The organism is Streptomyces sp. NPDC096079, assembly GCF_040303145.1.
Classification (GTDB): domain Bacteria; phylum Actinomycetota; class Actinomycetes; order Streptomycetales; family Streptomycetaceae; genus Streptomyces.
This window is the reverse complement of sequence record NZ_JBEOST010000008.1, coordinates 1-57,306: the sequence shown is the minus strand read 5'-3', so window position 1 is coordinate 57,306 and position 57,306 is coordinate 1. Positions and strand designations below refer to the sequence as shown.

General features: G+C 72.8%; 51 protein-coding genes (1 of these 51 only partly in view). 24 read left to right on the top strand and 27 right to left on the bottom strand.

Going from position 1 to position 57,306, the window contains the following annotated elements:
* On the top strand, positions 1–1,107 hold the 3' portion of the coding sequence (locus ABTY59_RS18175; RefSeq protein ID WP_352019966.1) for a helix-turn-helix domain-containing protein. Its footprint begins 936 nt before the window's first position; 1,107 of the gene's 2,043 nt are visible here — the last part of the coding sequence; the start codon falls outside the window, past its left edge; it ends in the stop codon at positions 1,105–1,107.
* 106 nt (positions 1,108–1,213) lie between these two features.
* Positions 1,214–1,657 carry a hydroxyphenylacetyl-CoA thioesterase PaaI gene (gene paaI / locus ABTY59_RS18170; protein WP_403535629.1) on the top strand — a complete coding sequence of 148 codons (444 nt, stop codon included), beginning with the start codon at positions 1,214–1,216 and terminating at the stop codon, positions 1,655–1,657.
* A gap of 55 nt (positions 1,658–1,712) precedes the next feature.
* Here paaI and ABTY59_RS18165 read toward each other — a convergent pair whose 3' ends face one another.
* The 10 genes from ABTY59_RS18165 to ABTY59_RS18120 form a co-directional block, all read right to left on the bottom strand.
* Positions 1,713–2,969 (bottom strand): phenylacetate--CoA ligase family protein, encoded by a 1,257-nt coding sequence (locus ABTY59_RS18165; protein WP_352019965.1) that lies wholly within the window; start codon positions 2,967–2,969, stop codon positions 1,713–1,715.
* A complete protein-coding gene (locus ABTY59_RS18160) occupies positions 2,969–3,880 on the bottom strand; it encodes an SDR family NAD(P)-dependent oxidoreductase (RefSeq protein ID WP_352019964.1) in 912 nt (303 codons plus the stop codon). Before ABTY59_RS18160 ends, ABTY59_RS18165 begins: the two co-directional genes overlap by 1 nt.
* Positions 3,877–5,178: an MFS transporter gene (locus ABTY59_RS18155; RefSeq protein WP_352019963.1), complete on the bottom strand. Its 1,302-nt coding sequence runs from the start codon at positions 5,176–5,178 to the stop codon at positions 3,877–3,879. The genes ABTY59_RS18160 and ABTY59_RS18155 overlap by 4 nt, the downstream gene beginning before the upstream one ends.
* Positions 5,175–6,392 carry an AMP-binding protein gene (locus ABTY59_RS18150; protein ID WP_352020193.1) on the bottom strand — a complete coding sequence of 406 codons (1,218 nt, stop codon included), beginning with the start codon at positions 6,390–6,392 and terminating at the stop codon, positions 5,175–5,177. Before ABTY59_RS18150 ends, ABTY59_RS18155 begins: the two co-directional genes overlap by 4 nt.
* Before the next feature lie 5 nt (positions 6,393–6,397).
* On the bottom strand, positions 6,398–7,441 hold the full coding sequence (locus ABTY59_RS18145; protein WP_352019962.1) for an ATP-grasp domain-containing protein: 1,044 nt from the start codon (positions 7,439–7,441) through the stop codon (positions 6,398–6,400).
* Positions 7,438–8,868, bottom strand: a complete 1,431-nt coding sequence (locus ABTY59_RS18140; protein ID WP_352019961.1) for a KamA family radical SAM protein — start codon at positions 8,866–8,868, stop codon at positions 7,438–7,440. Before ABTY59_RS18140 ends, ABTY59_RS18145 begins: the two co-directional genes overlap by 4 nt.
* 11 nt (positions 8,869–8,879) lie before the next feature.
* Positions 8,880–10,586, bottom strand: coding sequence for a class I adenylate-forming enzyme family protein (locus tag ABTY59_RS18135; protein ID WP_352019960.1), 1,707 nt, complete (start codon positions 10,584–10,586; stop codon positions 8,880–8,882).
* A 337-nt stretch (positions 10,587–10,923) separates the two neighbouring features.
* Positions 10,924–12,300 (bottom strand): flavin monoamine oxidase family protein, encoded by a 1,377-nt coding sequence (locus ABTY59_RS18130; RefSeq protein ID WP_352019959.1) that lies wholly within the window; start codon positions 12,298–12,300, stop codon positions 10,924–10,926.
* Positions 12,297–12,593: an acyl carrier protein gene (locus tag ABTY59_RS18125; protein WP_352019958.1), complete on the bottom strand. Its 297-nt coding sequence runs from the start codon at positions 12,591–12,593 to the stop codon at positions 12,297–12,299. The genes ABTY59_RS18130 and ABTY59_RS18125 overlap by 4 nt, the downstream gene beginning before the upstream one ends.
* The gene (locus ABTY59_RS18120; RefSeq protein WP_352019957.1) at positions 12,583–14,133 is read right to left on the bottom strand and encodes an amino acid adenylation domain-containing protein; all 1,551 of its coding nucleotides are present in this window, start codon (positions 14,131–14,133) and stop codon (positions 12,583–12,585) included. The genes ABTY59_RS18125 and ABTY59_RS18120 overlap by 11 nt, the downstream gene beginning before the upstream one ends.
* Positions 14,134–14,521: 388 nt before the next feature.
* Between ABTY59_RS18120 and ABTY59_RS18115 the strand changes: the two genes are divergently transcribed.
* Positions 14,522–15,184 carry a DUF4232 domain-containing protein gene (locus ABTY59_RS18115; RefSeq protein ID WP_352019956.1) on the top strand — a complete coding sequence of 221 codons (663 nt, stop codon included), beginning with the start codon at positions 14,522–14,524 and terminating at the stop codon, positions 15,182–15,184.
* A gap of 95 nt (positions 15,185–15,279) precedes the next feature.
* On the opposite strand, the gene ABTY59_RS18110 is transcribed toward ABTY59_RS18115, so the two are convergent.
* From ABTY59_RS18110 to ABTY59_RS18100, 3 genes are all read right to left on the bottom strand, one after another.
* Entirely contained in the window at positions 15,280–16,152 is an 873-nt protein-coding gene (locus ABTY59_RS18110; RefSeq protein WP_352019955.1) for a sulfite exporter TauE/SafE family protein, read from the bottom strand.
* Positions 16,149–16,727, bottom strand: coding sequence for a rhodanese-like domain-containing protein (locus ABTY59_RS18105; protein WP_352019954.1), 579 nt, complete (start codon positions 16,725–16,727; stop codon positions 16,149–16,151). Before ABTY59_RS18105 ends, ABTY59_RS18110 begins: the two co-directional genes overlap by 4 nt.
* A gap of 72 nt (positions 16,728–16,799) precedes the next feature.
* Entirely contained in the window at positions 16,800–18,194 is a 1,395-nt protein-coding gene (locus ABTY59_RS18100) for a rhodanese-like domain-containing protein (RefSeq protein WP_352019953.1), read from the bottom strand.
* Between the two features lie 245 nt (positions 18,195–18,439).
* Between ABTY59_RS18100 and ABTY59_RS18095 the strand changes: the two genes are divergently transcribed.
* Both ABTY59_RS18095 and ABTY59_RS18090 read left to right on the top strand, forming a co-directional pair.
* Entirely contained in the window at positions 18,440–19,120 is a 681-nt protein-coding gene (locus ABTY59_RS18095; protein ID WP_352019952.1) for a class I SAM-dependent methyltransferase, read from the top strand.
* 92 nt (positions 19,121–19,212) lie between these two features.
* Complete coding sequence (locus tag ABTY59_RS18090) at positions 19,213–19,914, top strand: 2-phosphosulfolactate phosphatase (RefSeq protein WP_352019951.1); 702 nt, start codon at positions 19,213–19,215, stop codon at positions 19,912–19,914.
* 25 nt (positions 19,915–19,939) lie between these two features.
* Here ABTY59_RS18090 and ABTY59_RS18085 read toward each other — a convergent pair whose 3' ends face one another.
* The 7 genes from ABTY59_RS18085 to ABTY59_RS18055 all read right to left on the bottom strand — a co-directional run bounded on the left by ABTY59_RS18085 (position 19,940) and on the right by ABTY59_RS18055 (position 29,669).
* A complete protein-coding gene (locus ABTY59_RS18085) occupies positions 19,940–20,350 on the bottom strand; it encodes an SRPBCC family protein (RefSeq protein WP_352019950.1) in 411 nt (136 codons plus the stop codon).
* Between the two features lie 44 nt (positions 20,351–20,394).
* Positions 20,395–21,339: a class A beta-lactamase gene (gene bla / locus ABTY59_RS18080; protein ID WP_352019949.1), complete on the bottom strand. Its 945-nt coding sequence runs from the start codon at positions 21,337–21,339 to the stop codon at positions 20,395–20,397.
* Between the two features lie 82 nt (positions 21,340–21,421).
* Positions 21,422–24,478: an NHLP bacteriocin export ABC transporter permease/ATPase subunit gene (locus ABTY59_RS18075; RefSeq protein ID WP_352019948.1), complete on the bottom strand. Its 3,057-nt coding sequence runs from the start codon at positions 24,476–24,478 to the stop codon at positions 21,422–21,424.
* A gap of 1 nt (position 24,479) precedes the next feature.
* Positions 24,480–26,597 (bottom strand): NHLP family bacteriocin export ABC transporter peptidase/permease/ATPase subunit, encoded by a 2,118-nt coding sequence (locus ABTY59_RS18070; protein ID WP_352020192.1) that lies wholly within the window; start codon positions 26,595–26,597, stop codon positions 24,480–24,482.
* A gap of 221 nt (positions 26,598–26,818) precedes the next feature.
* Positions 26,819–27,625 carry an HlyD family efflux transporter periplasmic adaptor subunit gene (locus tag ABTY59_RS18065; RefSeq protein ID WP_352019947.1) on the bottom strand — a complete coding sequence of 269 codons (807 nt, stop codon included), beginning with the start codon at positions 27,623–27,625 and terminating at the stop codon, positions 26,819–26,821.
* A gap of 120 nt (positions 27,626–27,745) precedes the next feature.
* The gene (locus tag ABTY59_RS18060) at positions 27,746–27,985 is read right to left on the bottom strand and encodes a hypothetical protein (RefSeq protein WP_352019946.1); all 240 of its coding nucleotides are present in this window, start codon (positions 27,983–27,985) and stop codon (positions 27,746–27,748) included.
* 355 nt (positions 27,986–28,340) lie between these two features.
* On the bottom strand, positions 28,341–29,669 hold the full coding sequence (locus ABTY59_RS18055) for a D-arabinono-1,4-lactone oxidase (protein WP_352019945.1): 1,329 nt from the start codon (positions 29,667–29,669) through the stop codon (positions 28,341–28,343).
* A gap of 177 nt (positions 29,670–29,846) precedes the next feature.
* Between ABTY59_RS18055 and ABTY59_RS18050 the strand changes: the two genes are divergently transcribed.
* The 3 genes from ABTY59_RS18050 to ABTY59_RS18040 all read left to right on the top strand — a co-directional run bounded on the left by ABTY59_RS18050 (position 29,847) and on the right by ABTY59_RS18040 (position 32,108).
* Positions 29,847–31,133: an amino acid deaminase/aldolase gene (locus ABTY59_RS18050; RefSeq protein WP_352019944.1), complete on the top strand. Its 1,287-nt coding sequence runs from the start codon at positions 29,847–29,849 to the stop codon at positions 31,131–31,133.
* Between the two features lie 75 nt (positions 31,134–31,208).
* Positions 31,209–31,829 carry a TetR/AcrR family transcriptional regulator gene (locus tag ABTY59_RS18045; RefSeq protein ID WP_352019943.1) on the top strand — a complete coding sequence of 207 codons (621 nt, stop codon included), beginning with the start codon at positions 31,209–31,211 and terminating at the stop codon, positions 31,827–31,829.
* 21 nt (positions 31,830–31,850) lie between these two features.
* Positions 31,851–32,108 (top strand): DUF6332 family protein, encoded by a 258-nt coding sequence (locus ABTY59_RS18040; RefSeq protein WP_352019942.1) that lies wholly within the window; start codon positions 31,851–31,853, stop codon positions 32,106–32,108.
* 88 nt (positions 32,109–32,196) lie between these two features.
* Here ABTY59_RS18040 and ABTY59_RS18035 read toward each other — a convergent pair whose 3' ends face one another.
* The 4 genes from ABTY59_RS18035 to ABTY59_RS18020 all read right to left on the bottom strand — a co-directional run bounded on the left by ABTY59_RS18035 (position 32,197) and on the right by ABTY59_RS18020 (position 36,356).
* On the bottom strand, positions 32,197–33,063 hold the full coding sequence (locus tag ABTY59_RS18035; RefSeq protein WP_352020191.1) for a D-alanyl-D-alanine carboxypeptidase family protein: 867 nt from the start codon (positions 33,061–33,063) through the stop codon (positions 32,197–32,199).
* 217 nt (positions 33,064–33,280) lie between these two features.
* Positions 33,281–34,147 (bottom strand): hypothetical protein, encoded by an 867-nt coding sequence (locus ABTY59_RS18030; protein ID WP_352019941.1) that lies wholly within the window; start codon positions 34,145–34,147, stop codon positions 33,281–33,283.
* Positions 34,144–35,973: a GMC family oxidoreductase gene (locus ABTY59_RS18025; RefSeq protein ID WP_352019940.1), complete on the bottom strand. Its 1,830-nt coding sequence runs from the start codon at positions 35,971–35,973 to the stop codon at positions 34,144–34,146. The genes ABTY59_RS18030 and ABTY59_RS18025 overlap by 4 nt, the downstream gene beginning before the upstream one ends.
* The gene (locus ABTY59_RS18020; protein WP_352019939.1) at positions 35,970–36,356 is read right to left on the bottom strand and encodes a hypothetical protein; all 387 of its coding nucleotides are present in this window, start codon (positions 36,354–36,356) and stop codon (positions 35,970–35,972) included. The genes ABTY59_RS18025 and ABTY59_RS18020 overlap by 4 nt, the downstream gene beginning before the upstream one ends.
* 292 nt (positions 36,357–36,648) lie before the next feature.
* Between ABTY59_RS18020 and ABTY59_RS18015 the strand changes: the two genes are divergently transcribed.
* The gene (locus ABTY59_RS18015; protein ID WP_352019938.1) at positions 36,649–37,821 is read left to right on the top strand and encodes a tetratricopeptide repeat protein; all 1,173 of its coding nucleotides are present in this window, start codon (positions 36,649–36,651) and stop codon (positions 37,819–37,821) included.
* Positions 37,822–37,916: 95 nt separating this feature from the next.
* Positions 37,917–38,927: a polyprenyl synthetase family protein gene (locus ABTY59_RS18010; protein WP_352020190.1), complete on the top strand. Its 1,011-nt coding sequence runs from the start codon at positions 37,917–37,919 to the stop codon at positions 38,925–38,927.
* A 43-nt stretch (positions 38,928–38,970) separates the two neighbouring features.
* Here ABTY59_RS18010 and ABTY59_RS18005 read toward each other — a convergent pair whose 3' ends face one another.
* The 3 genes from ABTY59_RS18005 to ABTY59_RS17995 all read right to left on the bottom strand — a co-directional run bounded on the left by ABTY59_RS18005 (position 38,971) and on the right by ABTY59_RS17995 (position 41,648).
* The gene (locus ABTY59_RS18005) at positions 38,971–39,717 is read right to left on the bottom strand and encodes a dienelactone hydrolase family protein (protein ID WP_352019937.1); all 747 of its coding nucleotides are present in this window, start codon (positions 39,715–39,717) and stop codon (positions 38,971–38,973) included.
* 123 nt (positions 39,718–39,840) lie between these two features.
* The gene (locus tag ABTY59_RS18000) at positions 39,841–40,959 is read right to left on the bottom strand and encodes an agmatine deiminase family protein (protein ID WP_469535373.1); all 1,119 of its coding nucleotides are present in this window, start codon (positions 40,957–40,959) and stop codon (positions 39,841–39,843) included.
* Positions 40,960–41,051: 92 nt separating this feature from the next.
* Positions 41,052–41,648, bottom strand: a complete 597-nt coding sequence (locus ABTY59_RS17995) for a TetR/AcrR family transcriptional regulator (RefSeq protein WP_352019935.1) — start codon at positions 41,646–41,648, stop codon at positions 41,052–41,054.
* A 143-nt stretch (positions 41,649–41,791) separates the two neighbouring features.
* On the opposite strand from ABTY59_RS17995, the gene ABTY59_RS17990 reads away from it, so the two are divergent.
* The 14 genes from ABTY59_RS17990 to ABTY59_RS17925 all read left to right on the top strand — a co-directional run.
* A complete protein-coding gene (locus tag ABTY59_RS17990) occupies positions 41,792–42,952 on the top strand; it encodes an agmatine deiminase family protein (protein WP_352019934.1) in 1,161 nt (386 codons plus the stop codon).
* 167 nt (positions 42,953–43,119) lie between these two features.
* The gene (locus ABTY59_RS17985; protein WP_352019933.1) at positions 43,120–43,698 is read left to right on the top strand and encodes a TetR/AcrR family transcriptional regulator; all 579 of its coding nucleotides are present in this window, start codon (positions 43,120–43,122) and stop codon (positions 43,696–43,698) included.
* Positions 43,699–43,914: 216 nt separating this feature from the next.
* Positions 43,915–44,928: an agmatine deiminase family protein gene (locus ABTY59_RS17980; RefSeq protein WP_352019932.1), complete on the top strand. Its 1,014-nt coding sequence runs from the start codon at positions 43,915–43,917 to the stop codon at positions 44,926–44,928.
* 78 nt (positions 44,929–45,006) lie between these two features.
* A complete protein-coding gene (locus tag ABTY59_RS17975) occupies positions 45,007–46,683 on the top strand; it encodes an ABC transporter substrate-binding protein (RefSeq protein ID WP_352019931.1) in 1,677 nt (558 codons plus the stop codon).
* Entirely contained in the window at positions 46,680–47,639 is a 960-nt protein-coding gene (locus tag ABTY59_RS17970) for an ABC transporter permease (protein ID WP_352019930.1), read from the top strand. Before ABTY59_RS17975 ends, ABTY59_RS17970 begins: the two co-directional genes overlap by 4 nt.
* Positions 47,636–48,490 (top strand): ABC transporter permease, encoded by an 855-nt coding sequence (locus ABTY59_RS17965; RefSeq protein ID WP_352019929.1) that lies wholly within the window; start codon positions 47,636–47,638, stop codon positions 48,488–48,490. Before ABTY59_RS17970 ends, ABTY59_RS17965 begins: the two co-directional genes overlap by 4 nt.
* On the top strand, positions 48,487–49,482 hold the full coding sequence (locus ABTY59_RS17960) for an ABC transporter ATP-binding protein (protein WP_352019928.1): 996 nt from the start codon (positions 48,487–48,489) through the stop codon (positions 49,480–49,482). The genes ABTY59_RS17965 and ABTY59_RS17960 overlap by 4 nt, the downstream gene beginning before the upstream one ends.
* A complete protein-coding gene (locus ABTY59_RS17955) occupies positions 49,475–50,272 on the top strand; it encodes an ABC transporter ATP-binding protein (RefSeq protein WP_352019927.1) in 798 nt (265 codons plus the stop codon). The genes ABTY59_RS17960 and ABTY59_RS17955 overlap by 8 nt, the downstream gene beginning before the upstream one ends.
* 49 nt (positions 50,273–50,321) lie before the next feature.
* On the top strand, positions 50,322–51,464 hold the full coding sequence (locus tag ABTY59_RS17950) for an agmatine deiminase family protein (RefSeq protein ID WP_352019926.1): 1,143 nt from the start codon (positions 50,322–50,324) through the stop codon (positions 51,462–51,464).
* 148 nt (positions 51,465–51,612) lie between these two features.
* Positions 51,613–53,064, top strand: coding sequence for a purine-cytosine permease family protein (locus ABTY59_RS17945; protein ID WP_352019925.1), 1,452 nt, complete (start codon positions 51,613–51,615; stop codon positions 53,062–53,064).
* A gap of 47 nt (positions 53,065–53,111) precedes the next feature.
* The gene (locus ABTY59_RS17940) at positions 53,112–54,281 is read left to right on the top strand and encodes an agmatine deiminase family protein (protein WP_352019924.1); all 1,170 of its coding nucleotides are present in this window, start codon (positions 53,112–53,114) and stop codon (positions 54,279–54,281) included.
* A 243-nt stretch (positions 54,282–54,524) separates the two neighbouring features.
* Entirely contained in the window at positions 54,525–56,009 is a 1,485-nt protein-coding gene (locus ABTY59_RS17935) for an NCS1 family nucleobase:cation symporter-1 (RefSeq protein WP_352019923.1), read from the top strand.
* 41 nt (positions 56,010–56,050) lie between these two features.
* On the top strand, positions 56,051–56,776 hold the full coding sequence (locus tag ABTY59_RS17930; RefSeq protein ID WP_352019922.1) for an aspartate/glutamate racemase family protein: 726 nt from the start codon (positions 56,051–56,053) through the stop codon (positions 56,774–56,776).
* Positions 56,777–56,836: 60 nt separating this feature from the next.
* The coding region (locus ABTY59_RS17925) for an amidohydrolase family protein (RefSeq protein ID WP_352019921.1) at positions 56,837–57,306 on the top strand (470 nt) is incomplete at its 3' end.

Here is a 57,306-nt window from a genome sequence, read left to right as displayed (position 1 = left end):
CGCGGCGCGGGCATCGACGACGTGGCCGCCGAGATCGCGGCGCTGCTCCGAGGAGGCGTGGCCGTCCACGACACCGACGGAAGCGAACTGGCCCGGTCCGGCACCGAGCCGGTCGCACCCTCCGCCGAGACCCTGACGGCCTCGCGGACCGACGGCCGCGCGATCCACGCCGACGGCGTCTGGACCTCCGCCGTACTGGCCGGATCCGAATCGCTCGGGAGCATCGTGCTGACCGGACGGTCCGAGCTCCCCGAGGCCGACCGGCGCCTCTTCGAACGGGCCGCGCTCGTCACCGCGATGCTGCTCCTCATGCGCCGCTCCGTCGCCGAGACCGAGGACCGGGTACGCGGAGAACTCCTCGACGACCTCCTCGCCGACCCCGCCGCCTCCCCGCGCTGGGACGGCGGAAGCCTCACCCTGCGGGCCAGGCGCCTCGGCGTCCACCTCAGCCGCCCCCACGCCGTCGCCGTCCTCGACAGCGAACCGGCACTGCGCCCCCGGCTCGCCGAGGAGACCGCGCGCCGGGCCCGACGGCTCGGCGGACTGGCCGGCATCCGGCACGGCCGCGTCGTCCTGCTCGCCCCCTCCGAGGCACCCGGGGCGCTCGCCCGCACCCTCGCCGCGGACCTCGCCCGCGCCCTCGGCGCACCGGTCACGGCCGGTGCCGCGGGACCCGGGCACGGGCCCGAGCACCTCGCGGCCCTCCATGCCGAGGCCCTGCGCTGCGTGACGGCGCTGCACGCCCTGGACCGGACCGGGGAGGGAGCGGACATCGCCGAACTCGGCTTCATCGGCGTCCTGCTGGGCGACCGCGCGGACGTCGGCACGTACGTCGAGCGGGTGCTCGGCCCCGTACTCGCCTACGACTCCACACGCGGCACGGACCTGCTGCGCACCCTGCGCGCCTACTACGACCAGGGCGGCAGCCTCTCCCGGGCCAAGGACGCGCTCCACGTCCACGTCAACACGGTCGTCCAACGCCTCGACCGCGTCGCCCAGCTCCTGGGTCCCGACTGGAACACCCCCGCCCGGGCCCTGGAGACGCACCTGGCGCTCCGCCTCCACCAGCTCACGCGCGCGGAAACGGGCGCGGGTCCGAGGGCGTAGCCGGGCGTGCCGCTTCCCGTCGTTGACAGTCGTCGGCCCCGGTCGGTCTAATGCGGACGCGTAGCCATCGGGCCGCTCGGGCCCGGTCACGAGGGAGGGCGCAGTCGTGGGCGTGCACATCGGCGTGCCGGATGACGCACCGGCCGGGATCGCTGAGCTGTACGAGCGGGACCGTACGTGTCGGACCCTGGGCATCGCCCTGGAGGAGGTCGCGCCGGGGCGGGCGTTGATGCGCATGCGGGTGGGCGAGGACATGGTGAACGGCCACGGCATGGCTCACGGAGGTTTTCTCTTCCTCTTCGCCGACGCGGCGTTCGCCTACGCCTGCAACGGCTACGGGCCGGTCACCGTGGCGCAGTCCGCGCAGGTCACCTTTCTGCTGCCGGCCGCGGTGGACGACGAACTGCTCGCCGAGGCCGTGGAACGGACGCGTTCGGGCCGCAACGGGATCTACGACGTGACGGTCCGCCGGACGGACGGGACGGTCGTGGCGGAGTTCCGCGGACAGAGCGTGATGCTCGCCGGCAGGGGGCGGCCCCAGTCCGGGTGACGGGCGAGGGGCGCCGGGCGGCAGGAGCTGCCCGCCCGGCGTCCGACCGCCCCGGTCAGCCGGCCGGACGTTCGTCCACCACCTGCCTGAGCTTGCCCGTGCGCGGGTTGGTGAGCAGCTCGGAGCGCGGCACCCACTCGATGCCCAGCTCGTGGATGGCGCCGTCCGCGACCTCCGCGGGGAAGAGCGGCCGGGCCGCGTAGACCGCCTCGACGAGCCGGGCGCTCAGGTCGGCCGGGGGCTCTTCGACGTACCCCAGGCGCAGGATCAGACCGTCCCGTCCGTCCCAGCGGCGCTGGACCATCTGCATCCCGGCGATGTGCCGGTCCGGGTCCGCCTCCACGAGCACCGCGCGGACGTCCTCGATCGGCATGGAGACCGTGCCGACCCGTCCGCCCTCCATGGACCGGCCGAGGAGCCGGAACTGCCGGCACCGCGGGTCGACCCACTCGCCGCGGTCGCCGGTCGGGAACCTGATGACCGGCATGAGGGTGCGGAACAGGTTGGTGACCATGACCCGTCCCGGCACCCCCGGAGTGGTGATCGCCTCGCCGGTGACGTCGTCGACGAGCTCCACCACCGTCCGGTGCGGGAAGGCCTCGTGCACCCGTACGTCCTCCCCGGGGACGGGCCGTCCGACGAGCCCCGCGTCGATGGAGGCGTACCCGACGGAGGCGATGGCCGCCTTGGGGAAGGCCCGCAGCAGGATGGGCCGCAGATCGGTGAAGAGCAGGTCGCCGCCGAAGAGCAGCAGTTCCACCGAGTCGGCGGTCCGGCCGCGCCGGACGAGGCATTCCGCCACGGCGGCCAGCTTCATCGGGACGCCGGCGAGGACGTTCACGCCGAAGTCGTCGATCAGGTCGGCGACGAACTCGTTGGGCGCGCCGGCGCCGACGGGCAGGCGGACGTTGTCCACGGGGGCCGCGTGCAGGGCGTGTTCGATGTAGAGCATCCCGCCGTACAGCTCGCCGGCCCAGAACAGGTTGGCCACGCGGTGCCCCGGCTTCAGACCGGCCTCCACGATGCCGGCGCCGAACGCGGTGACCGAGTCGGCGTGCTCGGACCGCGACCAGACGGACAGCTTGGGCACACCGGTGGTGCCGCCGGTCCGGTAGACACCGGCGTCGGTCAGCGGGCCGGTCAGCACCCTGTTGTCCGGCCAGGTGTTCGCCGCCCAGAACTCCGCGTGGTCGACCAGGGGCAGCTGGGTGAGGTGCGAGACCGTCCGCGGCACGTCCCGGTACGCCTCCGCGTAGAAGGGCGAGTGGGTGCGGACGAAGTCGACGAGTTCCTGAAGGGTTTTCGCGGGCACTACCTCTCCTGCTCTGTGTCGTCGGATTCCGGCCGGCGTCCGATCCACGTACGTGCGAGTTCCCGCACGACGGAGCCGTCACGGTCGGTCAGCTTGCTTTCCAGGTAGGCGCTCGCCCAGGGGTTGGTGGGAACGCGGAAGGCCGGCCGTTCGGCGCGCAGCGTCCGCACCACGACCTCCGCCACCTCGGACGCGTCCTGCCCGGCGCCCTCCCATCCGTGGTGGACGACCCAGTCGATGTAGTCGGCGAAGGTCGGGGCGTAGGGTCCCGAGGCGGCCTCGATGGTCTTGCGGTTGACGTCGGGGAAGATCCCGAACGAGGTGCCCCTGACGAAACCGGGGACCACCACGGACACCTTCACTCCGTGCGCCTCCGCGACCGGCGCCAGGCTCTCCATGAACCCCTCGACGGCGAACTTCGCGGCGCAGTACGCCTCGTTGAAGGGCTGCCCGACGACTCCGTGGACGCTGCCGATGGTGACGAGGCGCCCCCGCACGGCCCGGAGCAGCGGCATCGCGGCCCGGCTCACCTCGACCACCCCGAAGAAGTTCACCTCCATGGTGGCCCGCAGTGCTTCCGCGGTGGACATCTCCAGGGTCGGGTCGAAGTTGGAGATGCCGGCGTTGTTGACCACGGCGTCGAGCCGTCCGTACGCCCGGTGTACGTCGTCGACGCAGCGGGTGATGCCGTCGGGGTCGGTGACGTCCAGTCGGCGGATGTCCAGCGACACGCCGGCCAGGTCCGCCGCCTCCCGCAGTGCCCCGGCGCGGCCGGGCTCGCGCAGGGTGGCGACCGTGGTGAAGCCGGCCCGTGCGGCGGCGATCGCCGTGGCCTTGCCGATGCCGGAGGACGTTCCGGTCACCAGGACGACCCGACGCCCCTCCTGCCCTCCGGGGTCCCCGGCGCTCATGAGGTGCCCTCGGCCAGGGCCGGTTCCGCGTTCCCGCCGTCCGCCTCGGGCGTGCGCCGGAGTTCGGCCGCGTCCAGCAGCCGCTGGATCCGCAGGGCCGGCAGGAAGGAGCAGGCCGCGAGGAGCGTACCCCCGGCCATGGTGACCCGGGCGGCGTCCAGGATGCCGAGCGGGCCGGTCAGCAGGCTGACCGAGAGGCCTCCGGCCAGGGCCGCCAGCGGGATCACACCCCAGGTCGCGGTACGGAAGGCCGCGTGCATCACCCCTTGGTTCCCCGCGGACATCCGGGACTGCCGGATGGGCGCGCTGGACACGTTGATGAAGGACATGAAGAAGCCGTAGCAGCCCATGGTCACGGCGATCACGGCTCCGGCCGGGAGGGCGGGGGCCGCCAGCACCCCGAGGCCCACCAGACAGTGCAGGAGCAGCGCCCAGGCCAGCATCCGCCCCGTCCCCAGCCGTTCACCCGCCTTCGGCGCGAGGGCCGCGCCGGCCAGGGCGCCCACCGCCGCCACGGACATCGCCGCGCCGAACACCCCGACGGAGACGCCGAGTCCCTGGTAGGCGAGGATCGGCAACACGGTGACGAACACGGGGCCGCCGCAGTTGAGCGTCACGGCGGCCACCACCACCCGGCGCAGCACCGGGTCGGACCAGTTCAGCCGGAAGCCCGCCGTCAGCCGCTGCCACACCGATCCCTCGGCGGTGGTCCGCTCGCCCCAGGGCCGCATGGAGCGGATGGACAGGGCGGAGATCAGGTAGCTGGCGGCGTCGACGAGCAGGGCGGCGACGCCCAGGGCGCCGTAGAGGCCGGCGGCCAGGGACGGGCCGGAGACCTCGGAGACCGAGCGGCTGCCTTCCAGCCGGCTGTAGGCGCGCACCAGGTGGTCCTTCGGCACCACGGCGGGGACGGCGACCAGGTAGCCGACGGTGAAGAAGATCGTGGCACCGCTGATCACCGCCACGCAGCCGAACAGCAGGGGGGTGGAGAGCCAGCCCTGCCAGTACGCCAGGGGGATGACGGCCACCGCCGCCAGCCGGGCGAGGTCGCACACGAGCAGGGTGCGGCGGTTGTCCCACCGGTCCACCAGGACTCCGGCCAGGGGGCCGAGGAGGGGGATGCCCAGGTACTGCGCCATGGCCACGATGCCCACCTGGAACGCGGAAGCGTCCAGGGCGAAGATCATCACGGTGGGTACCACGAAGACGGTGATGCGGTCACCGACGGTGCTGACCGACTGGCCGATCCAGAAGCGGTTGAACTCGGAGCCCAGGGACACCGGCCGCGAGAGCTTCACCGCTCCTCCAGCACCACGAGGCCGGAGGTCTTGCCGGTCCTGTCGTTGCTGATCAGGTCCGCGACGGGGCGCACGCGGAAGTTCTGCGGATCGTGCTGGAAGGCGGTGCTCAGGGTGAAGGTCTCGGACAGGAGTTCCTTGCGGAGCCGCTCGGCGTCCACGGCCGCGCCCGGGGCGGTGAGCAGGAGCACCTCGACGGATCCGGCGCGCCCGGCGGTCTCGGAGATCACCACCTGGGCGCGGGAGACGCCCGCCTCCCGCTCGACGCGCGTGATCACCTCGTCGACGTGCAGGCCCAGGCCCCGGACCTGGACGACGCTGTCGCGGCGGCCGAGCACCTGCATGCCCCGCCCGGGCCGGCCGCACGGGCACGCCACCAGGCGTCCCGCGTCCCCGGTGCGGTACCGCAGCACCGGGTTGAGCATCTCCGGGTTGAGGGTGGTGAAGTCGAGGAGTTGGTCCTCGCCCACGTGGACCAGCTGGTCGGGCAGGGTGTGGAACGTGTCCGCGGGGCAGTCGGGCGTGTTGGTCCCGACCACCCAGGTCTCGGTGCTTCCGAACATGCCCCAGCGCCGGGCCGCCGGCGCGACCGCGGCCATGTCCTCCTCCAGCTGCGGCTGCCAGGCCTCGCCGAGCCAGAGCACCTTGCGCAGGTCGGGCAGTTCCAGGCCGGCGGCCCGGGCGTGGGCGAACCAGAGCCGCAGCACGCTCGGGGTGCCGCCGATCGCCGTCACCCTGCGCGCCCGGAAGAACGCCAGCCACTCGGCGTACTCGTCCGGGGTGACCGAGCCCAGCGCGATCACCTGGCAGCGGGAGAGGTCGGCCAGGGCGGCGACCAGGAAGTGCGCGCCCCACATGCGGCCGGCGCCCCAGGCGTTGACGAACACGTCCTCGTGGTCCAGCGGCTGCCAGTGGGCGTGCACCCCGGACATGTAGAAGCCGGTGGGCGCGTGGCCGAGTTTGGGGGCGCCGGTGCTGCCGCCGCTCTGGAAGAGCCAGGTGGCGCCGTGCTCGGCACGCGGTTGCAGGTGCGCCAGGGCGACGTTGAGGTCGTCCTTGAGCAGCGGCGGGAGCGCGGCGATGCCGTCGACGGTACGGATGTCCTCAAAGTCGCGGTAGCGCGGGGCCAGTTCCGGCACCTGCCGCAGGCGCTCCAGTGTCCTGCGGGCGACCGGCAGCCGCGGCTCGGCCGCCTCGGGGGTGAGCGAGAACATGGTGGTCAACTCGTTTCCGTCGGTGAGGTGGACGGGGAGGCTCCGCCGTCGGCGTCGGCGAGGTGCCGGGCGTGGGCGTCCCGGTAGGCGGCGAACCGGGCCCGGGTGATGTCCCGTTGCACCGTCCCGTCCGGATCTCCGGGGACGCGGGGTATGACGCCGTCGGGCTCCAGCTCGGAGAACCAGAACCGCTGCCCGTCGTGGAGGAAGTCGAGGCAGAAGAAGGGGATGCGCAGCCGTTCGGCGAAGTACGCGGTGGCCTTGGCCAGTTCCTCCGGTACCGCGGTGAACTCCATGGTGCCGCCGTGGCTCATGTTGGCGACCGCCGAGCCGGGTTGCGGGGTCCGCTTCAGGACGGTGTGGGGCGCGCCGTCGATCACGTACACCCGGTGGTCGACCGTGCCGTCCCCGAGGTACGGCTGGACCACGAGCGTGGTGTCGCCGCCCTGCGCGAGGCTGGCCAGGCCCCTGATGTCCCCCACGCTCCGCGCCAGGTTGATGCCTCCGCCGCCGCACCAGCCGGCCGGCTTGACGATGGCCGGATACGTCATGTTCCCGAGGGCCACCTCGTACAGGTGCCTGCTCACGTCCCGCCCCGTGCCGACGCGGACGGTGGGGATCGGGGGGACCGGGGAGCCGCCGAGGTGGAGCAGGGTGGCCAGCTTGTCGTTGCCGATCAGCGAGGTCTCGGGAGGGAAGGGCAGGTAGAAGCCGGCCTGTTGCAGCACCGTGGCCAGGGCGTACTGGTTGAAGACGTCCATCTGCTGGTACGGCAGGGAGTAGAGCGCGGTGATGAAGAGCGTGTCGCGGGGCGAGACGGGCGCGTCGTCCACGTACACCCGGGGGCGCCCGGGTTCCGTGCCGTCCACCGTCACCGCGTCGGGGGAATGCCGGGTCCAGGTCATGCCCAGGTCCTCGGCGGCCTCGGCGTAGAGGTCCCAGAACATGGCGTGCCACGTCTCGGCCATCCGGGTCGATTCCCGGTCGGGGAAGATCCAGCACATCCGGCGCAGCGGGCCGGCGGCGGGACGGTCTGGGGAGGGGTTCACTGGGTGGCCTCCGGTGCGGTGGGTCGGGGGTGCGGGGCGCCGGTCCGTCCGTCCTGGGCAGGGGCTCGGGCCGCCCACCAGCGGCGGCCGGACTCGGGAAGGGTGTCCAGCGGGTCGTAGTACGGGTGGCGCCGGGCCAGCGCGTCCTCGGGGTCCGCGTCGGGCGACTGCCGGACCTCAAGTCCGGTCCGGTAGTTCTTCGTCCAGTACGAGATGCCGCGTTCGCGCTCGTAGGCGACGGCCTGGTGCACCCAGCGCTTGCCGACGTGCGGCACGTCGCACACGATCCGCGGGGTGGCGTAGCCGGGGAGGTACCCCATGATCGCCTCCTGGAGCCGCTGGGCCTGGTGGAGGGGGGTCCGCCAGTGCTCGGCGTGGGGGATCACGTCGCAGAGGTAGAAGTAGTACGGGAGGATGCCCGCTTCGCCCTGGAGCGCGAAGCAGAGGTCGAGCAGGTCCTCCGGGGTGGCGTTGACCCCGCGCATCAGCACCCCCTGGTTGCGGACGTCCCGGACGCCCGCGTCGAGGAGGGCCCGGGCGGCCTCGGCGACCAGGGGGGTGACGGACTGCACGTGGTTGGCGTGCGTGTGCACCGCGAGGTTGACCGCTCGCCGGGCGGCCACCGAGGCGACCCGGCCCACGCCTTCGACGACCTCGGGCCCCAGCCAGTGCTGCGGCAGGCCGACCACGGCCTTGCTGGCCAGACGGATGTCACGGACGGACCCGAGGTCGAGCAGCCGCATGAGGAACGCCTCCAGCTGCGGCCAGGGCACGTTGGCGACGTCTCCGCCGGACACCACCACGTCGCGCACGGTGGGCGTCCGCTTGAGGTAGTCCAGCATCTGCTCCTGCCGGTCCCGCGGCCGCAGCACCAGCTTGGCCTTGGTGACCTGCGGGGTGGAGGTGCCGACGAGGTCCATCCTGGTGCAGTGCCCGCAGTACTGGGGGCAGGTGGCGACCAGCTCGGCCAGGACCTTGTTCGGATAGCGGTGGGTGAGGCCCTCCACCACCCACATGTCGGCCTCGTGCAGCGAGTCCCGTCCCGCCTTGGGATGGCTCGGCCACCGCGGGTGCCGGTCCGAGCGCACCGGCAGCATGTACCGGCGGATCGGGTCGGCGAGGAACGCCTCGGTGAACGCTCCCGGTTCCAGGGCGGCCCAGGGGGCCATGGTGTTGAGCATCTGCGGGGTGATCAGCATCGCCATCGTGGCGAACTCCGCCCGGTCGGCGGCGAGATCGTCGAGGAAGTCGTCGGTGAGCAGGTCACCGACGACCTCCTTGAGCTGGCGCGGGTTCTTCACGCAGTGCGCCCTCTGCCACTGGGCGTCGCGCCATTCGTGCTCCGTGACACGGCGCCAGCCCGGCAGCCGTCGCCAGTCCGGCTCGGTCAGCGGGCTCCGCGCGTACTGGTACGGCTGCGGGATCATGCGGGGTCCGCCTAACGGCCGGTCAGGAAGGTGGCGTAACGGGTCCGGAGCTCTCGCTTGAGCACCTTTCCGGTGGGGCCGAGCGGGAAGTCCTCCGGCGTGCGCGCGATGCTCACCGCGGCCAGCGGCGTCAGCCCGGCGGCGGTCAGGGCCTTGTTGGCCGCCTCCTGGACCTCCTCCGCGGTGCTCGCGGCGGCCTCGGCCTGCAACCGGACGACCGCGAGGGGGAGTTGGCCCTTCGTCGGTCCGGCGGAGACGCCGACCACCGAGCAGTCCTGCACCAGTGCGGCGCAGTCGGCGAGCAGCACCTCCTCGATCGGCAGGCTGTACGCCGGACCGGCCACGGTGTCGATCACGTCCACCGTGCGGTCGAGGTGGTAGAACCGCCCCTCGGTGTCCCGCCTGGCCACGTCGCCGGTGAGCCAGTAACCGTTCCGTTCGAACGTGCTGGTGAGCCGGTCGTCGTTCCAGTACCCGGGGGTGCGGGACGGCGTGATCACACCGAGCAGCCCCACCGTGCCGTCGGGGACCTCCTCGCCGTCCTCGTCGAGCACCGCGGCCCTCTCCACCACCTCCAGGGGCTTGCCGACGCAGCGGTCGTCGCGCCCGCTCTCCGGCGTGGTCATCTGCCCGAAGAGGGCCATGCCCATCTCGGAGGAGCCCAGGCCGTCGATGAACTGCGAGCCGGGAAGGGGCGGCTGCTCCTCCTTCTCCGTGGGCAGCAGCCAGGGCCTGACGAGTCCGGCGGGCCGCTCGCCGAGCTGCACCAGCCGGCGGATGTGTCCGTAGTGCGCGCTGTCGCCGGTGTTGAACCAGGAGTGCACCTTCGCCGCGCCCTTGACCGGGAGTTCACCGGTGGCCAGTTCCACGAAGCTGCGGGGGAAGGAGGCGATCATGGTGGGCCGGAAGGCCTCCATCACCGGCTCGACGACCGTGCGCCGCCAGTCGGACATGACCACGGTCGGCAGGCCGAGCAGGGTGGCGGTGAGGAAGTAGCTCAGGCCGCCCGCGTGGGTGTGCGGCATGAGCGACATCAGCCGGTCGTCGGGCTCGACGGGGAAGCGCACCATGCGGGGCTGCTTGCCCTCCCAGAACTGGCGGTGCGCCAGCTTGGTGGACTTCGGCGTCCCGGTGGTCCCGGAGGAGTGGATGAGCGCGACCACGTCGTCGGCGGCGTGGCGGTACGGGTAGACCTCGGGGAGCCCGGCGGACGCGGAGTCGAAGGCCTGGAGTTCGGCGGCGAGGGCGATGAAGCGGGGACGGCGGTGCGGGGTCTCGCGGTAGGCGGCGGCGAGCCGTGTGGGGTCGTCCGCGACCACTCCCACGACGCCGACGTGGTTCAGGTAGCGCACCATCACCTCGTGCGGCATGGCGTCGTTGACGAGGGCCGGTACGGCTCCCAGCGCGGCGAGCGCGAGGAAGTGGAGCACGGGCTCCAGGCCCTCGCGGACCACCACGCCGACCGGATCGCCGGGACGGACGCCGTTGGCCCAGTACCACTTGGCGTGGTGGTCGCGCAGGGCGGCCAGGTCGAGCAGGCTGTGACCCCGCAGTTCGACCTCGCCCCGGTGGTCGACGCGGTGGGTGTAGGCGTACGGCACCGCGCGGTTCGGGTTGACGGCGATGGCGTGGTCGAGGAAGTTGCCCGCTCCGAGCGTGGGCTCGGTCATCAACCCCTGTCTGGCGGCGAGAGGGGCGATGGGCGTGTGGTCGCTCATGAGGGTCTCCCGTTGGGCGCCGCCGGTCCGGACCCTGGTGGGGTCCTGGCCCCGGCGACTGTTCGAAGGGCTTGCTGTTCTCGGCGGAACTCGTGGTTCGGCTTGCCTTTCCCGTGCGGTCGTGAGGTGCGGCGCACGGCCCGGGCCCGGTCACGTCGTGGGACGTCGTGATCGGCTCGGGGAGGAGGTCGGTGGAGGGGTACGGTGACGACGCGGCCACCGTGAGGGGCGCGGAACCGGCTCGGGACACGCGTGCGGCGGGCACTCGGGCCGGGGTCCTGTACGGGCGGCGTTCCACGGCGGCGCGGACCGGCCCCGCGGCCGGATCCGTCCGGCTCTACCGGCGGGCGAGGACCTCCGCCGCCACCCGGCGGCCGGAGCGGATCGCCCCCTCCATGAGCCCGAAGAACTCGGTGCTGGTCTCCGTTCCGGCCCAGTGCACCCGCAGATGGGGGGCCACGAGCCCCGGGCCGTGCCGCACCCAGTCACCGGGACCGAAGAGCGCGGCGTAACAGCCCTGGCTGTAGGTCTCGTTGAGCCAGTCGGTCACGTGGAATCCCACGGGCTCGGGCAGCATCGGGAACAGCCGGGCCGCCTGCCCGCACGCCGCCGAGCGCTGCTCCCGCGGATCGAGTGCCGCGAAGCGATGGGCCTCGGCGCCCGTGACGAAGCCGGTGAGGACGCCGACCCCGGTTTCGGCCGGTGAGTCGTCCACGGTGGACAACAGGGGTCCCTCGGAGCTCACCGACCACCCCGACAGACCGTGGTCCCGCCAGACCGGGGCCGGGTACACCAGGTGCACCTTGACCGCGCAGCCCCGCGCGGTGCGGTCGCTCGCCCGGGGTGCCGGCGGGGCGGGCCGGTGGTCGACGGCGTCGGCGAGCAGCGGCGGCAGGGCCATGACCGCGACGTCGGCGCGGTACTCCCCCCTCATGCTGTGGACGGTGACGCCCGTGTCGTCCTGGTGCACGGCGTGGACCGGCTCCCCGAGCCGCACCCCGGCTCCCAGCCGAGCGGCCAGCCGCTCGCACACCTGGTGGGCGCCTCCGTCGATCCGGTCCTGCTGGGCACCGCCCTCGAAGGCGTTCAGGTAGCGCAGCCCTCCGCCCGACCGCAGGTAGACGGCCACGTGCAGGATGGACACCCTGGCCGGGTCCGCCGCCATCATCTCGCCCAGGAAGAGCGGGAAGAAGAGCCGGGCGTCGGGGTGCGTGAGGTGCCGATCGGCCCATGCCCCGGCGGTCAGGGCGTCCAGTTCCCCGGCGCCCGGCGTGAGCCACGGGGCATCGGGGCGCACGGTCGCGCTCAGTTCGTCGAGCCGCTCGAAGAGGTCGCCGAGGGCCACGGCGTTGAGGGGCGGGAACCGGCCGTCCCGGGTGCTCTCGCCGGTCCCGAGGGCGAAGCGGCTGGCGCCCCGCATGACGGTGGGCGTCGCCTTGAGGTCCAGCTCGGCCATCAGGGAGTGCAGTTCCGTGTGGCGGTCCCCCAGGTAGGCGGCGCCCGCGTCCACCCATCCCTCGGCGGAGACCTGGAGTCCGCGGGCCCTGCCGCCCACCCGGTCGCGTGCCTCCAGCACCGTCACCTCGATCCCGGCGGCGGCGAGTTCGGTCGCGGCCGTCAGCCCGGCGAACCCGGCTCCCACCACCACGGCGCTGGAGACGGCTCCGGAGCGTCTGGGGGCGCCGTCGTCCGGGGTCCCGTCGCGCGCGGTCACCGGGCGTCCGTGATCTTCTCGGCGAGCCGTTCGGGGGTCGCAGCGCCGACGAAGTCCTCGAAGGTCAGTTCCACCCCGTAGGAGCGGGCGATGGCGCTGAGCACCCGGGTCGCGACCAGCGAGTCGCCGCCGAGGAGGAAGAAGTCGGAGTCCGCCGAGACGTCGTCGGTCTCCAGGACGCGCCGGAACATCGCCACCACGGCCTCGGTGTCGGCGCCGGCGACGGAGCCGGCGGGGGCGCTGGGGCCTGCGGGGGTCTCCCCGGCGGCCGAGGCGGTGGTGTCAACGCTCATCAACGGTCTCCTTTGACCTGTTCACGGTTGCGTAACGCTGGTGCGAGGCTCTTCTGTCGACCTTGCCGCTCGTGGTCAGCACGAGGTGCGGGACGACGGTGATCCGGCTCGGCACGAGATGGGCGGGCACCCGCTCGCGCAGGTAGGCCCGCAGGTCGCCGTCGAGGCGACGCGTTTCGGTGTCCGGTCCGGGCACCACATAGGCGACGAGTGCGGCGCGGCCGACGCTGACGGCTCCGGTGACGGCCACCGCGTTCACCGCGGGGTGGCCGGCGAGGTGCGCCTCCACCTCGGCCGGATCGACGCGGATGCCCCTGATCTTGATCTCGTCGTTCAGCCTGCCCTCGTGGGTGAGGAGGCCGTCCGGCGTCCTGCTGACCCGGTCCCCGGTGCGGAACCGGCGCTCGCCGCCCACGACCGGGTACGCCTCCTCGGTGGCCCGGCCCATGCCCAGATAGCCGAGGGCCAGCGCCGGGCCGCCGATCAGCAGCTCGTCCTGGTCCCCGATGTCCTCCACGACGTGCGCGAGGGGCCGGCCGATCGGCGCCCTGGTGCCGCCCGCCCAGTCCCAGCCCGGGACCGGGGCGCCCGGGCCGTGCAGCTCGACGGCATGGGTGATCAGGGTGGTCTCGGTGCATCCGTAGGTGTTGGCCAGGCGGATGCGCCCCGTGTCGAGGCGGCTCCAGTCGGCCAGCCGGGCGGGACTGACGGCCTCCCCGCCGATCACCATCAGCCGGACGCAGTCGGGAAGGGCCGTCCCCTCCTCGGCGAGGTGGAGGACGAGCTCGTGCCAGAAGGCCGTCGGCAGATCGAGGACGCTGACCCGTTCGCGCTCGACCATCCGCAGGAACCGCGGGAAGGATCCCGAGTGCGCCTCGCGGTCGAACACCAGGGTCGCTCCGGCGGTCAGCGTCGGGAGGATCTCCTCCAGCGAGGTGTCCCAGTTGAGCGAGGCGAACTGGAGCACCCGGTCCTCCTCCGTGAGGGAGAAGAGGTCACGGAGCGCGCGCACGGAGACCGAGATGGCTCGGCGCGGTGTCACCACCGGCTTGGGCCGGCCCGTGGAGCCGGAGGTGAAGAGGATGTACGCCGGCGCTTCGGGACCCGCGTCCCGCCCGGGGCCACCGGCGGTCGCCGCCGTGCCCCGCGCCGTCTCCTCCTGCTCCCACCGGACGACCGGCAGGCCGAGCCGGGGGTCGAGGGCCGCGTCGGTGCCGATGACCGCGCGGCAGCCGGCGGCGGACACCATGTCCTGCTGGCGCGCCGGCGGAAAGGCCGGATCGACGGGGCAGTAGACGCCTCCGGCCGTCAGCACGGCGAGCATCGCGACCACGGTCTCCGGGGTGTGGGTGGCCGGCACGGCGATGGCTCCGTGCCATGGCCCGAGCCGCTCCGCGAGGCGGCTCACGAGCTCGTGCAGCCGGCCGTACGTCACGACCCGCCCCTCATGGACGAGTGCCGCGCGCTCCGGGTTTCGAAGAGCGGCTTCCGTGAAGACCTGGATGAGGTCCGGGGTGGTTCCAAGGGTCTCGCACTGCATTGACTTGATCGCCCCAAATAAGCTTGAAAGCGCCTGTCCGTGCCCGCCGAACGGGGACTCTACAGGCGAACTAGTGTTGCCACAATGGGAGTTGTGGAGAATCGGATGATCTCCGTGGACACCGCGTGATGGTGCGTACTCCAGCAGGTCAGACCCCCTGCGGGGGTTCCGCTTCCGCTTCGCCGCGAACGCGGAACCGGAGGCGTCGATACCGCGGAAGGCCGTTGCCGGGCCCTCCCCCCGAGGGCCGAAAGTGGAGGGCGGGTGACGCCGCCCGGTGGACCGTGGTGAATTCGGAAAGGCACCGTCACAGAACCGTGAAGGACGCGCGCCATCCTGGTGTTCACCACAGCGCAGGTCGTGCGCTGTCATCGGGGGGAGTACCACCATGAGCACCGTTCGCAGAGCCGCCGCCGTCCTCGTCGCCGTGTCCGCGCTGGCCCTGACCGCCTGCGGGCCCTCCGAGGACGGAGCCGCGGGCGGGACCGCGACGCCGACCACGAAGCCCCCCACGTCCGCCGCCCCGTCCGCCACGCCCCCCGCCTCCTCGGCCGAGCCGACGACGCCCGCCAAGCCGTCGAAGCCGGTCAAGCCGTCCACGCCCGCGAAGCCGGTCTCGCCGTCGGCCGACCCGGACTACGACGTCTTCCCCTGCAGCACCTACGACCTGACGTTCACCGCGAGCCTGGCCGAGCCCACGACCAGCAGCTACCTCCTGAAGGTCACCAACAAGACCGGCAAGCCGTGCCGCGTGCTCGGATACCCCGTGGTGACCTTCGGCGACCTCGACGACCAGGCGACGGCGCGCGGCGCCGCCCCCGGCATCGAGGAGGCCATCAGGCTCGCACCGGGCCAGTCCGCCTACGCGGGCCTGATGGGTGGTCTGAAGGGCGCCGGGAGCAAGACGGTCTCCTCGATCGGACTGACCATGGAGACCGACTCCGACCTGGAGCAGAAGCCGCTCAAGGCCTCGACGCCCGGCCTGAACGTCTCCGGCGACAACTCCGTCACGGCGTGGATGGACAACGCGGAGGACGCGCTCAGCCTGTAGTCCCGGCGATCCCGGCCGGCTGCCGGTCCGGCCGGGGCCATGGCGCTGCCCCGGTTCGCCGGCTGCCCCCGGGTTCCTCAGACGTGCGGTCGCGCTCAGGGTCGGCGTCGGCCGGCCGCGTCGGGGCGGGGCCATGAGGCGCGGAGCCGGGTGGCGACCGCCGACGCCAGGACGGCGCCGAGCACCGCCCAGGTGGCCGGGTGCGTCCACACGGCGGGATCGAGCTGCCGCGCGAGGACGAGGACGCCCATCACGACGACGAACCACCCGAACACGGTGCGCAGGGTCTCCTGCGGGATGCGGCCCGAGAGCCGGCCGCCCACGACGCTCCCCGCCACCGCCGCGGCCGTCACCGTCAGGGCCAGGCCCCAGTCGATCCCGACGCCCGAGAGGTGTCCGGCGAGCCCGGCGAAGGAGTTCATTCCGACGACCAGCAGCGAGGTCCCCACCGCGACGCCCATGGGGAGCCCGCCGAGGAGGGCGAGCGCCGGGACGACGAGGAAGCCGCCGCCCGAACCGACCAGTCCCGTCACCGCGCCGACGGCGAGGCCTTCCGCCGCGAGGCGCCGCAGGGGGCGCTCGGGGCGGTCTTCGTTCCCCTTCTCCCGGCCGGTCCGGGGCTTGCGCAGCATCGCCGCCGCCGTGGCCAGCGTCATCAGCGCGAAGGCCACGAGCAGGGCTGTCGCCGGGACGTACGCGGCCAGTCGCCCGCCGCCGTACGCGCCGACCATGCTGAACCCGCCGAAGAGAAGGCCGGTCCGCAGCCGGACCCGGCGCGCGCGGGCGTGCGGCACCAGGGCGGCGAGACTGGTGACACCGACCACGAACAGCGAGGTCGCGATCGCCTCCGCGGGGTCCTGCCCGGCCAGGTAGACCAGGATCGGCACCGTGAGGATCGAGCCTCCGCCCCCGAGCGCGCCGAGGCTCACGCCGACGAGCAGGGAGGCGGCGACGACCAGGAGCGTCACGAGGCGCTCCGCAGCTCCGTGACCACCGTGCGGATGTCGGTCCGCGGTCCGCGGTTGTACGGCAGCTTGGACAGCAGCACGCCCATGGCGCAGGAGTTGCTGAGCGCCGCGTACGTGAGGCCCGCGCCGATCGCCGTACCGATCAGGTGGGCGCCCGGGACGAACACCCCGACGAGGCCCGTGGTCAGGACGATCGACCCGGCGACCAGCCGGACCTGGCGTTCCATGTCCCAGCGCTCGGGACCACGGTTCACGCGGGCGCCGGCCGCCTCCCAGGCGACGATCCCGCCCTCCAGGACGCGAAGGTTCGGCAGTCCGGCCTCGGAGAGGGCCTTTTCGGCCTGGGCGGCGCGCTGTCCCGAACGGCACACGAGCACGACGTCCTCGTCCAGGTGGGTCAGGAGCTCGGTCCGGTGCTCGCGCAGCGTGTTCAGGGGCACGTTGTACGAGCCCGGGATGTGCGCCGTACGGAACTCGCCCGGCGTCCGCACGTCGAGCAGTCGAGGGGCGCGTCCCTCCTGGACGAGCCGGTGCAGCGCGGTGGGGGTGAGCGAGGAGGTGGGGGTGGTGCTCATGGGATTCCGGTTCCTGTGGGGTGTGGATACCTGGGGGGGGTATGTGAAGGGTGAGGAAGGGGCTCGTGGTGCTCAGGCCTCGACCCGTTCCGGCCTCGGCTCCGTCAGGGCCCAGGCCGCGTAGCCGCCGAGGATGTCGGAGACGTCCCGGAACCCGCGCTGCCGCAGCAGGCTCGCCGCGATGGAGGACCGGTGGCCGCCCGCGCAGTGCACGACCAGGGGCCGGTCGGTGGGCAGTTCGGCCGTGCGGTCCGGGAGTTCGCTGAGCGGGATGTGCAGCGCGGACCGGATGACGCCGTTCGCCTCGCGCTCCCCGCAGGTGCGCACGTCGAGCACGGCCGGCGGCAGCTCGCCCGCGAGGGCCGCCCGGAGGTGCGCGGCGGTGACCCGTCCGGCGGGGGAGACCTCGTCGGCCAGCGCCTCCAGCGCGTCCTCGGGGTTGCGGACGTACCCCACGACCCGGTCGAAGCCGATCCGGGCGAGGCGGGTGACGACCTCCTCCTCCCGGTTCTGCGGTGCCATGACGAGCAGCTCGGCGGCCGGGTGGAGGACGGTGCCGGCCTGTTCGGCGAAGCGGCCGTCGGCCGGGACGTTCACCGCGCCGCGCAGATGCCCGGACGCGAACTCCTGCGGGTCGCGGGCGTCCACCACGACCGCGCCGGCCGTCCGCAGCGCGGCGAAGTCGGCGAGTGCGAGCGGACGCGGGGCCGAGGTGTCGAAGCGGGCCCGGTCCCTGCGGTTCAGCTCGGCGTCGTACGCGAAGTAGCCGGGCGCGGCCGGCTGGCCGGCGGTGACGAGGGCGACGAACTCCTCGCGACGCATGGGGGCGCAGGCGTAGTTGGTCGCCCGCTGCTCGCCGATGGTCGACTGCTTCCGCGTCGACAGGTTCTTGCCGCAGGCCGAACCGGCGCCGTGCGCGGGGAACAGCCGTACCTCGTCCGGCAGTCGCATGAGCTTGTGCTGCACGCTGTCGTGGAGCATGCCGCCGAGCTCCTCGGCGGTGACGCCCAGCGAGGCGAGCAGGTCGGGGCGGCCGACGTCGCCGATGAACAGCGCGTCGCCGGTCAGGACGCCGTACGGCACCGCGGCCTCGGCCCGCTCGTACACGAGGACGCTGATCGACTCCGGGGTGTGCCCGGGCGTCTCCAGGATCTCCAGGGTGACGTCGCCGAGTGATATCCGCTCGCCCTCGGAGAGCTTCCGGATCGGGTACTCGGTCGTGGCGCGCCGCCCGTAGCCGATCCAGGCGCCGGTCGCGTCGGCCATCTCCAGGTGGCCGGCGACGAAGTCGGCGTGGAAGTGGGTGTTGATGACGCCCACGACCGTGAATCCGTGCGCGGCGGCGTCGGCGAGGTACTCCGAGACGTCGCGGCGGGGGTCCACGACCACGGCCCGGCCGGTGCGCTCGTCGGCGATCATGTACGACGCCTGGGAGAGGCAGTCGAGGTAGTACTGCGTGAAGAACACGGTGATCCCTTCGGTGGACGCCCGGTGTGACGGCGCTGGTCGGCCCTGTGCGATGAAATACCCCCGGGGGTAATCCCAGCTCGACCGTAGGATGCCGTCCGAGCGAAGTCAAATACCCCCCTGGGTATTTTCCCGAGGAGGGGGGCACGGTCCGCCGCTCGTCACGGGGAGGGGGATCGCGGGGCGTTTTGCCGGACCGGCAACAACGGTGGCGTGCGGCGGGCGCGGTGCGCGACGGTGGGCGCGTGACCGAGAACATCGCAGCGGGACGGCCCGCGTCCGAGACCCCCTCGCCCACCGACGCGTACCTCGGAGACCCCGAGGTGCGCGCGAAATGGGACGACCTGTACGCCGACCGGCAGCAGCTGTGGAGCGGCCGGCCCAACGGCGCGCTCGTCGCCGAGACCGCCGGCCTCACGCCCGGCCGGGTGCTCGACGTCGGCTGCGGCGAGGGCGCCGACGCCGTCTGGCTCGCACGCGGCGGCTGGGACGTGACCGCGCTCGAGGTGTCGGGCGTGGCCCTGGAGCGAGCGGCCGGGCACGCGCGGGACGCGGGTGTCCCCGTGCGCTGGGTCCACGCCACCCTGACCGAGGCGGCGCTCCCGCCGGGCTCCTTCGACCTGGTCTCCGCCCAGTACCCCGCCCTGCTCCGGACGCCCGACGGCAGCGCCGAACGCGCGCTGCTCTCGGCCGTCGCCGTCGGCGGCGTGCTCCTGCTCGTGCACCACGCGGGGATGGACACCGCGGAGCGGAACGACAACGGCTTCGACCCGGCCGACTACGTCTGGCCGTCGATGGTGGCGGCCCTTCTCGACGAGAACTGGGTGGTGGAGGCCGACGAGGAGCGTCCCCGCGTGATCCCCGAGGGCGGCGCGGGCGCACACCACACCGACGACGTCGTCCTGCGGGCCCGCCGACTGCGCTGACGGCGGACGCACCGGGCGCCGGCCCGCGGGGCGTGGGCGGTGGCCGGGGAAATGCGCTTGTTCTCGCGCGCCCAGGACGTCAGGATGCGCCGATGGACCATCGCTTCCTCGGCATACCGGAGTTGACCGACGTCCCCCGGGTCGCCGTCGTCATCGACGTCATGCGTGCCTTCACCGTCGCCGCCTGGGCCTTCTCGCGAGGCGTCGAGAAGATCGTCCTCGCCCCGACGATCGAGGAGGCGCTCGCCCTGAAGGAGGGCAACCCGGGCTGGCTCGCCCTGAAGGACGGGGCTCCGGCGGCGGGCTTCGACGCGGTGAACTCGCCCGCTCTGCTCAGGTCCCGCGACTTCGCCGGGCGCACGCTGGTGCAGAAGACGACGGCGGGGACCGTGGGCGCACTGGCCGTCGCCGAGGCGCCGCTGGTCCTCTGCGCGAGCTTCGCGGTCGCCGGACCGACGGCGCGCTACCTGCGGAGCCGGGCGGCCGGGCTGCCCGTGACCTTCGTCGTCACCGGCGAGGAGGGCCGGGCCGACGAGGACCTGGCGTGCGCGCAGTACATCGGCGAGCGCGTCGCGGACGACGGCGTCGCCGCGGCCCCCTACCTCCACCGCGCGCGGAACTCGCGCGCGGCGGCGGAACTCGCCGCCGAGCTGAGGGCCGGAAGCCACCCGGACGACGTCGCTCTCTGCCTGGAGGTCGACACGTTCCCCTTCGCGATGGCGGCCCGCACGGAGGACGACCTCACGGTGCTCCGGCCCGTCGTCGCACCGGAGCCCTCGTCAGGGGGCCGCTGACCGTCCGTCGCCCGCGGCCGACGCCTCAGGCGGACTCCAGCAGCCCCTTCAGCCGGACCAGGTCCTCGGTGACCGTGGCCGCGTCCCGCTCGAAGTCGGCGTCGCTCGTGCCCGGCTGCCGGCGGAGGGAGAACACCACCTCGCTGCCGGCGCCGCTCACGATCACACGGACCGGGTTGTGGACGGTCTCCCCCGAGGGGAGCGTGACGTCGTGGTCCAGTACGCCCAGCTCGTTGCGGGGCGTGAACGACACGACGACGCGTCCCAGCGGGGACGACTCGGCGACCCACCGGTCCCCGATCCGCTCGATCGACCTCCCCAGCCCATGGGCCCACGCGGGCATGTTGGCCGGGTCCGACGCGTACGCGTAGACCGCGGCCACCGGGCGGTCGATGTGGATGCCGATGTGACGGGATTCCTCGCCGGTGACGTTCATGCCGGCGACGTTAGCGGTTCGCCGCCGCGGTCGTCTTGAACGAATCAGACACCGGGGACGCGTGCCGCGCCGAGTTCCTCCGCGAGCAGCGCTGCCGCCGCGGCCACCAGCGCGTCGTCGGACCGGGCGTCCTCCGCCGGCCGGGTGGTGAGCACGGCGAGGACGATCGGCGTGCCGTCGGGACGCCACGCGATGCCCACGTCGTTGGCGCCGCCGTGGCGCGCGGAGCCCGTCTTGTCGGCGAGGAGCCAGTCGGCGGGCAGGCCGCGGCGGAAGCGGTCGCCGCTGGTGGTGTTGCGCAGCAGCCAGTCGGTGAGCCGCTCGCGGTCGTGCGGCTCCAGCGCGTCGCCGAGCACCAGACGCGCGTGGTCGAGACCGACGGCGTACGGGGTCGTGGTGTCGGTGACCCGCCAGGGCTCCGCCGAGTTCAGTTCGGGCTCCCAGCGGTCCAGCCGGGTGACGCGGTCCCCGATCGAGCGGCAGAAGCGGGTGACGGCCGTCGGACCGCCGAGGTCCCCGAGGAGCAGGTTGGCGGCGGCGTTGTCGCTGAACCGGATTGCGGCGTCGCACAGTTCGCCGACGGTCATGCCGTGCGCGACGTTCTCGTCCAGCCCCGTGACCGGCGCGTGGCCCGAGGCGGCGGCGTACTCCGCGGTGTAGCGGACGCGCCGGGCGAGGAACTCCCCGTCCCGGTCGAGGTCCCGCAGGACGGCCGCGACGGCCAGCGTCTTGAACACGGAGGCCATCGGGAACCGCTCGTGCGCCCGGTGCGCGACCGTCGCGCCGGTGCGCATGTCCCGGGCGAACGCGCCGAGGCGCGCGTCGTGCGCCCGCTCCAGGCGCCTCAGCCGCGCGACGACGCCGCCCGCCGCCGGTGCGGCGGACGCGGTTCCGCCGCCCAGGGCGAGCGCGGCCGTGACCGCCGCTCCGGTGCCGAGGGCGAGCGTCGTACGGCGGGTCGGGTCCGGTCGGCGTCGGCTGGAGTGCAAGGACTTTCCCTTCGTGGACGTCACCGTCGTACGTGTACACGCCACCGACGGCCGTTCCGGTTCTGCCACGCCCGCGGAAGGCTCAGTCCAGCTGGCGCCGGACCAGCTCGTGGAAGAGGCCGCTCGTGTCGGCCAGGAGCTCGGCCGGGGTGCCCTCCTGCACGACGCGTCCGTCGGCCAGGGCGATCACCCGGTCCGCGTCCATGATCGTGGAGAGGCGGTGGGCGATCACGACCCGCGTCGCGTCGAGAGCCCGGGTCGACTCGATGACGGTGCGCTGCGCCTCGTTGTCCAGGGCGCTCGTCGCCTCGTCGAAGAAGAGGACACGGGGCCTGCGGATGAGCGCCTGGGCGATCATCAGCCGCTGGCGCTGGCCGCCCGAGACCGAGCCACCGCCGTCGGACAGCATCGTGTGCATGCCCATGGGCATGGCCTTGATGTCCTCGGCGAGGCCCGCCATCGCGGCGGCGGCCCACGCGTCCTCCAGGGGGTACGAGCCCGCGCCGCGGATGCAGTCGAGGACGGACCCCGAGAACGGCTGGGCGTTCTGCAGGACGACGCCGCACTGTCGGCGCACGGCCGCCTGGTCCAGGGCCGCGAGGTCCTGACCGTCGTACCGCACGGTCCCGGACGCCGGCCGGTCGAAGCCGATGAGCAGCCGCAGCAGCGTCGACTTGCCGCAGCCGCTGGCCCCGACGATCGCGACGAACTCGCCCGGCCGCACCCGCAGACTGACTCCGTCGAGGACCAGCGGACCGTCCTCGGTGTAGCGGTACGACAGGTTCTCGGCCTCGACCGCCCCGGTCAGCTCGCCGGGCGGGGCACTGGAGCCGCGGACCTCGGGCGTCGCCCGGAACACCGGCCCGATCTGCTCGAACATGGGCTGGACGGCGGCGGCCGACAGCAGCGCGCCGGTCAGCTGCGTCACCGAGGACAGCATCATCGTCACGGCGGTGCTGAAGGTGAGGAACTCGCTCGCGGACAGGGTGCCGCGGGCCGGACCGGCGAGCAGCCCGAACATCACCAGCGTGCACAGCGGCAGACAGACCGCGCCGAGCACGGCGAGGACGTTCTTGATCCGCCCCACCCGCCGGTGCAGCTCGCGGGTGCGGGCGAACTGCCCCGCCCAGGCGGCGTACGCGAAGCTCTCGGCCGCCGCCACCCGCAGCTTCGGCAGACCGCGAAGGGTCTGGTACGCCTGGTTGTCGAGCTTGTTGCCCAGCCGGATCAACTGCCGCTGGTACCGCAGCTGCCAGAGGCCGAGCCCCAGGAAGACCGCGCCCGTGGTGAGCAGCAGCGCGAGCGCGACCAGGGCCAGGGGGACGCTGTAGACGAGGAGCAGCACCAGGTTGACGGTGCCCACCGTGCCCGCCTGGACGACCACCGGGCCGATCCCGGACAGGACCCGCCGGATGGCGCTGATGCCCATGGCCGCACCGGCCAGCTCACCGGTCGAACGGCCGCGGAAGAACGTCGTCGGCAGCCGCAGCAGCCGGTCCCAGACGGCCGGCTGGAGGGTGGCCTCGACGCGGCCCTCCATCCGGAGGATCGCGGTGTTCTGCAGCAGCATGAAGGCGGCCGACACGACGCTGGTCGCGATGATCGCGATCCCGGCCTGGACGATGAGGCCCGTCTCGGCCGCGGGGACGTAGGAGCCCAGCACCTTGCCGGTGGCGACGGGGACGAGCGCGCCGAGGGCGACCGCGACGAGCCCGCCGAGGAGCAGGTCGCGCAGTTCCCGCCGGGTGCCCCGGACACTGAACCGGAGCAGCGGCAGCAGCCCCAGCGGCCGGTCGGGGAGCGGACGGTAGAACATGACCGCGCGCGGGGCGAACGCCGCCGAGCCGGTCCGGCCGACCCGCTGCCGCTCTCCCGTGGCGGGGTCGAAGGCCACGTACCGGCCGCGCCGCCACAGCAGCGCGACCGGGCTCCCGTCCGTGGCGCGGCGGCCCACGAGCGGACCGCTGTCCTCGCGCCACCAGCGGTCGCCGAGCCGGACGCCCCGGGTGCGGACCCGGGAGGCGAGCGCGATGCGTTCGACGGGGTCGAGGAGGCCCGGATCCGTGCCCGCGCCGGCTGGTTCCGCGAGGGTGATGCGGGCGTCGTGGGCGACGGCCCGGCATACGGCCCAGGTCGCGTCGTCGCCCGAGCGATCCGCGGACGGAGCGCCGCCGGAGCGGTCCCCGGGGCGGCCGATGGAGGCGAGCAGGGTGCGGTCGGCGCGGGTGCGGGCCGCACGCCCCGCCTCGATCCCGGCGGCCGCGCGGTCCTCGTGGTCGCGTTCGAGCTGCTCGATCCAGCCGTCCAGGGCGTACAGCAGCCGGTACTGCTGGTCGACCATCCCCTGCCAGGTCGCGGACTCGACGAGCAGGGTGCCCGCGCCGAAGCCCGGGCCCTGGGGGCTCTCGTAGGCCGCTCCGTACGCGACGCCGCCCGGCGGGACCCGCATCCAGAGGACCTCGTCGTCGGCCGCGCCGGAGGCGTCGTCGAGGGCGGCCTGGTACAGGACGCGCAGCCCGCGCCCGATGCCGAGCGCGAAGGCGTGCTCCAGGGGGCTGAGGGGGGTCTCGGCCGGCATCCCGTACGCGCTCGGGCCCCCGTGCCACGCGTCCGCGTACCACTGCCCCTCGTACCGGCGACCGCCGTGGGCCGCCTCCGCGTACCCCTGCCCGTACCCGTGGGCCTGCTGCCCGTACTCGTGGCCGCCGTACGCCTGCTGCCCGTACTCGTGACCGCCGTACGCCTGCTGCCCGTACCCGTGGCCGCCGTACGCCTCCCCTCCGTACGGTGGCGGTGCGTACGGCAGTTCGCGCAGCTCGATCCGGCGCAGCACGCAGCCCTGCGCGGGGCGGCCCACCAGGGTGTGCGCGGGGCCTTCGACCGGGCCGAGCAGCAGCGTGCCCGGCCCGAGGCGGCCCAGGAAGTGCCAGGGCCCGAGCCGTGCCGCGTCGACGGCGAAGAGGTCCAGCGCGCCCTCGACGACGAGCCAGAGGACGTGCGGGCCTTCGAGGGCGAGGCTGCGCAGACCGGTGGAGTCGACGGCGCCGCCCAGCGCGCCCAGGGCCGCGACGACCGGGTCAGGGGCGCCGCCGCTGCGCCCTGCGGCGGCGGGTCCGGCGGGCGGGTGGGGTTCGTTCACCTCAGTGCTCCTTGACCAGGCCCGCGTAGGGGCCGCCCGCGGCGACGAGCTGTTCGTGGCGCCCGCGTTCCACGACCGTGCCCCGGTCGAGCACGACGATCTCGTCGCTGTCGCGCACGGTGCTCAGACGGTGGGCGATGACCACGCAGGCGCAGCCGCGCCGCCGCAGGTTGTCCATGACGATCTGTTCGGTGGCCGCGTCGAGGGCGCTGGTCACCTCGTCGAGGATCAGGACGCTGGGGCGGCGGACCAGCGCGCGGGCGATCTCGAGCCGCTGGCGCTGGCCTCCGGAGAAGTTGCGGCCGTCCTGCTCGACGCGGCCGCGGATGCCGCCGGGGCGGCGCGCGACCTCCTCGTACACCGCGGCGTCCCGGAGCGCGGCGACGACGGCCTCGTCGGGTACCGACGGGTCCCAGAGCGCCACGTTGTCGCGGACGGTGCCCTCGAAGAGGAAGACGTCCTGGTCGACGAAGGAGACGGAGGCGGCGAGGGCGCTGCGCGGGATGTCCTCCAGGCGCATCCCGTCGATGCGGATCGCGCCCTCCCACGGGGCGTAGAGGCCGGACATCAGCCGCGAGACGGTGGACTTGCCGCTGCCCGAACCGCCGACGAGGGCGACCTGCTGCCCGGGGCCGACGCTGAGCCGGAAGTCCTTGAGCAGCGGGGCGTCGAGGGGGCTGTAGCCGAAGGTGACGCCCTCCAGTTCGACGTGGCCGGTGAGACGGCGGGTCGGCGCGTGCGGGGCGCGCCGGGTGTGGACCGGGTCGACGGGGAAGTCCTCGACGTCGCGGAGCCGGGCGACGTCGGCGGCGAAGTCCTGGACGCGTCCCGCGACCCCGTTGAGCCGGGTGATCGGTGCGGTGAAGCCGGTCACGAGGGCCTGGAAGGCGACGAGGAGTCCGACCGTGAGGTGCCCCTCCACGGCCCGCACGCCGCCGATCATCAGGATCAGGGCGCTGTTGAGCGCGGCGAGGGTGGGCGCGACGACCGCGAGCCAGGCGCTGGGCACGCCGAGCCGTTGCTGGACGTCGAGGGTGGTGGCGTGCTGTCCGGCCCAGCGGCGGAAGAAGCCGTCCTCGCCGCCGGTGGCCTTCATGGTCTCGATGAGCTGGAGCCCGCTGTACGCCGTGTTGGTGAGCCGGGCGTTCTCCGCGCGCAGCTTCTGGGTGCCGGTGGCCCGGACGTGGACGACGACGCGCAGGGCGAGGACGTTGAGCAGGGCGATCAGGACGCCGACGACGGTGAGCTGGGGGTCGTACGTCCAGAGCAGCACGGCGTAGAGGAGCACGACGACGGCGTCGACGGCCGCCGCCGCCAGGTCGCGGGCGAGCGTCTCGGCGACGGCGTCGTTCGACTGGAGGCGCTGGACGAGGTCGGCGGGGCTGCGCTGGGCGTAGAAGGCGAGCGGGAGCCGGAGCAGGTGCCGCAGGAAGCGGGCGCTGCCCAGGGTGGAGGCGATGACCCGGCCGCGCAGCAGATTGGCCTGCTGGAGGCCGGTGAGGACCGCGGTGAGGACGAGGGCGGCCGCCATCGCGGTGAGGACGACGCCGAGCAGGGACGTCCGCCCCCCGATGAGGAACGTGTCGATGTACGTGCGGGTCAGGGCCGGCACCCAGGCGCCGACGGCCACCAGGAGCAGGCTGGCGACGACGGCGGCGGCCAGGGTGCCCGAGGTGCCGCGGAGCCGGGCGGGCAGGGCGGCGAGGACGCCCGGACGGCTGCCGCCCCGGCGGAACGCGGGGCCGGGTTCGAAGGTGAGCACGATGCCGGTGAAGCTCGTGTCGAACTGGTCCATGGGGACGAACCGGCGGCCGCTGCCGGGGTCGTTGACGTACACGCCGGGTCGGCCGAGGCGCCGTCCCGTGCCCTCGTAGACGACGTAGTGGTTGAACTCCCAGAACAGGACGGCCGGTGCGGCCACTTCGGCGAGCGCGGCCAGGTCCATCTGCATGCCCTTGGCCTGGAGTCCGTACCCGCGGGCCGCCTTGAGGAGGTTTCCGGCCCGGGAGCCGTCGCGGGAGACGCCACAGGCGATGCGGAGCTCCTCCAGCGGGACGAAGCGTCCGTGGTGGCCGAGCACCATCGCGAGGGCGGCGGCACCGCACTCGACCGCCTCCATCTGAAGCACGGTGGGGGTGCGGACGGTGCGGGGACGTCGGCCCCCTGCGGCGGGCGTACGGCGCCGGGGCCGCCCGGCGCGGGTTCCGCCCCGTGCCGTGGCCTCGGCGGTGCGGCCCCGGGGCGCGTCCGCCGGCGGGAGGCCGGGGGTCGTGGCGCGCCCCTTGCCGCCGGACCTGGCGCGGGCCGGGGCGGCCGACCGCGAGGCGCTCCGTGCCGCGCTCACGGCAGCAGCCAGTCGACGGGGCGCTGCGCGGCGAGGTGCACGGAGCCGATGACGGGCGTGCCGCTCGCGGGGGCCTGTGGGGGGCCGTCCGCAGAGGACCAGGCGTAGCCGGAGGCGGTGGCGGGGGAGCTGTCCAGGGTCACGAGCACCGCGACCGGATCGCCCTGGCGGGCGAACCGCGCGGCGAGTCCGGGGTCGCCGAGGAAGGAGCGGAGCCGGTCCTGGGTCTGGGGTGTGCTGCCGACGGCCGCGACCCGTCCGCGGAGCACGCCGAACCGGTCGCGCGGGGCGGACTGGACGCCGAGGTCGACGGCCGCCCCCACCCGGAGGGTGGCGGCGGTGTCGCCCGTCGGGTACAGGACGGCCACCAGCGGGGCCTTCGGGTCGGTCACGCGCTCGACGGTCGCCACGTCGGCGCCGGTGGTGACGATCGAGCCCAGCCTCGCGTGGAGCACGGTGACGCGCCCGCCGGCGACGGCGCGCACGGGCCGGTCGCCCCGCTCGGTGCGGACGGTCAGCACGGACGCGCCGGGGGCGACGGTGCGGCCCTCGTCGGCGAGGACCTCGGTGACCTGCCCGGCGACGGGACTCTGGAGCAGATAGGTGCCCTCGGCGTGGGTGAGGAGGCCGGGGGCGCTCACCTTGGACGTCACGGTGCCCGTGAGCGCCCAGAAGCCCGCGGCGGCCATGACGACGAGGGTGACGGCGAGCACGAGACGGCCCTGGGGGCGCGCGAAACGCACGGGCACGTCGAGTTCTTCCGGCGATTGCAGCTTGGAAAGCGCATTGCGGCGGAACTGCACGGACTATTCCTTAGGCTGCGTTCTCCGTGTTTCCCGGTTTCGGGAATTCCACGGTCTGGATCAGGGGTGAGCGCGCACCCCGGAACCGGGTGGTTCCGGGGTGCGCGCTCAGCGCGGGGCTCAGAGACCGGCGATGCCGGTGTTCACCGAGACGCCGGTGATGCCGGTGACCAGGCCGGGGACGCCGCCGACGAGGCCCTCGACGCCCTGGACCGTCTGGAGGGAGCCGACGGTGCCGAGGATGTTGGTGACGTCGCCGGTCACGGCGCCGGCGAGGCCGCCGGAGATGGTGACGAGGCCGCCGGAGACGGCGTCGAGGTCGGCGTCGGAGATCTCAGCGGTCTCAAGGTCGTGACGCATGATGCGCACCCTTCGTTCAATGGGGGGAATCCGTCTTCTGCGGCCGCAGCGGTTTTGATCCAACCACGCGAACGGCAGACCGGAGAAATTCGAACGAGGTGGGGGTGCGCTCGTTTCTGCACCTCGGCGGACGGCCGTGCATTCAATTTCACGGAATGCCGACACGTTCTCCTCGGAACCGAGTAACAGATTCGTGCGCGCCGCGCCGCACGCGGAACCGATCAGGACGGAACGGTGCACTCCGGGTGCCCGGGGAGGCGCTGGTGTCGGGGAACGGTGAAGGGGCCGCCCCTCGACACGTACACGTTGTGCAGGTTTCCGGTGCGGGGCGGGGAGGCGGGGCGGGGCTCCCGGGTCAGCGACCGGCGGGCTTCGCGTCCGGGGCGAGGCCGAGGACGCGGTCGAGGTAGGGGTTGGAGAAGAGCCCGGCGGGGTCGACGGCGTCGCGCAGGGCGGTGAAGTCGTCGAAGCGGGCGTAACGCGGGCGCAGGGCCTCCGCGTCCAGGCCGTGCATCTTGCCCCAGTGCGGACGCCCGCCGTACGAGCCGAGGATGGACTCGCACGCCCGGAAGTACGTGTCGTAGGGCATGCGGTGGTACTGGTGGAAGGCGATGTAGCAGCTGTCGCGGCCGTACGCCGTGGACAGCCAGATGTCGTCGGCGGCGGCGAAGCGGACCTCCAGCGGGAACGACACCTTCGCGTCGTGCGTGTCGATCCAGCGCTTGATCTCCCGCAGGGCGTCGACGGCGTGCTCCCGGGGGAGGGCGAACTCGCCCTCGTGGAACCGCACGTCGCGGGGCGAGGCGAAGATCCGGTACGACAGGTCCGACCACTCGCGGGTGGACATCGCCCGCGCCGCGAAACGCGTGATCGGCGGTACGAGCCCGGGGCGGCGGGTGCCCAGCCGGTTGAGCGCCTCGAAGCCGAGGCCGCTGACCGTCTCGTCGAGACGGCGCGCGAAGGCGCCGATCGGCTTCAGCGGGGCGTCGGCCTCCGTCCGGCGGAAGCGGCGGGTGAGGGTCGTCGTGCTGTGCGGGAACCAGAAGAACTCGAAGTGGTCGTTGGTGTCGGCCAGCTCGTGGATCCGGTCGAGGGTCTCCGCGACGGGCATCGCGGCGTCGTGGGCGTGCAGGGCGAACAGCGGCACGCACTGGAGGGTCACCGCGGTGATGACGCCGAGCGCGCCGAGTCCGACCCGGGCGGCGGCGAACAGCTCCGGCCGCACCTCGGGCGAGCAGGTGGCCACCGACCCGTCGGCCAGGACGAGTTCGAGTGCCCGGAGCTGCGTCGCGATGCCGCCGAAGCGGGTTCCGGAGCCGTGGGTGCCGGTCGAGACGGCTCCCGAGACGGTCTGGCGGTCGATGTCGCCGAGGATCTCCATGGCCAGGCCGTGCTCGGCGAGCAGCGGGTTGAGCCGCCACAGCGGCATGCCGGCGTCGACCGTGACGAGTCCCGTGGCGCGGTCCACCGACCGCAGCCCCGCCAAGCGGTCGAGACGCAGCTGGACGCCCGGGGCGACGGCGACCGGGCTGAAGGAGTGGCCGGCGCCGATCGCCTTCACCCGGAGCCCGTCCGCGGACGCCGTCCGTACGGCGTCGGCCACCTCGGAGGTGTCCGCCGGACGCAGCACGCGCACGGGACGCGCCTGCTCGTTTCCCGCCCAGTTGCGCCAGGTGCTCGTCATGACCGGAGTCCTCTCGGGTGGATCGACAGCGGCCGCGGCCCCCGTACGGGCGGCGGTTCCCGGCAGACTGGACTTGGTCACCTGTCCAAGTCAAGAGTCAGGGACGCTTGACTTGGACAGGTGACCAAGAGACCGTTGCGGGGCCGAGCAGCAGGTCGGGAGAAGGGCCACAGGGTCATGGCACAGCAGCCGCACGTCACACGCACGACACCCGCTCCGCCCCGGCCGGGGACCGCGCCCGCGCCGGAAGCGGCGCCCGGGTCCACCGCCCTCCCGCGCCTCGCGGACTTCCCGGCCCTCCAGGAGGCGACGGCCGCCCTCCAGCCGCCGTTCGCCGTCGTCGACCTCGCCGCCCTGCGCGCCAACGCGGCGCAGATGACCCGGCGCGCCGGCGGCAAACCGATCCGCCTCGCCAGCAAGTCACTGCGCTGCCGCGCGCTCATCCGCGACACCCTCCTGCTCCCCGGGTTCACCGGCATCCTCGCCTTCACCCTGCCCGAAGCCCTCTGGCTCGCCGAGGAGCACGACGACGTCCTCGTCGGCTATCCCTCCGTCGACACGGACGCGCTCGGCCGACTGGGCGCGGACGAGCGGCTCGCCGCCCGCGTCACCGTGATGATCGACTCGGTCGAGCACCTCGACCTGTTGACCGCCGCCCTCGGCCCGGCCGGCCCCGCCGTCCGCGTCTGCCTCGACCTCGACGCCTCCCTGCGCCTGGCCGGCGGACGCCTCCACCTCGGCATGCGCCGCTCGCCCCTGCACTCGCCGCGCCAGGCCCGCGACCTGGCCCTGGCCGTCGCGGCCCGGCCGCGCCTGCGGCTCGTCGGCGTCATGTCGTACGAGGGACAGATCGCCGGCATCGGCGACGACCAGCCCGGCTCGCGCGCGGGACGCGCCGCCGTCCGGCTCATGCAGCGGCTCTCCACCCGCGAACTGCGCGAGCGACGCGCCGCCGCCGTCCGCGCCGTACGCTCCGTCGCACCCCTGGAGTTCGTCAACGGCGGCGGCACCGGCAGCCTGGAGAACACCTCGGCCGAACCGGCCGTCACCGAACTCGGAGCCGGATCCGGCCTCTACGCCCCGACGCTCTTCGACCACTACCGCGGCTTCCGCCCGCACCCCGCCGCCCACTTCGTCCTGCCCGTGGTGCGCCGTCCCGGGCCGCGCCACGTCACCGTCCTCGGCGGCGGCTGGATCGCCTCGGGCGCCCCGGGACCCGACCGGGCCCCCGTGCCCGTGCACCCGGCCGGGCTCCGCCTCCTCCCGCAGGAGGGGGCGGGCGAGGTCCAGACGCCCCTCACCGGCGAGGGCGCGGCCGGACTCCGGGCGGGCGACCGCGTGTGGTTCCGCCACGCCAAGGCGGGCGAACTGTGCGAGCGGGTCAACGAACTCCACCTCGTCGAAGGCGACCGGATCGTCGACACCGTGCCGACCTACCGGGGCGAGGGCCGGGCCTTCCTCTGACCGCCCTCGCCGGCCGTCACCTCCCCTGGGATACGTTGACCCGGTTCACCGCCGCACCCCCTCCCTGGAGACGCCATGACCCGCCGCTCAGCAGACGAGCGCCGCGAGCAGCTGGTCGAGGCGGCCCTCCGCGTCATGATCCGCGACGGGGTCGCCAAGACCACGACACGTGCCGTCGTCAGCGAGGCGGGACTGCCCCTCGGGGCCTTCCACTACTGCTTCCGCTCCAAGGAGGAGCTCCTGCACAGCGTGATCGAACGGATCACGCTGCGGAGCGTCGCCCCCGCCACCGCGACCGGGGCGGGGGAGGCCTCGATCCGGGAGGTCGTCTTCCGCACCCTGCACGCCTACTGGGACCAGGTCCGCGCGCGGCCCGCCGAACACATGGTCACCTACGAACTCACCCAGTACGCCCTGCGCCAGCCCGGCCTGGCCGACGTCGCCCGCCGCCAGTACCAGCACTACCTCAAGGTCTACAGCGACCACTTGGAGACCATCGCCCGCCTCGCGGGCTTCGGCTGGACCGTCCCCCTCCCGGCCCTGGCGCGCTACGGCCTCAGCGTCATGGACGGACTCACCCTGAACTGGCTGATCGACCGCGACGACGAGCAGGCCCTGGCGGCCCTGAACGAGTACGCCGAACACCTCACGACCGTGACGGCACCCCGAACGCCCGAGGAGGACGGCGGCCGTTGAGCGCCGTGCGAGACTCCTCCCATGGAGGACATGGGGCGGGAGTCGCGGCGGGAGAAGGACGCGATGACGGTGGAGATCATGTTCGCGCTGGTGACGGCGGCCTTCCTGGCCGCGATCGTGTTCGGCGCGTTCCTGGTCCCGGCGCTCGCGTTCGGCGCGTCCGGGACCGTGAGGAAGACCCTGCTCGTGGTGGGAGCGGTGCTCGCAGCCGTCGCGGGCGTCCGGCGGGTCGTGCGCGTACTCGTCCGGTTCGACGCGAACCGGCGTCTGGGGCGCTGACGCGTGCCGGAACGGCGCCGGGCCGCCTCCCGTGGAACGGGGGACGGCCCGGGCCGGAACGGCGCCGCCGGGCGCCGGTCGCCGTGGACTACCTGGCGAAGCCGTAGTCCAGCAGCTTCTTCACGTCGGTCGCCCGGTTCGCCTCGGAAGGCGAGGCGAGCACCGTGCCGATGACCGTCTTGTTCCCGCGGGTGGCCGCGAAGACCAGGCAGTACTTGGCCTGCGGGCCCGAACCGGTCTTCACGCCGATCGCGCCGCTGTACGTGCTCAGCAGCTTGTTCGTGTTGGTCCACGCCATGTACCGGTAACCGCCGGTCCTCGTGGTCACCTTCTGCTTCGTCGACTTGGTCGCGACGACGGCGCGGAACGTGGAGTTCTTCATCGCGCTGCTGGCGATCTTCGTCAGATCACGCGGAGTCGAGTAGTTCTGCCCACTCCCTATTCCGTCGAACGAGTCGAAGTGGGTGTTCCGCAGACCCATCTTCCGCGCCTCGTCGTTCATCTTGCCGATGAAGGACTTGACCCGGGCCGCGCGCGTGGTGCCCGTGCCGAACTTGTCGGCCAGCGCGTAGGCGGCGTCGCATCCCGACGGCAGCATCAGGCCGTACAGGAGCTGCCGGACGGTCACCTTGTCGCCGACGATGAGCCGGGCCGACGAGGCGTTCTTGGCGACGATGTAGTCGCTGTACGCCTTGTCGATGGTGACCTTGGCGTCCAGGTTGAGGTTGCGCTGGGACAGCACCACCTTCGCGGTCATGATCTTCGTGGTGGAGCCGGTCGACCGGCGGGTGTCCGCGGCCTTTCCGTACAGCGTCGTACCCGTCCCGTTGTTCATGACGAAGCCGCCGGGGGCGGTGATCGACGGGACGGCGGGCGCGGCGTGCGCCTGGCCGGCGAAGAGCCCGCCGGCCAGCACGGCCGAGGCCGTGAGCGAGACGGTCACGGCGCTGCGCAGGCCGAGTGTCGGATTCAGCAAAGTGTTCTGCCCTTGGTTGGAATCGATGTCGTCCGGGTCCGGACACGGACCCGGCGCATGGAAGACGCACGAGACGGCCTCATGGATGCACAGTGAAGGCCATGATCTTTCTCGCCTTCCGAGTGCCGCGCCGTACGTCCTCGCTCGCGTCACCGTCCCGAGGGAACCGGCCGTTGACCAGGGACGCGGGGGAGGGTCAGACGAGCGGGCCCGCGGCCGGGTAGTACGGGCGGAGGTGGGCCGCCACCGGCGGCGACTGGTACGTCCAGGCGCCGGCGGCCGGTGTGCCGTCCGGGAGCAGCGCGCGGAGGTCCCGGCCGAGGTCGCCGCCCGGAGCCCGCACCTGGAGGAGGGTGCGTCCGGAGTGCTCCGGGGCGCTCATGTCGTACCAGGCGTAGGGCTGGGAGACGTTCATCGGGCCGGCGCGCAGACGCCCCTCGCGGTCGGTGCCGTAGCCGGTGACCGGGGCGGAGCAGGCGGGGACGGCGGTCAGGCCGTCCAGCCTCACCGTGAGGTCGAGCAGCGGGTCCGGCGCCTTCTCCAGGGTGTCGTCGGGGCCGACCTCGGCCGAGCCGCAGCGCACGGTCCACGTCTCGCCCGCGGGCCCGTTGAGGGACGGCATGCCGACCTCGAACCAGCCCGGGTACTTGGGTTCCGCGTAGAGCTCGCGCCCGGCCCTGATGGCGAACGGGTTGTCGCAGACGACGTGCAGCCGGGCGATGCCGAGGAGCTTCGTCTGGTCCCAACCCCGCGCGTACTCGGCGTAGGAGAGCCGCGGCAGACGGTGGGCGTCGGCCGTCGGGAACGCGATGACGTTCACCTCGATCTCCTGGGTGACGCCGCCGCCGAACGCGTACTGCGCGAAGTACAGCTGGAAGTTGACGGAGAGCAGCGCCCGACCGTCGTCGAAGGTGGCCGCGGTCAGGTCCGGATGGTGCTTGCCGAGGAGCTGTCGCACAGGCTCCGGGTCGACCGGCCAGTCGACGCCGACCTGGTGCAGGGCACCGTAGTGGAAGGGGAGCCGGAAGGGCTCGGGTACGGGCGGCAGGGACGGTGCGCTCATGACGGGGCTCCAGGGTCGGGGGAGAGGGACACGGGCCGGTCGCGGGCGGCCAGGTCCGCCTCGACGCGCTCGGCGCTGCGCAGGGCCAGCGCCGCCATGGTCAGCGTCGGGTTGGACGTGGCGACCGAGGGCATGCTGCCGCAGCCCACCGCGTACAGACCCGGGTGGTCCCAGCAGCGCTGCCAGGCGTCCACGACGGACGTGGCGGGGGAGTCGCCCATGAGGTGCGTGCCGGCGGCGTGCCCGGCCCCCCGGTAGCCGTACGCGCGCCCGCGGTGCTCGAAGCGGCCGGGCCAGGCCGCCGCGGGCGCGTAGTCGGTGTGGTCCTCGGCGCCGAGCAGGGCGAACAGCCGCTCCGAGACGGCGCGGGCCGCCACCATCCCCTCCTTGACGTGCTCGTCGAGGTCGTACGTGACGAGCGGCAGGGGCAGCCCCAGTGCGTCGCGCTCGCGCGGATGGAGCGTGACCCGGTTCGCGGGGTCCGCGCCCTGCTCCATCTCGAACTGGAGGGCGAACTGGCGCCGGACCCGGTCGCCCACCGCCCGGCGCAACTCCTCGCCGAACAGGCCCCGTCCGGTCAGGAAGTGGTCCACGTCCGTCTCCACCGGGCCCTGAGCCCAGATCCACCCCCACGTCCCGAACTCGACCCGGAACGGCGCCCTCAGTTTCCGCGCCGGGCCGGACCGGAAACCCTCGAAGCCGGACACGGAGCCGGGACCCCGGTACACCCCGGCGTCCTCGCCCGCGGGGAGCAGCCCCCAGGTCAGCAGTACGGGATGGTCCATCAGATTGCGTCCGACCTGGCCGCTGCGGTCAGCCAGTCCGGACAGGAGCAGCAGCCGGGCGTTCTCCACCGCGTGCGCGGCGAGCACCACGACATCGGCGCGTGCGACGGACACCGTGCCGTCGTACGCGCGGTACTCCACCCCCGTCGCCCGGCCCCGCCCGTCGACGAGCACGCGGCTCACCACCGACCGGTCCCGGAGCACGACGGACGCGCCCCAACGGCCCTGGGTCTTGAGCGGGGTGTACTTCGCGTACGAGGGGCAGTGCGGGATGCACCCCGCACTGCCCACGCACCGGTTGTCCGGGTCGGGCCTGCCGTCCCGCCCCCGCGGGACGTAGCCGCGGCCGCCGTCGTACCGGGGGTCGGGGACACCGTTGCGGGCGTGCGGCGTGCCGACCACCCTCAGCTCCACCTCGCGCTGCGCGACGGGGTCCTCGACGCGTCGTCCGTCGAGCCGGGCCGCGATGAACCGGTCCAGACGCGCGGCGGGCAGGGGCCGCATCGGATAGACGTATCCCTCGGGGAAGCGCAGCCCGAGGTGCGCGCGCTGCTCGTCGGCGTCGGCGGCCACGCCCAGGTGCTCCTCGGCCGCCCGGTAATGGGGCTCCAGGTCGTCGTACGAGAGCGGCCACCGGCGCCCGTACCCGAAGGCCTCGGTGTCGAAGTCCTCCGGCAGCATCCGGGGAGCGAGGCCGGTCCAGATGTTGCCGGTGCCGCCGTTGGCGCGGACGTACCCGCTGGCGTACGGGAGCGGACCGTCCTGACGCAGATGGCCGGTCGCCCGGAAGACGGGCGTCCCGTCCGTGCCGGCGAGGTCCGTCACCTCGGGGGTCGCCGCCGCCGGATGGGCCCGGTAGGGAGAGCCCGGGAGCCTGCCGGCCGCCGTCAGATACTCGGTGAGCGGGTCGGCCGCCGGTCCGTCGGGGCCCTTCGCGCCCGCCTCCAGGACGAGCACCCTCCGGCCGTGCCGTCCGAGCTGGTGCGCGACGAGCGAGCCGGCGACCCCCGCGCCCACGACGATCACGTCGTACCGCGTCACCGCCCGCTCCCCCCGGCCCAGCTCCCGTACCCTCCGGGAGCGGCGGCGGGGGCCGCGAGCCCGGCCGCCTTCCACACGAGGCCCTCCGCGTAGGCGCGCGAGGACACCAGCCTCGGCGGCGGACCCGGCCAACTGCCCGTGTACCAGAGGTACGTGACCGACCGGGCCTCGGCGGACAGCCCGATGGCGAGGGTGGCCGTCGAAGGGCCGCGCGGATCCCGGAACTCCCGCAGCAAGCGCTCGTACCGTTCCGCGCCGAGCTCCCCGGCGGCCACCTCCCGGTACACCTCGACGAGCCCGGTGGCCGCCAGGTCCGCCGCGGGGAAGCCGGTCAGCCGCGCCGACAGCTCGGTGAATCGCTGAATGTCGTCCGTGAGGGGCACGCGGGCATCGGTGCCCCGCTCCCCGACGGAGCATGCCGCACGCCCCCGGAACGGCTTGATCGTGACGCCGCGAGCCCCCTCGCGCGGCTGGAGCCGATCGATGAGCAGTGCGACACGCGAGGACCCGTTCGCATCCCTCTCGCTGACGAGCCGTCGGCACGCGCGTAGCACTTGAGGGGGACACGGCGCCCATACGGAGACGGACATTGCGGCCGAGGCGGAACCCGCGCCCGTGATCGACGTCTTGATCCCCGCGTCGGCTCGATCGGCGAGCCGGTACGAGGAGGTTCCGATGGCAGGTCAGGTGAGTGAGCGGACGGCGAGGGCCTCCGCGCCCGAGTACCAAGGGGCTCTGGGGTCGATGTCGGTCAACGCCTCCCTGCCCGACGTGCTCGCCCGGGGCAGGGAAGCGCTCGGCGCCGCCGAGCGCTCCGGTGACCTGCGGGAGGTGGCGCGGTGCGCACTCGCCGTCGCGGAGGCCTGCCGCAGGCTCGGGCGGAACGCGGAGGCCGACGGGGCCTGGAAGGCCGGCTACCGGGCGGCGCGTGCGGCCGGCGACGAAGGAGCGATGGCGTGGGCGCTGTGGAGCGGCGGCACGCTCGCCCGGCAGCGCGGCGCGCTCAGGCTCGCGTACCGGCTGCTGCGGCTGGCGGCCGAGAGCGGCGAGCGGGGCGGCGACGTCGTCGTACGGGGCTACTCGCTGGCGGGACTCGCCGAGACCGGGCGCATCCAGGGCGACTACGAGGCCGTGGGAAGGCTCCACGAGCAGCTGCTGACCGAGGCACGCCGGCGCGGCGAGGCACGCCACACCGTGTGGGCGCTGGAGGGCATCGCGCAGATGCACCGCAACACCGGCCGCCACGACGAGGCCCTGGCCCTGTTCGAGGAGGCGGCCGAGACCGCCTCGCGCGCCGAGGACAAGCGCGGCTGGGCCTGGGCCCTGCGCGGCATCGCGGACGTGGTGTCGGTACGGGACGGGGACGTGGAGCGCGCACTGACGCTGCTGACGCGGGCGGAGGAGGCCTGCCGGGAGATGCGGCTGTCCAGCGCCCTCGCCTACAACCACAAGATGCGCGGCAACGTGCTGTACCGGGCCGGGCGCTACGAGGAGGCCCGCGAGCTGTACGCGACGGCCCTGGAGGAGTTCCGCGCGATGGACGAACCGCGGGGGACGGCGCTGTCGAGGCTGGGCCTCGTGAAGTCCGAGGCCCGCCTGGGACGCGAGGCCGCGCACACCGCGGCGGAACTCGCCGAACTGCGCTCGACGCTGGACCGCATCGGCCTGCGGCACGCCCGGGACATGGTCGACAAGGCGGCGGCCGAGCTGGAGGTGGGCAGCCTGCCGGCCCCCGCGGGGACCGGGAGGGGGACGGCCGGGCCGGTCCTGCCGACGGTCGGGGCGGAGGCACTGCGGGCGGCGGACGTGGCCGGGCTGCGGAGCGAGGACGCGGAGGTCCTGCGGTGAGTGCCCTCCCGACGTCCCCCTCGCCCCTCCGCCCGCCCGCCGCGCCGCCGGGCGCGAACGCTCCCGCCGGTCACGGCCCCTCCGCGGCCGACGTCCTGGAACGCTGTCGCGCCCTGGTCCGGCCCGCGCTGGTCGACGCGGTGGGCCGGCTCCATCCCTGGACCGGCGAGATGGCGGCGTACGCGCTGGGCTGGATCGACACGACGGGGCGCCCGGACCCCGTCGGATCCGAGGGCAAGGGCCTCCGCCAGGCACTCGCCGTGCTCGGGGCCGAGTCCGTCGGCGCCGACGGCGCCGACGCCGTTCCCGGCGCCGTGGCCGTCGAGCTCGTGCACACCTTCTCCCTGCTGCACGACGACATCATGGACGCCGACGCCCTGCGCCGGCAGCGCCCCGCCGTCTGGAAGGCGTACGGGACGGGCCCGGCCGTGCTGGCCGGCGACGCCCTCCTCGCCCAGGCCGTCGGAACCCTGGCCGAAGCCCCGGGGCCGCACGCCGCCGCCGCGGTCCGGTGCCTCTCCGGCACCCTGAACGCGCTGGTGTCCGGCCAGGCGGAGGACCTGCGCTTCGAGGACCGCCCCTGGTGCGGGCCCGGCGCGGTCGGACCGGAGGAGTACCGGTCGATGGCGGAGCACAAGACCGGCGCCCTGCTGGGGTGCGCGCTCGCGCTCGGCGGGGTGCTCGGCGGCGCCCCGGGCGCGAGCGTGAGCGCTCTCGAACGGGCCGGGCGCCATCTCGGCCTCGCCTTCCAGGCGGTCGACGACATCCTGGGCGTCTGGGGCGACCCGGCGGTGACCGGAAAGCCCGTCCACGCCGACCTGCGGCGGGGCAAGAAGACCTTCCCGGTCCTCGCCGCCCTGGCCGGCGGCGGCGGGGCCGCGCGGGAACTGGAGGCCCTGCTCGGCTCCGCCCTGCCGATCGACGGGGACGCCGCCGCGCTCGCCGCGATGCTCGTGGAGGAGGCCGGCGGGCGGACCGCGACCCGCGGGGAGGCGCTCCGCCAACTGGACTCCGCCCGTCTGGCCCTGCGCGAGGCACCGTCGGCGCGCACCGCCGTCCGGGACCTGGACGCGCTGTTCACGCACGTGCTCGACCGCACCCGGTGAGGCGTGATCGCCTCGCGCGCGCGAGCGTCCGGCGCCGGCGTCCTCACCCTGGGACGTGCCCCGGATCCTCCGTCACGGGCAGGCACTCGGCGAGCAGGTCGACGACGTCGCGCCAGGCCCGTTGCGCGTGCCGTGGGTGGTAGCCGACGCCGGGGACCGCGGGGTGGTCGACCGGTGGGTGGTGGAAGGCGTGCAAGGCGCCGCCGTAGACGGTGAGGCGCCAGTCGACGCCCGCGGCTTCCATCTCGGCGGTGAACGCGTTCCGTTGGGCGGGCGCCATGATCGGGTCCTCCGACCCGACCCCCGCCCACACCGGGCAGCGAATGCGCGCCGACTCGCCCGGTCGGCCCGTGGTGGTCGCGTTGACCGTCCCGATCGCGCGCAGGTCGACGCCGGCGCGGCCCAGTTCCAGCCCGATGGCGCCCCCGGTGCCGTAGCCGACGGCGGCGATCCGGTCCGGGTCGGTGCGCGGTTCGGCGCGCAGCACGTCGAGCGCCGCATTCCCGATGCCCCGCATCCGGTCGGGATCGGCGAGCAGCGGCAGGCAACGGGCCAGCATCTCCTCGGGGTCGCTCAGGTAGCGTCCGCCGTGCAGGTCGAAGGCCAGTGCCACATATCCCAGTTCGGCGAGGGCATCGGCCCGGCGGCGCTCGACGTCGCTGAGCCCCGTGCCCTCCGGTCCGAGCAGCACCGCGGGCCGGCGGCCGGCACCGGCCGGGAGCGCGAGGTGCCCGATCATCGTCAGACCGTCGGCCGGATACTCGACCGTACGCGTCACCATTGTCGTCATGGGACGGGACGTTAGTGACCGTCGAGCCCGGTCCGGCCGGTGTTCCGCCACCGGCGGAACACCGCGGGCATCCCTCTGACGTACGGCGAGAGTTCCACGGAGGCTCCTCGGATCGTGGTGCGGTCAGTCGACCGGCCGGCCGGGCTGGTCGTGGGTGGCGCAGTGGATGCCGCCGCCTCCGGTGGCGAGGGTGTCGATCCTCACCTGGACGACGTCCCGCTCGGGGAACTGGTCCTGGAGGATGCCCCGCGCCCGGTCGTCGGCCCTCCGGTCGCCGAACCGGGGCACGTACACGGCGTCGTTGCCGATGTAGAAGTTCGCGTACGTCGACAGGAAGTCGTCGTCGTGGCCCCGGACGCGGTCGGGATCGGGCTGCGGGAGGTCGATGATCTCGAAGCGGCGGCCGCGCGCGTCGGTCGCCTCGCTCAGGACGGAGAAGGCCTGGTCCGCGGAGCGGGACCAGGAGTCGGCGGGCGTTCCGGGGAACGCCCGGTCCAGGAGGATCACGCCCGGGGCGGTGAACCGCACGAGGCTGTCGACGTGCGCGTCGGTGATGTCCTCGCCGCGTACGCCCCGCAGCCAGATCACCTTCTCCACGCCCAGGACCTCCTTGAGCTCGGCCTCGATCAGGTCGCGGCTCCGCCCCGGGTTCCGGTTGTCGTTGACGATCGAGCTCTCCGTGACGAGGAGGGTCCCCTCTCCGTCCGTCTCGAAGGAGCCGCCCTCGGCGACGAACGGCGCCTGGATCCGGGGCGTTCCGTACGCCGGGAGGAGGTTCCGGCCGACCAGGGCGTCGTGGGCGTGGACCTGCTTGAGGCCCCAGCCGTTGAAGTTGACGTCGACTCCGAGGACCCTTCCCGCCTCCTCGACGAAGACGGGCACCGTGTCACGGGCCCACAGGTCGTCGACGGGGAGGGGGATCACCTCGACCTGGGAGCCGCACGCCCGCTGGGCCGCGGCCAGCTGGTCGGGCCTGGCCATCATGACCACGTACTCGTAGTCCGCGACGGCACGGGCGAGGCCTGCGATGTCCTTCCGCACGTAGCGGAGGTCCTCCTCCCAGACGGATTCGAGCGCGGGCCATGACATGAACGTGCGGGCGTGGCTCTCCCACTCGGCGGCGAGGCGGCGGGAGGGACGGAGGTCGGACATCGGGGTCTCCGATCGTGGGGGTGCGGGACCGGGGAGATGCGGTGCGACCACTGTGGCATTGACTGAAAATCCAGTCAAATATGACGCGATCCTTTCGCCCCGACCTCCCTCGATCAGCGGTCCAGGCCGCCGCCGATCAGCGGTCCGGGCCTCCCCTGATCGGCAGTCCGGGCCTTCCCCGATCAGTGGTCCAGGCGCTCGATCTCGACCGAGATCGCCTCCCTGACCAGCTCGCGGGCGTGGTCCAGGGGGAGTGCGCCGCTGAGCCAGCGGGTGCTGAGTCCTTCCAGGAGGCCGGTGAGTCGCTCCGCCGACGCCGTGAGGGCCGGGGCGGGGGTCATCGGCCGGACGCAGCTCAGCAGGTCGGCCACGTCGTGGATCCAGGCGAGGGTGGCCCGTGCCAGGTCCCCGCGCAGCTCGGGCTCGAAGATCGCACTGGCGCGCAGCTCGCCCCAGGCGGTGCTGTTCTCCCGGACCTCGGGGGCGTCCTGGAACTCCAGGAGGAGGGAGCGCTCCAGCTCCGTCCGGGCGTCGGACGGGGCCTCGGTGCTGCGCCCCGCACCGTCGCCCGCCTCGGAGGTGTACCGGTCGGCGCGGTCGCTGATGAACTCGAGGGTGTGGCGCAGGATGCCGGCCCGGTCCTTGAAGTGGTAGTAGAGCAGGGCGGTCGACACCCCGGCCTCGGTCGCCAGCTCCTCCATGCGCAACCCGCGGACCCCGCGCCGTGCGATGACACGTGCGGCGGCTTCCAGGATGGCGCTTCGGCGGTCCGTCGCCACGTGATCCCCCTCGTGAGTGGTCTGAACCGCCAGTCTCCCATGTTGACTGAAAATTTAGTCATGAAACTCTGATCATTGACTGAATTTTCAGTCTGCGGCACGATGCCTGCGGCACCCGCCCATCCCTTCCAGGCAGGAGTTCCATGGACACCCTCACGACGTCCCGACGCCGACTGCTCACGCTCGGCGCCGCGGCCGTGCCGCTCGTGGCCCTCGGGTCGGCACTGCCGGCCCACGCCGCCACCGGCCCGACCGGCGCCACCCTGCGCATGCCCGCGGAGACCGACCCCCACGTCCGGACCTTCATGGCCTGGCCCGCACTGTCGTCGGTGTGGGGCAACCTGCTCGGCGGCGTCCGTCGCGACATCGCCCGCGTGGCCGACGCGATCTCCCGCTACGAGCCGGTCGTCGTGCTCGCCCGCCCCGGACAGGCGGCCGACGCCCGCTACCTCTGCGGCGCCGGGGCCCACTACGGCATCGAGGTCGTCGAGATCGCCAACGACGACCTGTGGATCCGGGACTTCGGCCCCACCTTCGTGGTCGCCCCCGGTGCCGTCGCGGGTGTGGACACCCGCTTCAACGGCTGGGGCAAGACCGGCACCTCATACGCACAGCCCTTCGCCAACGACGCCGCCGCGGCCGCGACCCTCCTCGGCCAGTACGGCGTACCGCGCGTGCGGGCCGGGTTCGTCGGAGAGGGCGGCTCCCTGGAGACCGACGGTCAGGGCACCCTGCTCGCGACCGTCAGCTCGCTGGTCAACGCCAACCGGAACCCGGGCATGAGCCAGGACCAGGTCGAGGAGGCCATGAAGGCGGATCTCGGCATCGACAAGGTGATCTGGGTTCCGGGACTCGCGGGCCAGGACATCACCGACTGCCACATCGACTGCCTGGCCCGGTTCGTCGGGCCGGGGCGCGTCATCCTGGACAAGCCGGGGCCGGATACCGACAGCAAGTGGATCGCGGTCTACGAGGAGACCAGGCGGATCCTGCTCGGCGCGACCGACGCGCAGGGCCGCCGCCTGAGCATCACGGAGCTCCCCGGCCCGGACCGCACGAAGATCCGCGGCAAGGACAGGGGCAGCGCGTTCCTGTCCAGCTACACCAATTACTACACGGCGAACGGCGCCGTCCTCATGCCCCAGTTCGGTGACGACGACGCCGACGGCGTCGCCTACGCGATCCTCCAGGCCGCTTACCCGGGCCGGACCGTCCTCCAGCTGGACATCGACAACATCGCGACCGGCGGTGGCGGCATCCACTGCGGCACGCAGTCGCAGCCGGTCGTCCCCCCGTCCCTCTGACCGGGCCTGCACCGAACGGCAGCCGGCCGACACCGAACGACAACCCCGGCCGCCCGCTTCAGCGGCAGCGGCCGGCGGTGGCGGCGGCGGCGGTCGGCCCGTCGTGCCGCGCGTCGGCGCTCGGTCCGTGATTCCCGGCCGGTGGAGCGCCCGGTAAGGTTCGGGCCATGGCGTCTCGCAGCACCCAGATCCTGGAAGCCGCCGCCCGGGTGATCGCCCGGCGCGGGGTCCGCGGCCTGCGCGTGGAGGAGCTCGCGGCCGAGGCGGGAGTGTCCACGGCGCTGATCTACTACCACTTCAAGGACCGCGCCGGGATCCTGAGCAAGACGCTGGAGTTCATCAACGACCGCGCCGAGCGCTACACGACCCACCGCGATCCGGACGCCGCGCCGCTCAGCCCGCGCGAGGAGCTGGACCAGACGCTCCTCCTCGAACTCCAGGACTCGACCGAGGTCAGGGAGAACAGCAGCGCCTGGGGCGAGCTCAGGGCCAGCGCCGTCTTCGACGACCTCCTGCGCGAGGATCTGGCCCGGGCCACTCTGGTCTGGGTCCAGGAGGTGGCCGCGCTGCTCGGCCAGGTCCGTCCGATGGCCCCGGCCGCCGCCCTCACCGCCTCCGCGGAACGGCTCACCGCGCTCCTGGAGGGCCTCAGCATGCGCTGGCTCAGCGGCACGCTCACGATCGCGCACGCCCGGACCCTGATGAGCGACGCCATCGGCGCCGAGGTCACCCGGCTGAGCCGCTGACCGCACCGCGACCCGTGGGGCCGTCCTCCGGAGGACCGGCTGCACGTCCTTCGACCCCTCGACTGACCGAACTTTCAAAACCCATGGCTCTCCTCTTGACTGAATTTTCAGTCGAGAGGAGGATGCTGTTCACACCGCGTACCCGTCCCGCACATCCGCCAGGCTGAGCCGGCCCCCGCCGACGGGTACTTCTGGCGAGACGAAGAGAGACCCGTGATGACTGCATTCCGTATGCCCGCCGAGTGGTCCGCGCACGAGGGGTGCCTGATGGCCTGGCCCGTACGGGAGGACCTGTGGAGCAGCGTCCTCGACGACGTCAAGGAGGAGTACGCGAACGTCGCCCGCGCCATCGCCGCCTTCGAGCCCGTGACCATGGTCGCGCCGCCCGGCCACGGCGACGACGCCCGGAAGCGGTGCGGCGACGGGATCACCGTGGTGGAGCTGACGCAGGACGACTCCTGGTTCCGGGACTCCGCGCCGCTCTTCGTCCTCGACGGCGACGGCAACCGCGCCGGAGTGGACTTCCGCTTCAACGCCTGGGGCCGCAAGCACAGTCCGTACGACTCCGACGACCGCGTCAGCGCCCTCCTCCTGGAGCACCTCGGCGTCGAGCGCATCGCCTCCGACATGATCCTGGAGGGCGGGGCGATCACGGTCGACGGCGAAGGCACCCTGATCACCACCGAGCAGTGCCTGCTCCACCCCAACCGGAACCCCGGTATGAACCGCGACGAGATCGAAGCGGAACTGAAATCCCAGCTCGGCGTGGACAAGGTGGTCTGGCTTCCGTACGGAGGTCTGCTGGACACGGAGACCGACGGGCACGTCGACGGCGTCTGCGCCTTCGCCGCTCCCGGCAAGGTCGTCGTCTCCCTGCCCGACGACCCCGCGCACCCCGACCACGCCCGGATGCGTGCCAACCGGGCCGTGCTCGAAGCCTCGACCGACGCCCACGGACGGCCGTTCGAGATCGTCGACGTCCCGCAGACCGCGTTCACCGAGATCGCCGGCGTCGAGGTCGAGGTCTCGTACCTGAACTACTACGTGGCCAACGGCGGCGTCGTGGTCCCGGTGGCCGGCGTGCCCCAGGACGACGAGGCGCTCGCGGTCATCGCCGCGGCCTACCCCGGCCGCGAGGTCGTCGGGGTGCGGGCGCCCGCGATCGCCTACGGCGGCGGCGGGGTCCACTGCATCACCCAGCAGGTCCCCGCAGTGCCCGCCACGGCCTGACCGAGAACGGACCGCTCCCGGAGGGCCGCTCCAGCGGCCCTCCGGCCCCCGCACCCCTCACGGAAAGAGAGCGCGACGATGACCACACCCCTGCCCCCCGGCAGCAGACGCCCGCGCGGCAGGCGCGGACGGCTCGCCGTGACGACCGCCGCCCTGACCTCCCTCGTGGCCCTCGCCGCCTGCGCGGGTCCGCCGAAGGACGCCGGCACCGGCGGCACCCCGGCCAGGCTCTCCGCCTCCACGCCGCCCGCCCGCGGCGCGATCGACTCCTTCACGTGGGCCGTCTACGCCGAGCCGCCCACCCTCGACTACACGCTCGCGTTCGACTACCCGCAGAACACGATCCTCTCCAACGTGTGCGAGAGCCTGATGCGCTGGACCCCCGGGCTCACCCTCGAACCCGGCCTCGCCCGGAAGGCGTCGAACCCGGACCCCACCACCTGGGTCTACGACCTGCGCCCCGGCGTGCGCTTCCACGACGGCAGGACGATGACCGCCGACGACGTGGTCTACAGCCTCGGCCGCCAGCGGGACCCGGACAACGCCGCCGCCTGGGCCCAGAACTTCCAGAACGTCACCTCCATAGAGAAGACGGGTCCGCTCCAGGTCACCGTCAAGCTCCGGAAGCCCGACTCCCAGTTCCCCCAGTACATGGCGACCGCCGCGGGCGTCGTCGCCTCCAAGGCGGGCGTCGAGGCGGCGGGGAAGAACTACGGCACCACCGGCGGCCTGGCCTGCACCGGCCCGTTCGAGCTCGGCACCTGGAGCAAGGGCCAGTCCATCGAACTCGAACGCTTCGACGGCTACTGGGGCACCAAGGCCAAGGCGAAGAAGGCCGTCTTCCGCGTCCTGACCGACCCCTCCGCCCGCACCAACGCCATGCTCAGCGGCGAGGTCGACGGCGGCTACCTCATCCCCACCGAGAGCTACGGCCGGCTGCGCGAGAGCGGCATCGGCACCCTGTACTTCGGCGAGGGCCTCAGCACGGTCAACGTCAACATCACCGACATGCGGGGCCCGCTCGGCGACCTCCGGGTCCGCAAGGCGCTCTCCCTGGCCCTCGACCGGTCCGGGTTCGTCAGGGCCGGACTCGGCGGCGCGGGCACCGTCACCAGCTCGCTCACCACCCGCGCCGCCTGGGCCGGAGCCTCCGAGCAGACCCGCAAGGCCGCCTTCGCCGCGCTCCCGCCCGCGACCCAGGACATCGAGAAGGCCAAGGCGCTGATCAAGGAGGCGGGGGCCACCGGCAAGACCCTGACCGTCGCCACCAGCTCGATCGGCCAGGACGTCTCCCTCCTCGCCACCGCGATCCAGGCGGCGGGCACCCAGATCGGGCTGAAGATCAACCTGCGGACGATCGCCCCCAACGCCTTCACGGCGCTCTTCACCGACCCCGAGGCGCGCGAGGGCATCGACATGTTCCCGCTCACCTACTACGACTCGATCACCGACCCGCTGGACCTGCTCACCAACTTCAAGACGGGCGCCTACCTGAACTTCGCCGACTTCAGCGACAAGGGGTACGACGCGCTGGTCGACCAGGCCACCTCCGTCTACGAGCCGGAGCAGCGGATGAGGATCGAGACCGAGCTGCAGAAGAGGGTGGCCGAACAGCTGCCGTGGATCCCGGTCGCCGAGTGGCCCACCGCCGTCTTCCTCAACAAGAGGATCACCGGCGCCCCCACCACCATCGCGTACATGTACTACCCGTGGGCCGCGGACGTCGGCGCCGCGGCCCCGGGAGCCGCTCAGTGAACTTCGTGAGGTTCGCCGCACGCCGGGTGGCGGAGATGGCCGCCACCCTGCTCGCCGCGTCGTTCGTGGTCTTCGGCGCCATGTACCTGGCACCGGGCAACCCGGCAAGCTTCCTGCTCTCCGGCCGCTCCGCCTCGCCCGAGGCGCTCGCCGCGATCAACGCCCAGTACCACCTCGACGACCCGTTCCTCGTCCGCTACGTCAGCTGGCTCGGCGACATCGTCCAAGGGGACTTCGGGCGGTCCATCACCTACCGCACCGACGTCTCCCGGCTCCTGGCCGACCGCCTCCCCACCACGCTGCTGCTCGTCGCGATGGCGCTGGTCGTGGTCGCGGTGGTCGGACTCGCCCTCGGCTGGGTCGGCGCCGTCCGCGGCGGCGCCACCGACTCGGCCGTCCTGGTCGGCACCACGCTCGCCGTCGGCACCCCGTCCTTCGTCGCCGCCGTCCTCCTCCAGGGACTGTTCGCCGTCAACCTCGGCTGGTTCCCCAGCAGCGGATCCGGCGACGGCTTCCTCGACCAGGTCTGGCACCTCACCCTGCCGGCCGTCGCCCTCGCGCTCTACCTGATCGGCATGCTCGCCCGGGTCACCCGCTCCGCCATGGTCGAGGCCCTCGACAGCGAGCACGTCACCGTCGCCCGCAGCCGGGGCGTCCCCGAGAGCCAGGTCATCCGCCGCCATGTGTTCCGCAACTCGCTGGGCACCGTCCTCACCACCGGCGGACTGATCGTCTCCACCCTCCTGGTCTGCACGATCCTCGTGGAGACCGCCTTCAGCATCGGCGGCATCGGCCAGCTCCTGGAGCTGTCCACCACGACCAAGGACTTCCCGACCGTCCAGGCCATCTCCTTGATCATCGTCGCTCTCTTCATGACCGTGAACCTGATCGTCGACCTCCTGCTGCCCCTGGTCGACCCGCGGATCACCCTCGGATCGAGGAGTTCCTCCGTATGACCGCCGTCCTGACCCGCAGGCCCGGCCTCGCGAAGATCCGCACCGCCCGGTCCCCGCTCCACCTGGTCTGCCTCGGCCTCGTCGCCCTCGTCACCGCCGCCGCGCTCCTCGCGCCCTGGCTCGTGCCGTACGACCCCAACGCCGTCGACCTCGGCAACGCGCTGGCCGGACCGTCCCCCGAGCACCTGCTCGGCGTCGACGCGGCGGGCCGCGACACCTTCTCGCGGCTCCTCCTCGGCGCCCGCACCTCGCTCCTCGGCCCCCTCGGAGTCGTGGTCTTCTCCACGGTCGCCGGAGTCGCCGTCGGCCTGGCCGCGGGCTGGCGCGGCGGCTGGCTCGACTCCGTCCTCTCCCGCAGCACCGAACTGGTCTTCGCGTTCCCCGGGATGCTCCTCGCGATCCTGATCATCTCGATCCACGGCGAAGGGCTGCTCGCCCCCGTCATCGCCCTCTCCGTCGCGTACCTGCCGTACGTCAGCCGGCTCACCCGCTCCCTCGTCCTGGCCGAACGCAAACGTCCCTACGTCAGCGCCTACCAGGTCCAAGGGCACTCGGCGCTCCAGATCTCCCTGCGCCACATCCTGCCCAACATCGCCCCCGTCGTCCTCGCCCAGTCCACCATCAACTTCGGCTACGCACTGATGGACCTCGCCGGCCTGTCCTTCCTCGGCCTCGGCGTACCCGCGCTCACCCCCGACTGGGGCCGCATGGTCTTCGACGGCCAGACCGCCATCCAGCAGGGCTACCCGCTGTCGGCGATCCTGCCGTCCGTCCTCATCGTGCTCACCGTCGTCGCCTTCAACGTCGTCGGAGAACGCTGGGCCGACCGCGTCGCCAGGAGAGACCGATGACCACCGACACCACCCCGTACCCGCTCCACGTCCAAGGGCTGCGCATCACCCTGCCCGGCACGGCCCGCCCCGTCCTCGACGGCGTCGACCTCCACGTCGCCGCCGGCGAGACCGTCGCCCTCGTCGGCGAGTCCGGCTCCGGCAAGACCCTCACCTCGCGCAGCGCCCTGAACCTCCTGCCGCCCCGCGCCGTCGTCGAGGGCACCGTCCGAGTGGGCGGCGAGGACGTGCTCACCCTGGGCGCCGACCGGCTGCGCGCCCTGCGCACCGGCACGGTCTCCATGATCTTCCAGGACCCGCGTGCCGCCCTCAACCCGATGCGCCGCATCGGCGACTTCCTCATCGAGAGCGTCACCCTGACCGGAACGATGACCCGGGCGGACGCCACCGCCCGCGCCGGGGAACTCCTCCGGGCCGTCGGCCTCGACGAGTCGGCGATGCGCACGTACCCCGGCCAGGTCTCCGGCGGCATGCTCCAGCGCGTCATGATCGCCGCCGCCCTGATGGGCGACCCGGCCCTCGTCCTCGCCGACGAGCCCACCACCGCGCTCGACGTCACCACCCAGGCCGAGGTCATCGCGCTCCTCGCCGAACTCCGCGCCCGCTTCGGCACCGGCCTGCTCTTCGTCACCCACGACCTCGACCTCGCCGCCGCCATCAGCGACCGCGTGTACGTCATGTACGCCGGGCGGATCGCCGAGAGCGGCCCCGCCGAGGCGCTCTTCGCGCGGCCCCGGCACCCGTACACCGCGGCTCTCCTGGCCTCCACCCCCCGCCTCGAAGCCCCCCGGGGACGGCTCGCCGCCATCGACGGCCAGCCGCCCGACCTCCGGCAGGAGCTCGTCGGCTGCCCGTTCGCCGCCCGCTGCCACCTGGCCACCGAGATCTGCGACCAGCAGGCTCCCGAGCCCAGGACCGCACCCGGCAGGCCGCACCACCAGGCCGCCTGCCACCACAGCGACCGACTCGAAGGGAGCCCCGTCGATGCCTGAGAACGTCCTGGAGGCCGTCGGCCTCCACCGCGCCTTCGGGAGCGTCCGCGCCGTCGACGACGTGTCCTTCGCCCTCCCCGAGGGCGGCTCCCTGGGCATCGTCGGGGAATCCGGCTCCGGCAAGACCACGACCGCCCGGATCGTCGTCGGCCTCGAACGGGCCGACTCCGGGGACGTCCTCGTACGGGGAAGGGCCCGCGACGCACGTCACCGCGGCCGGGCCCGGCGCCTGGCCCGCGCGCGCGAGGTCCAGATGGTCTTCCAGGACCCGTACCTCTCCCTCGACCCCCGGACCAGCGTCGAACAGGTCCTCCGGGAGACCCTGAGCCTGCACTTCCCCGGCACCGACCACGACCGGCGCGTCCGCGAACTCCTCGACCTGGTCGGCCTGGGCACCCGCGCCGCCGACGCGCGGCCCCGGCAGCTCTCCGGCGGCCAGCGCCAGCGCGTCGCCATCGCCCGCGCCCTCGCCGTCGAACCCGCCGTCCTCGTCCTCGACGAGGCGGTCGCCGCCCTCGACGTGTCCGTGCAGGCGCAGATCCTCAACCTGCTCGCCGACATCCGGGAGGAGACCCGGATCGGCTACCTGTTCATCACCCACGACCTCGGCGTGGTCCGGTGCGTCACCGACGACGTCATCGTGATGCGCCGGGGCCGGGTCGTCGAGGCGGGCCCCACGGCCGAGGTCCTCGCCGCGCCCCGGCACCCCTACACACGGCTCCTGCTGGAGTCGGTGCCCAGGCCCGGCTGGGACCCCGAGGCGATCGCCGCGGCCCGCCGGGCGCTCTGACCGCACCCCCCACCGCGCAAGCAAGCACGTCGACACAGGAGGTCACACCATGAACGAACGCTCCGTCGCCCGCCACGCGGGCCCCGGCCTCAACCGGCGCCGGTTCCTCGCGGCGGCCGGCCTGACCGCCGCGGGCGCCGCCGTCGCCACCACGTTCCTCCCCGACCGGGCCACCGCCGCCCCCGGCACCTTCCGCGTGCCCGTCGAGGACGTCCGGCACACCCGCACCTGGATGGCCTTCCCGGACAGCACCGCGATCTGGGGCAACAAGCTGAGCGGCGTCCAGGCGGACATCGCCCTGATCGCCCGTACGATCGCGAAGTACGAGCCCGTCGTCCTGTGCGCCAACTCCACGAGCGCCGCCAAGGCCCGCTCGATGGCCGGACCCACCGTCACCGTCATCGGCTCCATCCCCGTCGACGACTGCTGGATGCGCGACACCGGCCCCGTCTTCCGCACCGACGGCTACGGCGGCCTCGACACCGTGGGCCTCAACTTCAACGGCTGGGGCAACAAGCAGGCCCACGCCAAGGACGCCCTCGTCGCCGAGCGGATCGCCGCCCACGTGGGCGTGCCGTTCACGTACGCCGACCTGGTCGGCGAGGGCGGCGCCATCGAGCAGGACGGCGCCGGCACCCTGATGGCGACCCGCAGCAGCCTGGTGAACCGCAACCGCAACCCCGGGATGTCGGAGCGTCAGCTGGAGAAGGCGATGTGCGACGCGTACGGCGCGTCCAAGGTCATCTGGTTCGACGGTGTCAAGGGCCAGGACATCACCGACGACCACGTCGACGCGACCTCCCGCTTCCTCGCCCACGGCGAGGCCCTGGTCCAGATGCCCGTCGCCGCGGACGACGACGCCTACGCCCGGGACGCCCGCCTGCAGTACAGCACCCTGTCCGCCTCGACGACGGCCAAGGGCAGGGCCATGGACGTGATGCGCCTCCAGGGCCCCGACTACAACCGGATCCGCTCCACCAACCGTGACTTCCTCGCCTCGTACGCCAACTTCTACCTCTGCAACGACGCGGTCATCTCCGCGCAGTTCGGCGACGCGAGGGCGGACGAGGCGGCGCGGGCGACGCTGCAGCGCCTGTACCCCGACCGGTACGTCGAGCAGCTGAACATCGACCGTCTGGGCACGGGCGGCGGCGGCATCCACTGCGTCACCCAGCAGCAGCCCGTCGCCTGACCCACGGAACTGAAATTCACGTCAGAGAGTTCCGTCCCGGTCATTGACTGAAATTTAAGTCAATCCCTAGGGTGAGCGCACCGTACAGCGCCGCACATCGCGCGGCGCTGTACGGCTTCATCGACGCACCCCCTGAACAGGAGCCCACATGGGGCCGGTTGACTCGCCGACGCATGAATCCGCACCGCACGCGGGCATCGAACAGCACTCGATCGACTGGGTGCCCCTCTCGGAACGGCACGGCACTCCGTCGAACGTCGGCGCCATCTGGTTCGTCGGCAGCCTCAACCTCACCGGACTCGCCACCGGCGTCGTGACGCTGTCCATGGGCGCCTCGCTCGTGTGGACGGTGGTCGCCACCGTCCTGGGCTCGCTCTTCGGGACGTTCTTCATGGCGTTCCACTCGGCCCAGGGGCCCCAGCTGGGTCTGCCCCAACTCGTGCAGTCGCGACCTCAGTTCGGCTACCTGGGCGCCGCGCTCACCGTCTGGGTGTTCGCCCTGGTCAACTACGTCGCCTTCAACACCTCCGACGCCCTCCTCTCCGGCCAGGCCATGAACCTGCTCACCGGGATGCCGAACACCCTCGGCTATCTCCTGGCCGCCGCGGTCGCCACCGTGATCGCCCTCTTCGGCTACGAGTGGATCCACCGGCTCAACAAGTGGCTCACCTGGCCCTTCGTCGCGATCACCGCGGCCGTCACCTCCTCCGCCCTGTTCGGCGGCGGACTGCCCGACGACGCCTGGGACGCGGGCCCGTTCGAACTCGCCCCGTTCATGCTCGTGTTCGTCTTCGTCGCCGGCTTCCAGCTGGGCTGGGCGCCGTACGTCTCGGACTACTCGCGCTACCTGAGACCGGACGTCCCGGTGCGCAGCACCTTCTGGTGGACGTACCTGCCCAGCGCCGTCTCCGGGATCTGGGTCTTCGTCCTCGGTGCCGTGGTCTCGGCCGGCGCTCCCGAGGGCACGGATCCGGTCACCGCCCTGAAGCTGTCGGCCGACCGGCTGTTCGGCGGGTTCGGCACGGTCGCGGTCGTCGTCCTGCTGGTCGGGCTGCTCTCCATCATGGCGATCAACCAGTACGGCGGCAGCCTCACGATGATCTCGATCGTGGACTCGTTCCGGCCGGTCAAGCCGACCCGGACCATCCGGGTCGCCACGATCGGGATCATGCTGGCCGCCGTCGGGACGGTCTCCACCCTCGTCGGCATCGACCAGTTCAACTGGTTCTTCGCCAACGTGGTGGTGGTCCTGACGTATCTGTTCATCCCGTGGACGGCCATCAACCTGGTCGACTTCTTCTTCGTCCGGCGCGGCCAGTACGTCGTGCGGGAGATCTTCAACCCGCGCGGGATCTACGGCCGATGGGGCTGGCGCGGAAACCTCGCCTACGTGATCGGGCTGGCCTGCATGGCCCCGTTCATGGTCATCACGGGCCTCTTCGTGGGGCCCGTCGCGGAGCGCCTCGGCGGTGTCGACTGCTCGATCCTCGTCGGCCTGCCGGTGGCCGGAGGTCTCTACCGGGTCTTCGCCCGAAGTCTCGACCTGGCCACCGAACGCCGGATGGTCCGGGAGGAGGGGCTGCTGGACCCACTCCACTGAGCACCTCGCGCCTGCACGTACAGAACCTTTGGGAGAAGGAGCACCACGTGAAGACAGAGCACGACGGCGAGCGCCCCGGCATCAGCCGCAGAACCCTCCTGGCCCGGACCGGAGCGGCCGCGGCCGCCCTGGCCGCCGGGCCCGTCCTCGGCGGGATCCAGCCGGCGATGGCCGCGTCCTGGCGCGTCCCCGGCGAGGACGCCCCGCACCGGCGGACCTGGATGGCCTGGCCCTCCAGCTCCACGATCTGGGGCAGCCTGCTGTCCAGGATCCAGGCGGACATCGCCAAGCTCGCCAAGGAGGTCGCCAGGTACGAACCGGTCGTCATGTGCGCGGACGGCTCCTCGGCCGCCTCGCAGGCGAGGACCGCGTGCGGCTCCACCGTCACGGTCATCAGCTCCATCCCCGTCTCGGACTGCTGGATGCGGGACACCGGACCGCTCTTCCGGGTCGACGGCGCGGGCGGCATGGACGCCTTCGGCCTCAACTTCAACGCCTGGGGCGAGAACGCCACGACCTTCTACGGCCTGCCCGCCTCCGCGTACTCCAAGGACCGGACGGTCGCCCCGAAGGTCGCCGCGTACACCGGGGTCTCCTTCGCGAACGCGTCCGTGGTCGGCGAGGGCGGCGGCATCGAGTACGACGGTGACGGCACCCTGATGGCCACCGAGAGCTGCTGGGTGAACAGCAACCGCAACCGTGGCAAGTCGCGCGCCCAGATCGAGGCGGAGCTGCTGTCCCGCTTCGGCGCCTCGAAGATGATCTGGCTGCCCGGCGTCAGGGGCCAGGACGTCACCGACGGGCACATCGACGGCACCGCCCGCTACATCAGGCCGGGTGTGGTGATGGTGCAGCTGGCGGGCGCCGTGCGTCCCGACGTCTGGACCGCCAACGCGCAGGCCATCCGTGACGTGCTGGTCAACGCCACGGACGCCCGGGGCCGGCGGCTCCAGGTCCTCACCATCCAGGGGCCCGACACCCTGCCCCGTATCCCCTCGGGCCAGCGGGCGGACTTCCTCAGCTCCTACATGAACTGGACGGTGACCAACCAGGCGGTCATCACCACCCAGTTCGGCGACACCGCCAAGGACGCGGCGGCCAAGACGGCGATCGCCGCCGCCTACGGGCGCCCCGTCGTCCAGCTCAACCTCGACAACCTCTACGGCAACGGCGGCGGTGGCGCCCACTGCGTGACGATGCAGGAGCCCGTCCGCTGAGCGAACCCCGCACGGACGGCGAGCCCGGGTCTCTTCCGAGACCCGGGCTCGCCACCTTTGTGCCTGATTCAGGGCGTCTTGGGCTCCCGGGAATGGACGCGTGGAGACGGAAGACGTTCCTCCGGAACCCTTGACGGTGCTCTTGGCGAAAACTACGTTCTGTCGGGCGGAAAACTGTTTCCACTTTGTGGAAATCTCCAATGGACTCCGCCCAGACCTCCAGAACACACGTGAGGGCCCTAGATGACTTCTGTGGATGCCCGGCAGCCCGAGACGGCAGCCGACGGAACCGCAAGTTCCGTTCTGTACACCTACGACCTGGCCCCGACCAAGAAGGAAGGCCGGAGCTGGGGCGCGTACAACGTCTTCACGCTCTGGGCCAACGACGTGCACAGCCTCGGCAACTACGCCTTCGCCATCGGCCTCTTCGCGCTCGGCCTGAACGTCTGGGGCATCCTCGCCGCCTTCGCGCTCGCCTCCGTGCTGCTCTTCCTGCTCCTGACCCTCTCCGGGTTCATGGGCCACAAGACGGGCGTGCCCTTCCCGGTCATGAGCCGCATCGCCTTCGGCATCAGGGGCGCGAAGATCCCCGCGGCCGTCCGCGGCATCGTCGCCATCGCCTGGTTCGGCATCCAGACCTATCTGGCCTCCACCGTGCTGAGCGCCCTGCTCGTCGCGCTGTTCCCCGGCCTGGCGTCCCTCGACGCGAACGCGGTGCTCGGCCAGTCGACCCTCGGCTGGATCACCTTCATGTCCCTGTGGGTCGTCCAGCTCCTCATCGTCAGCTACGGCATGCAGATGATCCGGCGCTACATGGCCTTCGCCGCGCCGACCACCCTCATCACCATGTGCGCCCTCGCGGTCTGGATGTTCGTCCGCGCCGACGCCTCGGTCTCCCTCTCCATCGACGCCCCGCTCACCGGCGGCGAGATGTGGCTGCAGATCCTCCAGGCCGCCGCGCTCTGGGTGGTCATCTACGGGACCTTCGTCCTGAACTTCTGCGACTTCACCCGCTCCGCCAGGAGCCGGGCCTCGATCGTGCGCGGCAACGTGATCGGGATCCCGCTCAACATGCTCTTCTTCGCCGTCATCGTCGTGGTCCTCACCGGAGCCCGGTTCAAGCTCGACGGCCGCGTCATCACCAGCCCCACGGACATCGTCCGGACCATCCCCAACATGGCGCTCCTCGCGACGGCCTCCCTCGCCCTGATCGCCCTGACGGTCGCGGTGAACCTGCTGGCCAACTTCGTCGCGCCGATCTACGCCCTCATCGACCTCTTCCCGCGCCGGCTCGACTTCCGGCGCGCGGGCGTCGTCAGCGCGGTCCTCGGCCTGGTCATCCTGCCGTGGAACCTCTACGACAGCCCGATCGTCGTGAACTACTTCCTCGGCGGGCTCGGCGCCCTCCTCGGCCCCCTGTTCGGCGTGATCATGGCCGACTACTGGCTGCTCCGTAAGTCCCGGGTCAACGTGCCCGACCTCTACACCGAGAACCCGCAGGGCGAATACCACTACCACCGCGGGTTCAACCCGCGCGCCGTCGCCGCCTTCGTCCCCAGCGCCGCCGTCGCCGTGGTCGTCGCCCTGGTGCCCTCCTTCCACTCCGTCGCCGGATTCTCCTGGTTCGTCGGCGCCGTCCTCGGCGCCGGGCTCTACGCGCTCGTCGCGGACCGCACGGCGCCCATGCGGGACGTGGACGGCGAGTCCCTCGCCGTCGCCGCCGAATGACCCACCGAGCCCCACGAACCGAACGAGCGGAAAGCCGGACCATGCGCATCCTCGTCGTCAACGTCAACACCACCCGGTCCATCACCGACGCCATCGGCCGCCAGGCCGCCGCCGCGGCCTCGCCCGGCACCGAGATCGTCCCGCTCACCCCGGACTTCGGAGCCGAGTCGGTCGAGGGCAACTACGAGAGCTACCTCGCCGCGATCGCCGTGATGGAGGCCGTCCGTGCCTACCCGGAACCCTTCGACGCGGTGATCCAGGCCGGGTACGGCGAACACGGCCGCGAAGGCCTCCAGGAACTCCTCGACGTCCCGGTCGTCGACATCACCGAAGCCGCCGCCACCACGGCCCAGTTCCTCGGCCGCAGCTACTCCGTCGTCACCACCCTCGACCGCACGGTCCCGCTGATCGAGGAGCGCCTGCACGTCGCCGGGCTCAGCGCCCGCTGCGCCTCCGTACGGGCCAGCGGACTGCCCGTCCTGGCCCTGGAGGAGGACGAGAGCACGACCGTCGAGGCGATCGTCGAACAGGCCGCCCGCGCCGTCGAGGACGACCGGGCCGAGGTCATCTGCCTGGGCTGCGGCGGCATGGCAGGCCTTGCCGAACTCGTCGTCGAGCGCACCGGCGTTCCCGTCGTCGACGGCGTGAGCGCGGCGGTGACCATCGCCGAGTCCCTCGTACGGCTCGGCCTGAGCACCTCGAAGGTGCGCACCTACGCGACGCCGCGCCCCAAGAAGATCGCCAACTGGCCCCCGCGCACGGCGTGACACCGGCGCGTCCGGTCCGTCCGGTCCCCCATCACCTCCACAGAAGAAGGAGCACATCCGTTGTCCGAGAGAGACCTGGTCCTGCGCTCGACGCGTGTCATCACCCCGGAGGGGACGCGTGCGGCGTCGATCGCCGTCGCGGGCGGGACGATCGTGGCGGTGCTGCCGTACGAGGCGGAGGTGCCGGCCGGTGCGCGGCTGGAGGACGTCGGTGACGACGTCGTGCTGCCGGGGCTGGTGGACACCCATGTGCACGTGAACGATCCGGGCCGCACGGAGTGGGAGGGGTTCTGGACCGCGACGCGGGCGGCGGCGGCCGGTGGCATCACGACGCTGCTCGACATGCCGCTGAACTCGCTGCCGCCGACCACGACGGTGGGCAACCTGCGGGTGAAGCAGGAGGTGGCGCGGGCGAAGGCGCACGTCGACGTGGGTTTCTGGGGTGGTGCGCTGCCGGACAACGTCAAGGATCTGCGTCCGCTGCACGACGCGGGGGTGTTCGGTTTCAAGTGTTTCCTGTCGCCGTCGGG

Bases quoted from the DNA above. Each gene is read 5' to 3' on its own strand.
- ABTY59_RS17975 (WP_352019931.1), top strand. From the start codon at position 45,007: ATGACCACACCCCTGCCCCCCGGCAGCAGACGCCCGCGCGGCAGGCGC.
- ABTY59_RS18140 (WP_352019961.1), bottom strand. From the start codon at position 8,868: ATGATCCCGCAGCCGTACCAGTACGCGCGGAGCCCGCTGACCGAGCCG.
- ABTY59_RS18105 (WP_352019954.1), bottom strand. From the start codon at position 16,727: ATGAGCACCACCCCCACCTCCTCGCTCACCCCCACCGCGCTGCACCGG.
- ABTY59_RS17935 (WP_352019923.1), top strand. From the start codon at position 54,525: ATGACTTCTGTGGATGCCCGGCAGCCCGAGACGGCAGCCGACGGAACC.
- ABTY59_RS17990 (WP_352019934.1), top strand. From the start codon at position 41,792: ATGGACACCCTCACGACGTCCCGACGCCGACTGCTCACGCTCGGCGCC.
- ABTY59_RS18050 (WP_352019944.1), top strand. From the start codon at position 29,847: ATGGCACAGCAGCCGCACGTCACACGCACGACACCCGCTCCGCCCCGG.
- ABTY59_RS18150 (WP_352020193.1), bottom strand. From the start codon at position 6,392: ATGTTCTCGCTCACCCCCGAGGCGGCCGAGCCGCGGCTGCCGGTCGCC.
- ABTY59_RS18115 (WP_352019956.1), top strand. From the start codon at position 14,522: ATGAGCACCGTTCGCAGAGCCGCCGCCGTCCTCGTCGCCGTGTCCGCG.
- ABTY59_RS18160 (WP_352019964.1), bottom strand. From the start codon at position 3,880: ATGAGCGCCGGGGACCCCGGAGGGCAGGAGGGGCGTCGGGTCGTCCTG.
- ABTY59_RS18040 (WP_352019942.1), top strand. From the start codon at position 31,851: ATGGAGGACATGGGGCGGGAGTCGCGGCGGGAGAAGGACGCGATGACG.
- ABTY59_RS18030 (WP_352019941.1), bottom strand. From the start codon at position 34,147: ATGAGCGCACCGTCCCTGCCGCCCGTACCCGAGCCCTTCCGGCTCCCC.
- ABTY59_RS17985 (WP_352019933.1), top strand. From the start codon at position 43,120: ATGGCGTCTCGCAGCACCCAGATCCTGGAAGCCGCCGCCCGGGTGATC.
- ABTY59_RS18070 (WP_352020192.1), bottom strand. From the start codon at position 26,597: ATGGAGGCGGTCGAGTGCGGTGCCGCCGCCCTCGCGATGGTGCTCGGC.
- ABTY59_RS18085 (WP_352019950.1), bottom strand. From the start codon at position 20,350: ATGAACGTCACCGGCGAGGAATCCCGTCACATCGGCATCCACATCGAC.
- ABTY59_RS18005 (WP_352019937.1), bottom strand. From the start codon at position 39,717: ATGACGACAATGGTGACGCGTACGGTCGAGTATCCGGCCGACGGTCTG.
- ABTY59_RS17960 (WP_352019928.1), top strand. From the start codon at position 48,487: ATGACCACCGACACCACCCCGTACCCGCTCCACGTCCAAGGGCTGCGC.
- ABTY59_RS17965 (WP_352019929.1), top strand. From the start codon at position 47,636: ATGACCGCCGTCCTGACCCGCAGGCCCGGCCTCGCGAAGATCCGCACC.
- ABTY59_RS17955 (WP_352019927.1), top strand. From the start codon at position 49,475: ATGCCTGAGAACGTCCTGGAGGCCGTCGGCCTCCACCGCGCCTTCGGG.
- ABTY59_RS18060 (WP_352019946.1), bottom strand. From the start codon at position 27,985: ATGCGTCACGACCTTGAGACCGCTGAGATCTCCGACGCCGACCTCGAC.
- ABTY59_RS17950 (WP_352019926.1), top strand. From the start codon at position 50,322: ATGAACGAACGCTCCGTCGCCCGCCACGCGGGCCCCGGCCTCAACCGG.
- ABTY59_RS18015 (WP_352019938.1), top strand. From the start codon at position 36,649: ATGGCAGGTCAGGTGAGTGAGCGGACGGCGAGGGCCTCCGCGCCCGAG.
- ABTY59_RS17980 (WP_352019932.1), top strand. From the start codon at position 43,915: ATGACTGCATTCCGTATGCCCGCCGAGTGGTCCGCGCACGAGGGGTGC.
- ABTY59_RS17945 (WP_352019925.1), top strand. From the start codon at position 51,613: ATGGGGCCGGTTGACTCGCCGACGCATGAATCCGCACCGCACGCGGGC.
- ABTY59_RS18090 (WP_352019951.1), top strand. From the start codon at position 19,213: ATGGACCATCGCTTCCTCGGCATACCGGAGTTGACCGACGTCCCCCGG.
- ABTY59_RS18120 (WP_352019957.1), bottom strand. From the start codon at position 14,133: ATGCAGTGCGAGACCCTTGGAACCACCCCGGACCTCATCCAGGTCTTC.
- ABTY59_RS17930 (WP_352019922.1), top strand. From the start codon at position 56,051: ATGCGCATCCTCGTCGTCAACGTCAACACCACCCGGTCCATCACCGAC.
- ABTY59_RS18055 (WP_352019945.1), bottom strand. From the start codon at position 29,669: ATGACGAGCACCTGGCGCAACTGGGCGGGAAACGAGCAGGCGCGTCCC.
- ABTY59_RS18125 (WP_352019958.1), bottom strand. From the start codon at position 12,593: ATGAGCGTTGACACCACCGCCTCGGCCGCCGGGGAGACCCCCGCAGGC.
- ABTY59_RS18045 (WP_352019943.1), top strand. From the start codon at position 31,209: ATGACCCGCCGCTCAGCAGACGAGCGCCGCGAGCAGCTGGTCGAGGCG.
- ABTY59_RS18135 (WP_352019960.1), bottom strand. From the start codon at position 10,586: ATGAGCGACCACACGCCCATCGCCCCTCTCGCCGCCAGACAGGGGTTG.